Below are 57028 nucleotides of genomic sequence, written 5' to 3' on the forward strand. Positions count from 1 at the left end.
GCGTCGCCGCGACGCCGTCGTCCAGGTCCACCAGCGGGTAGCCCTCGCGCAGGATCGGGTAGCCCCCGACGGCGAAGCGATAGGTGCCGCCGTACGCGGAGGCGACCAGCCGCTGCCGCACGTCGACCGCGTCTCCGGGCTCCAGCGGGCGCAGCGCCTCCGCGCCCGCCTCCCGGCCGACGAGGACCACCGTGCCGGGCGGGATGGCGCCCCGTCCCGGCCGCTCGCCGGTGCTCACCACCCGGCCCTGGCGCACCGTCACCTCGTAGGTGTCCTCGCTGCAGGGCGCCGCCCGCCTGAGGTCGTCGCCGCAGGCCGCGCGGAGCCGGGAGGCGCTGCCCCAGTCCGCGGTGTACGCGCCCACGCCGCCGACCGGGAGCGCGTACTGGTTCAGGCCGCCCAGCGGCACCGTGCCCCCGGCGAAGGCGACCGAGCCGGACAGCCGGAGCCGGTCCAGCCGGGCGACCCGGTCGCCGCCGATGGCCAGGACGTCCTCGGTGGACGTACCGGAGGGCAGACCGGGGCCGAACCGCTGACCCACGGGGACGGCCGACTTCAGCACCCGCCCCGTGGCGATCGCCGGGCCGACCGGGGCATGGGTCGCGGGCACCCCGGGGTGCTGGGTCTCGCTCATGTTGAAGAAGTCGGCGTTCACGCCGCCCACGGCGCCGGCGGCGTCGGCCAGGCCGGAGACCTTGCCGCGCCCGGCGACGACGCCCGGGTGCAGCAGGTCCACGCGAACACCGGGCGTGCTCAGGCCCACCGTCAGCAGGTGCCCGCGGACTGCGCCCTGGGCTCCCTCGTAGGTGAACGTACGGTAGTCCACCCCCGTCGCGAGCGTGCTGCCCGCGCCGTAGCGCAGTCCGTCCCCCGCGACCGCGGCGGCCGCCCCGGTAGAGCCGCCGAGCAGGGCGCTCCACGCGAGCGCCATCGAGATCGCCAGGCGTACCCGGCGGGGTCGTCGAGTCACCATTGCTCCAGCCCGAAAACCGATTACCTGACGAGGGCTCAATGGTTGCCCGGGCCTCCCGGGTTGTCGCAGCACCACGCCGCGTGAGGGCGGAGAACATGCCGCCATGAGCGGAAAAGTCAGTGAAAGTCGCCTAGCCGTGCGACCTGTTGTGCGACCCGCGGGTGAAGGGCGTACGAGCGCCCGCCGCCTCAGCCGGGGAAGGCGTACACCGTGGCCGCCTGGGCCGCGGGCTCGCCGGCGCCTTCGGGGGTGAGCTCGATGTCGATGAACGCGAGCCGCCGTCCGAGCTTGGTGACGCGTGCGGTGACCAGTACGTCGGTGCCCATGATCGCCCGCTGGAAGGTGGTGGACTGCTGCACGGTCGTCATCGGCCCGTAGCCCCCGCGGGCCGCGGACACCGCGATCACGGTGGCCGTGTCGGCGGCCGCCATCAGGGCCTGGCCCGACATCGCGCCGCCCTCGCGGGCCAGCCGGTCCGACCAGGGCAGCCGCAGCACGGCGTGCCGCTCCCCGGTCTCCTCCACGGAGAGCCCCAGATCCCGCACACAGGGCGCGAAATTGTCGGCCAGGACCTTGTCCGCCTCGGCGGTGGTGATCGTCACGGCGGACATTCTGACGCACCGTCGCGGGGGCGCACCAGAGCGCGACGAGTGTGGGGCCGTATATGCCATTGCGGGTATATAGCCTCAGGAGTATATTGGGAGATGTGTCCATACCCTTCGACGTGCTGGCCGAGCCGACGCGGCGGCGGATCCTCGATCTGCTGCTGGAGCGCCCCCGTCTGGTCGGGGAGCTCACCGAGCACCTGGGCCTGAGCCAGCCCGGCACGTCCAAGCACCTGCGGGTGCTGCGCGAGGCGGGTCTGGTCCAGGTGCGCGCCGAGGCGCAGCGCCGCTGGTACGAGCTGTGCCCCGAGCCCCTCCGGGAGGTCGACGCCTGGCTCGCGCCGTACCGCCGGCTCTGGGGCACCGGCCTGGACGCGCTGGAGCGGCATCTGGACGCCATGCCCGACGAGATGGAGGAGCCATGACCACGGACACCGGCGAGACGCTGACCACCGCGGACGGCCGGACCGCGCTGCGGATGGAGCGGCGGCTCGCACACCCGCCGGAGAAGGTGTGGCGGGCCCTGACCGAGCCCGGGCACCTGTCGAAGTGGTTCCCCTCCGATGTGGAGATGGAGCCGAGGGTGGGCGGCAAGGTGCGCTTCCTGTTCCGGCACGGCGAGGGAGCGGACATGGACGGCGAGGTCACCGAGTGGGACCCGCCGCACGTCGTCGCCTACACCTGGGGCGCGGACCTGCTCCGCTGGGAGCTGATGCCGGAGTCCCTCGGATCCGTGCTGACCCTGACGCACACCTTCGCCGACCGCCCCGGCGCCGCCAGCTTCGCCGCCGGATGGGACGCCTGCATCGCCGCCATCGACCCCGAACTGGAGGGCGAGCCCGTGCCCGCGCCGGGCGACATGAACGCGGCGCACGAGCGCTACGTCAAGGAGTTCGGCCTCGACCGCGGCACCGCGGAGGAACTGCCCGTCGGCTGGAAGGTCCGCTTCGAGCGGCAGCTGACCCAGCCGGCGGCGACGGTGTGGAAGACCCTGCTCGTCGGGGTGGCCGCGCCCGAGGTCGGCGGCCCCGTGCCGCACGGTTTCGTGGTGGGCGACTTCGCGGCCGGCCCGGTGAGCGAGCTGCGCCCGAACGAGGCCCTCGCCTATCCCTGGGACCTCCACGGACGGCACGAGGGGACCGTGCGCTGGGAGCTGACCGAGGGCACCGGGCACGGCGCCCGCCTGCTCCTCACCCAGACCGGGATCCCCGAGGTGCCCGCGGCCCGGGCGCTGGACGTCTGGCGGGACCACGTCGAGAGCCTCGCCGCCAAGCTGGCCGCGATGCCCCGCTGACCAACCGGTCGAGGGTCCGGGGGCGTCCGGCGGTACGGCGCGATGCCCCGCCCGGCCGGCACTCCGGGAGGGCCCGCGACGTTCCGCGCCCTTCCGCGCCCTTCCGCGGCCTTCTTCGGGCGGCGCACGGCGGCCGCGCCGCCGGCGTCACAGCAGCGCGCGCGCCTCTTCCAGGAACTCCCGGGTGGGTCCGGCGGGCAGGGCCTGCGCGCTCATCCGGTCCAGGGCCTCGCGGAACCGCGAGACGTCCTCCCGGTCGTCGAGGTAGACGGCGCCGATCAGGCTCTCCGCGTACGCGATGTCCGGCAGCTCCGGCAGCGGGAAGCGGAAGATGTGGAACGGCCCGTACATCGCGGGATGCGGCCCCGAGGCGAAGGGCATGATCTGCAACCGCACCTGCGGCATGTCGCACGCCTCGATCAGGCGGTCGATCTGGCGGCGCATCACCTCGGCGCCGCCGATGGGACGGCGCAGTACCGTCTCGTCCATCACGACCCACAGCAGCGGCGGGTTGGCGCGGGAGAGCAGCGCCTGCCGCTCCATGCGCAGCGCGACGCCGCGCTCGATGTCCTCCTGTGAGGCGTGTGGCCGTCCCGCCCGCAGCACGGCCTCCGCGTACTGCGGGGTCTGGAGCAGCCCCGGTACGTAGTGCGGCTCATAGGCGCGGATCAGCTCGGCCGCGCCCTCGAGGCTGACGAAGGCGCTGAACCACTCGGGGAGCACGTCGCGGAAGCGGTGCCACCAGCCGGGACGGTTGGCCTCGCGGGCCAGTTCGAGGAAGTTGGCGATCTCGGCGGGCTCGGTGACCCCGTAGGTGAGGAGGAGCTTCTCCACGTACGGGATGCGCAGCCCGACCTCGGCCTTCTCGATGCGGCGGACCGTGGCGTGTGTGACGTCCAGTGCCTGTGCGGCCTGCTCGTACGAGAGGCCGGCCCTCTCGCGGAGGTCCTGGAGGCGCCTGCCGAGTACCACCCGCAGCACGGTGGGAGCGCTTGCCGCCCGCGCGTCAGTCACGGTCCATCTCCTCCAACACCGCTGATCTCCGCGTAGTTTGTCATGACGTCAGGGCGTGGGAAAGCATGGAGCGCGCGATTTGCACATTGCAGAACGCGCCTTTCCCGGTGGCCGGAAGGCGCGCATGCCGGCGGAGGGGCGTCGCCCCATGACGTGTTTCCGCCGGTCGGGGCCCTCGGGCAGGGCCGCCCGGGCGTCAGCCGCCGTGCGTCCGGCGGCCACCGCCGTGGCCCCCGCCCCGGTTTCACGCGGAGCAGGGGCCGTGGGTCCCGGCGCGGGGCCCGGGTCACCGACCGGGGTGGCGATCGGCGGCCGCCGGAGTGGTCAGGTCGTCCACGGCGGACCGGAGTTCGGGGTGCGCGTGGAGGTGCCAGCCGCCGGTCAGCGCCCGGCGCAGATCCCGCAGCGCGCTCTCCGCGTCGGTGCCCTTGGCCAGGTGGCTGTAGACGGCGGCGACAGCCGGGGTGCGGCTCTGCCCGGCGAAGCAGTGGAGCAGGACTCGCTTGCCCTCCTGGCGCAACCGCAGCACCTGGCGGGCGGCCTGGTCCACGACGTAGTGGAGGTTGGCGTTCGCTCCATCGCTGTCCACCAGCCAGACGCGGACCTGCTCGACGCGGGTGCCGGGCAGGAGCGGGTCCGTACCGACGCGGCAGAGTGAGACCACGGCGTCGACGTCGACCGGCTCGGTGCCCTGGGCCAGGGACAGATTGCCCAGGACCACCCCGTCATCGTGCGGGTGGGGGACGGCGAAGCCTTCCTGGCCGCCGGTCGGCAGACGCGGCGCCGAGGGCCATCCGGTGTGGTCGTCGTTCCCGCCCCGGGCGGTGAGCAGGGCCAGCCGGACCAGGTCGGCCCCCGTGAGGCCCGGCCAGCCGTTGACGGCCTGCTGCCACTCCAGCGGGATGCCGGAGCAGCCCCAGCGCGCGCCGAGCAGGGCGCCCGCGATCGCCGCGACGGTGTCGGTGTCCGTTCCGGCGCGGACCGCCGCCTCCAGGGCTGATTGCAGGTGCCGGGCGGGGAAACCGCCTTCGGCGGGGTTCGGATCGGGCACGGCGGTGCGGGTGACGGCCGACCAGGCGGCCTGGAGGGCGTGGACGACCCAGCCGTTGTTGCCGAAGTGGTGCGGCGGGTGGGCCTCGGCCTCGTCCAGCCGCTTCGCCCACGTCTCCCGGCGTTCGGGCGGGAGCAGGGCCAGGCCGTCGCGCACGCCGTCGAAGGTGCCGTGCAGCACCGCGGTGCGGATGCCGGAGCACCACAGCACACAGGCGTCGGCGCAGTCGGGGTCGGGGTGGGTCAGCGCGCTGACCGCGACGGCGGCCTCGGCCATCGCCGCGGGGTCACCGAGGTGCGCGAGGGCGACGATCCCGGTCCGCATCAACGAGCCGTTCCCCGCGCTGCGGACATGGCCCGCGGTGTACTCCCGGGCGGCCTCCCGCATCGCCGTGCCCGCCGGCCCGGGTGCGCGGGCGGCGACGCTCAGGATCAGGCTGGTCTGGTTGCCGACGTCGCTGGCGCCTTCGCTCAGCCAGCCCTGGAAGCCGGCGGCGATCGCGTCCAGGGCCTCCGGGTCGCGCAGATCCGCTCCGGTCGCCGCCACCTGGGCGATGCAGACCTGCATCTGGGTGTCGTCGGAGTACTCGCCCGGCTGGTACGGCCCCAGGCCGCCGCCGATCATCCGCGGCTGCTGATCCTCCCTCAGCGGCGCCTTGAACTCGTACGGCACACCCAGCGCGTCGCCCACGGCCGCACCGAGCAGCACCCCGGCGGCCCGGTCGGCGGCCCGCGCGTCCAACTGGGGATGGGGCAGGGGGGCGTGGGCCATGGGCGTCCTCCATGTGATCCGGCGGCACGTGCGGGACGAGCCGGACGGCGGGTGCCGGGGAGAGTGCCGTCCCGGTCGAATACGGCGGTTCCGGGGCGTCCCGGGGCTGCCGGTTCGGGGGCGACCCCGGCGTGATGCCGCGTCAGCCTTGCACGAGGACCCACTTATCGTCAATGGGACACTATGAACGCCGGTGAGGCGGCCGGTGCGGTTCCGGCAGGTGCGGCGACGGGGGGCCGGGGATCGGAGCTGACGGACCGTCAGGGCGCTCGCCGGGCCGAACGAGAGGGGCGACCGCGGGCCGCCGCTGGTCAGAGCCGTGTGCCGGGCCCGGGGCGCGGTCCGCTCCGGGAAGGGCCGGAGACAAGGGGCCCGGGCCGAGTTGGGGGCGGCGGCGGATCTTCCATAGGATCCGCCAATGATCATAAGCAAACGGCTGGCGGCGGGGCTGTGCGGCCTCGTGGCCACGCTCGCCACCGCGATCTTCCCGGCCGCGGCGCCGGCCGCCGCGGACGACGGGCCCGAGACCGCGCGCGAGGCCCCCAAGGTCGAACTCGTCCTGGACGTCAGCGGTTCGATGCGCGCGAACGACATCGACGGCAGGTCCCGCATGTCGGCGGCCAAGCAGGCGTTCAACGAGGTCATCGACGCCGTGCCGGACGAGGTGCAGCTCGGCATACGCACCCTCGGCGCCAACTACCCCGGCAAGGACAAGGCCGTCGGCTGCAAGGACACCGAGGCCCTCTACCCGGTCGGCACGGTCGACCGCACGGAGGCCAAGACCGCGGTCGCCACCCTCGCCCCCACCGGATGGACGCCGATCGGCCCCGCCCTCCAGGCCGCGGGCAAGGACCTCGCGGGCGGTGACGCCACCCGCCGCATCGTCCTCATCACCGACGGCGAGGACACCTGCCAGCCGCTCGACCCGTGCGAGGTCGCCCGCGAACTCGCCGCCGAGGGCACCCATCTGGTCGTCGACACGCTCGGCCTGGTGCCCAACACCAAGATCCGCGAGCAGCTGAGCTGCATCGCCGAGGCCACCGGCGGCACCTACACCGCCGTCGACCACGCCGACCAGCTCTCCGACCGCATCAAGCAACTCGTCGGCCGTTCCGCCGACAACGTGGTCGTCACCCCGACCGCGACCGAGGGCTCCGCGCGTTGCGCCGACGCCCCGCTGCTCGGCCCCGGCGTCTACACCGACCGCGAGGAGTTCGCCGAGCACCGCTGGTACCGGGTGAGCGTCGCCGACGGCCAGGAACTGCGCGCCTCCGTCAGCGTCGGCGCCGACCGCGCCGTCAACCGCGACTACGGCGTCCTCGTACGGGCCGTCACCGGCGGCGGCCGGGAACTCGTCCGCGGCTCCGAGGCGGGCGGCGGACGCACCGACGTCATCTCGTCCGGCCTGCGCTACGCCTGGCCGGAACGCGACGACGCCGAGGCCACGGCCGCCCGCACCGTGTGCATCGAGGTCAGCAACTCCTTCTCCGCCCCCGACGCGGTGAAGCGCACCCCGGGCCTGCCGCTCGAACTCAGCGTCGACCTGGTCTCCTCGCCCGACGACCCGTCCGATGTCGCCTCCTTCGGCCTGGGCCGCGGCTGGTGGCTGCTGGCCGTGCTGGTCGTCTCCGGCCTGGTCGCCGGTCTGCTGTGGGGCTGGATCTCGCGCTGGCGCGTCGCCGTCTGGAGGACCAACTGATGCGTACCACCCGAAGGATGCGCAGGGCGGCCGCCGTACTGCTCGCCGGTGCGGCCCTGTTCGCCGCCGGTGCGGGCACCGCCGCCGCCGACGACGCCACCCCCAGCCCGAGCGGGTCGGGGACGGTCGAGGAGCGGGTCCAGCCCGGCACCGGCTTCCGTACCGCGGGGAACCTGCGGCCGGGGGTGCGGACCGTTCCGGCGAGCGCCTCGACCGGCGACTACCTGTACTGGGTGTTCCCCGCCGCGGCCGGTGAGGTCCCCACCGTCTCCGCGACCGTCACCCTGCCGGAGGCCGCGTCCCGGCACGGCAGCCAGACCTGGCAGGTGGACGTCTACGACGGTCTGCGCCGCCGTCAGGCGTGCACCGCGGGCAAGCCGACCAGGACGGCGTCCGCGCAGGACACCCAGCTGGAGCTGAGCTGCCGGCTGCGCACCGTCCGCGCGTGGTCCGAGGCGTGGGCCGACGACCCGTTGCCGGGCGCGTACTACATCCGCCTGACCGTGCTGCGGCTCCCGGACCAGGACCTCGGCCTGCCTGTTCAGGCGCAGGTCGGCACCACCTCGACGGACGCGGGCGGCTCCAAGGCCGTCGACGGCGAACTCGCCGCCCCGCTGACCCCCGTCGCCAGGGCCGGGGCCACCCTCGACCCCAACGCGGTGCCGTCCGCCTCCCCCACGGAGGAGTCCGACGAGGCGGCGGACGACGAGGCCGACCCCAGCGCCTCCCCGGTGCCGGCCGGGCTGGCCCAGCCCGAGGACGGCTGGGGCGGCGGCTGGTGGTCCGACCGCTGGATCTGGACCGCGGTAGGGGGCGTGCTGGGCGCGCTCGCGGGCGTGGCCGGATACACCCTCACCCGAGGACGGGGACGCCCCCGCCAGGTCGCGTAACCGCGCAGGACCCGGCCACGCGCCGGTACGGGGCCCCGGTGGCTCCGTACCGGCGCGTCCGCGTTCACCGTTCGGCGGTCGCCGCCCTCCGTGCCGCCGCCGCGCGCAGCAGCTCGGCCGTCTCGGGGTGCGGGCCGCGTTCCGCCCATTCCAGCGGGGTGAGCCCGGCGCCGTGGTCCTCGCGCAGTCCGGGGTCGGCGCCGTGGGCCAGGAGCTGACGCACCGTTTCCGTATCACCCCAGCAGGCGGCGGCGCACAACGGTGTGCCCTCGTCGCCGTGGCCGCTCTCGGTGTCCGGCCGCGCCCCCGCGGCCAGGAGCAGCGCGGCCACGGCCGGCGCGCCGTCCACCGCCGCCGCGTAGAGCGGGGTCGTGCCGTCCGGGTCGGCGTGTTCGGGGGACGCCCCCCGGCGCAGCAGCTCCCCGGCGGTCCGGAGGTCGCCGCGCCGCGCCGCGTTCACCAGCTCCCGGCTCAGCTTCTTGCGGCGTCTGCGGTTCACCGGCACAGGCTACGGGACGGCCGCCCCGCCGAAGCCGATCCCCAGGCGGGCGACGCGGCCCTGCTCACCGGCGGCCCAGCAGCCCAGATCCGGCGCGCAGTCGACGGTGTCGTAGGACCCGCCGTCGAACGTGCGCCACGTCCGGCCGCCGTCCAGGGTCAGGTCGCTGCCGGTCGGTCCCACCGCGATCGCCGCGCGCGAGGAGTACGGCAGCCAGGCCACGCCCGAGCGGTAGGCGGCCGGGGGCCGACCGGAACGGGTCCAGGAGGCCCCGCCGTCGCGGGTCACCGCCGAGGCGTCCGGGGACGCCTGGTCGGGGCGGTAGTCCCCGCCCACGGCGATGCCGTGCCGCTCGTCGCGGAAGGCCAGCGCGAACACCCCCTTGGCCGGGTCGCCCGCGGGCAGGGTGGACGCGGTCACGGTCCAGGTCAGCCCCCGGTCGCGGGAGTGCAGGACGCGGGCGGCCGACGCCCCGCCGGTGGCGAGCCACACGTCGCGCGCGCCGCGGCTCACCAGGCACTGCCCACTGGCCGCGAAGGATGCCTCGCCGGCGAGCGCGGGCGGCATGCCGCCGGAGGGCAGCACGCGCCAACTGCGGCCGCCGTCACCGGTGGACAGGATCCGGTACCTGCCGTCGACGGGGTCGCTGACGGCCAGCCCGTTGCGGTCGTCGAAGAAGGTGACGCAGTCGTAGAAGGCCCGGGGGTCGGTGTTGCGGAAGGTCTCGGTCCAGGTCGCCCCGCCGTCCTGGGTGCGGAACACCCGGGACGCCTCGCCCTCGCCGATCGCCAGCACCACCGCGCGCCGCGCGTCGAACGCCTCGATGTCACGGAACTGCAGTTCGGCCGCGCCGGGCGGTGAGACGTCCGCCCAGCGGCGCCCGCCGTCCACCGTGCGCAGCACCGTTCCCGCGGAACCGGCCGCCCAGGCCGTGTTCCGGCTGACCGCCGCCAGCCCGCGGAACCGCGCCGTGCTGCCGGTGTCCTTCAGCTCCCAGCGCGGGCCGTGCCGTTCACCCGCCGCGTGGGCCGGAGCCGCCGTCAGCGCGGCGACCGCCGCCCCGCACAGCACGGCCGTCCACACCCGTCTCATCGTCCCCATCGGTGTCATGGCGCGGCAACCTAGTCCACGCCGGGGCACCGCACCAGACCACCTTCCGCGCGCCGTGGCGGATCGCGCCGCCCCGCCCGGGGGAGCGTCAACGGGCCCGCGACAGCGTCGTCCTGGCCTGCTCGACCGCGATGGCGACCCGCGGCGACCCGCAGTCCCGGGCGAGGTCCACGGCGGCGTCGGTCAGGACGCGGGCGGTGTCGAGGTCGCCGGTACGGGCCCGGGCCAGGGCGGCGCGGGCCGTGTAGAGGGTGCGGTCGCGCCGGTAGCGGGGGTCCTGGATGGCCAGCGCCTTCTCCAGCAGGGGGGCCGCCTCGTCCGCACGGCCGAGGTCCAGCAGCGCGACGCCGCTCTGCGCGCACAGCTCCGCCTCGTCGAACCAGTAGAGCCATGACGGGTCGTCGTCGCCGGGGGCGGTGTCCAGCAGCCGTCCCGCGTCCTCCAGCGCCCGGCGGCACGCCGTGTCCTCGCCGAGCCCGGCATACGCCCGGGCGCGGCGGGTCGCGAGCATCGCCCGGGTGCGCGACGTCGCACCGGGCGCGGCGGACTCCGCGGCGCGGGCCGCCGCGAGGGCGTCGTCGTGGCGGCCCGCGAACACCGCCTGCAGGCTCAGCCCCGCCCAGAGGTTGGCGGCCTGCGGGCGGTCCTCAGCGCCGTGCGCCAGCCGCAGCCCGGTGAGGTAGTGCCGCTGTGCCGCCCCGTGCCGGCCGCAGTCCGTGGCCGCCCAGCCGCCCAACTGGGCCAGCCCGGCGGCCACGCGCAGCAGCCGGGCGTCGAGTCCGCCCGGGTGGGGACCGTGGCGCAGCAGTTCCAGGGTGATCCGCAGATCGGCCTCTACCCGGTGCCGTACGGCCGCGCCGCCGAGCCGGTCGTCCAGCCGGCGCAGGCCGAGCACGCCGTGCTCCAGCCAGGACGCGGTCTCCTCGTCGGCGGCGGAACCGCTCCTCGCGGTGGTGGCGCCGCCCGGCGCCGGGCCGCTCGCCCGACCGTCCATGACGGCCGTCCAGTCGGCGACGGCGTCGCGGAACTCCGCTCCCGCCAGCACCGGATGGCTCCGCGGGTCGCGGCCACCGCCGTCCAGCAGGGCGTCCAGCGCGTCGAGTCCGCCGGCCCGCGTCCACGGCAGCCCGTCGGGGATGCCGCCGAAGGGCGGTAACCAGCCGGGCCACGGGCGGGCGTCGACCTCCCGCAGCGGTATGCCCAGCGCCCGGGCCAGGGCGCGCTGGCTGTCCCTCTCCGGTACCACGCCCCAGTGCTCCCAGCGCCACACCTTCTCCCGGCGGGCCGCCATGGGCACGCCGAGGGCACGGGCGTTGTCGGCGACGACCCGGGCGAGGTCCTGATAGCTCCAGCCGTGGCTGCGCCTGACGGAGGCCAGCGGATGGGACGGGGCCGGCGCGGTGTCGTCCGCCACGGCATCGCTCCTTCGTCTCATACTCGTACGTTCGAATATCAGGCGAGGGTCGTGCCGCGCAGGCGATCGGCGCGATCCGTGCCGATCCGTGTCCCGCCGGGCGTCCGGCGCCCCTTTGGCGGCACCGGCCGGGACTCGGACGTGTGTGCGGGACTACATCGAGACAACAGGCCCGGACTTGAAGTGGACCTGTTCATACCGGTTGGCTTTGTGTGATCAACTGATCACCGGACGCCGAACGGGAAGCCCCGCCCCGGGCCGGACATCACGTGCGCGCCGTGGAGGCACCCCGAGGATGACTCCTCCTCCACCCCCGTTCGGTTTCTCCCGTTCACGGGACGACCTGCGGTTCGACCCTGCCCTGGACGACGAGTCGCTGGCCGACGCCCGCGCGGCCCTCGCCCAGGGGCGCTGGACCGCCGCCCGCACCCTGCTCGCCGAGACCGGCGACGACTGGGACCGCCGCGGCCACCGCCTGGTCGTCCTCGGGGAGGGCGGTGCCAGCTCCACCTGGGCCCGCGAATGGCAGCTCGCCGAACCCGACAGCTCCGACGCCGCCGCGCTGCTGGCCTGCGCCACCGTGTTCCGCGCCGTCGCCGGCAAGGACAAGCCCGAACGGGCCCGTGAGGCCTGCCTCACCGCCGCCGCGCTGACCCCGGCCGATCCCACCCCGTGGCTCTGCCTGCTGATCCTGGCCCGCCACACGGGCAGCGACGACGAGCAGATGCGCGCCTTCGACCAGGTCCGGGGCCGGCACCGCGCCCACCACCACGGTCACCACCTGATGGCAGCCTGCCTCGCCGAACGCCCGCAGGCCGGCTCCGACGGCGGACCCTTCCACGAGGTGTACGAGTTCGCCGACTGGGCCGCCGGCGAAGCGCCCGCCGGATCGTCGCTGGCCGTACTGCCGGTCGTGGCCCACGCCGAGCTGTACCGCGTCCTCGCCGCGGCCGGGGAACTGCCCGGCGACCCGCAGGCCTCCGGACACTGGCAGGGCTGGCGGGCCAAACAGTCGCTCAAGCGGGGCTTCGACTGGTGGCTGGAGTGGGAGGGCGCGGAGCACCCGCGGCTCTACCTCGACCTCAACTTCCTCGTCCACGCGCAGTACCTGCAGGGCCGCGCCGCCGAGGCCGCGGCCCTGTTCAACCGGATCGGCGGCTACGCCACCCGTGTTCCGTGGGCCTATCCGGACCGCGATCCCAAGAAGGCCTTCCGCGCCGCGCGGGAGGCCGTGCTCGGCCCCGGCTCCCCGTAGGGCCCGCCCTCATGACGCACCAGCACACCCACCCCAGAAGGAAGGAAACCCCATGCTGACGGGCAATTCCGGGATCAGCACATTCAAGGGCGAGGAAAGAGCCCTGCGCGCCGACCGCCTCGGCCCGGCGGGCCTGCTGCTGTCCGTGGTCGCCGCGAGCGCGCCACTGATGGTCGTGGCCGGTGTCATGCCTACGACCTACGGGGTCATGGGCATCGTCGGCCAGCCGCTGCTGTTCGTGATCCTGGGCGTGGTGCTCATCCTCTTCAGCGTGGGATACGCCGAGATGAGCCGTCACGTCCACAACGCCGGTGCCTTCTACGCCTACATCGCCCGCGGACTGGGCGGCACCGCCGGCGCCGGGGCGTCGCTCGTCGCCCTGGTGTCCTACAGCGCGATGCAGTTCGCGCTCTTCGGCCTGTTGGGCTTCGAGATCTCCGGTCTGTTCGAGACCTACCTCGACATCACCGTCGCCTGGTGGATCCCGGCCGTTGTCGGTGTCCTCCTGGTCGGCGCGCTCGGCTGGCTCAAGATCGACCTCAACGCGAAGGTCCTCGGCGTCCTGCTGCTGATCGAGGTCGCCCTCGTCGTCATCTTCGACGTCGCCGCCATCGGCAACCCCTCCGAAGAGGGCCTGTCGCTGCACGCCTTCGACCCGAGCACCCTCAGCGGCGCGGGCCTGGGCACCGCCCTGTGCTTCTGCATCGCCAGCTTCGTCGGCTTCGAGCAGTCGCCCGTCTACGCCGAGGAGACCAGCCGCCCGCAGGTCGTCGTGCCCCGGGTGACCTTCCTCGCGGTGATCTTCGTCGCGGTCTTCTTCGCCATCAGCTCCTGGGCGCTGAGCATCGCGGCCGGCCCGTCGCAGATCGTCCCCCAGGCACAGGAGCAGGGCCCCGGACTCCTCTTCGGCCTCAGCGAGTCGATCATCGGAACCACGTTCACCGACGTGCTGCACGTGCTCTACGTGACCGGCATGTTCGCCTGCCTGCTCAGCTTCCACAACGTGGTGGCCCGCTACGCCTTCGCGATGGGCCGTGAGGGCCTGCTGCCCGCCGCCTTCGGCCGCACCAACCCCAACAGCGGTGCACCCGCACTGGGTTCGCTGCTGCAGACGCTGGTCTCCCTTGTGTTCGTGATCGCCTTCGCCGTCACCGACGGCAGCGCGGCGGCCGACCACGACCCGACCGCGCCTGTGCTCAAGCTGTTCACCTGGTTCGGCAACGTCGGCGCCCTCGGCATCATCGTGCTGCTGGCGACCACGTCCTTCGCCGTCATCGCCTTCTTCGCCAAGCGGGGCGCCGCCCGCGCCCAGGCGCCGCGGATCGCGGCCTCCGTCCTCGCCGGCGTCGCGCTCCTGGTCATCATGGTCTACGCCGTCAAGGACTTCGACGTCCTGGTCGCCGGCGACGGCTCCGCCGTGTCCTGGGTCCTGCCGGGTATCATCGCCGCCGCCGTCGTCGGCGGCCTGGTGTACGGCGCGGTCCTGCGGGCCACCCGTCCCGAGGTGCACGCCCGCATCGGCCTCGGCAACGAGGCGTTCCGGATCGAGCAGGCGCGCGAGGCCGTGGCCGACGCCGACGCGGAGACCTCCGCCTCCTGAACCCGACCGGCCCGCCGCACCCCTGGCCGGGGGAGCGGCGGGCCGGTTCCATGTCCGTAGCGCCCCACAGCGCAACGACCAACGCCGACAAGAGGGTTGCCCCGATGTCCTCCTGCTGCCACACCGACGCCGACGCCGCGTCCGCCGCGCCCCACCCCCTCGACCCGCTGAGCGCCGACGAGATATCCGCCGCCCGCCGCATCCTCACCGAGGAGGGCAGGGTCACCGACGCGACCCGCTTCCCCCTCGTCCTCCTCGACGAGCCCGACCGGCACGCCGCCGACGCCCACCGCGACGGGGACCCCGTGGTCCGCCGGCTGCGCGTCACCCTTCTCGACTCGGCCACCGGCGCCGCCGCCGAGGCCCTGGTCGACGTCACCGCGGGCGCCGTCGTCGCGTACCGCGAGCTCGACACCGCGGAGGAGGGCCAGCCCCCGGTCACCTTCGAGGAGTACGAGATCGTGGAGCAGGTCGTGAAGGCCGACCCCGGCTGGCGCAAGGCCATGGCCGAACGCGGCGTCACCGACCTCGACCTCGCCGTCGCCGCCCCCCTCGGAGCGGGACCGCTGCGCTTCGAGGACCGGCCCGGCGCCCGCCTCATGCGCTCCCTCACCTGGCTGCGCTGCAACGCCTCCGACAGCCCCTGGGCGCACCCGGTCGCCGGGCTCGTCGCCGACGTCGACGTGATCGAGCGGAAGGTCGTCCGCCTCATCGACACCGGGGCCGTGCCGATCCCGTCCGAATGCGGCCGCTACGAGGCCGAGTTCAACGGCCCGGCCCGCACCGACCTGCGGCCGCTGGAGATCACCCAGCCCGAGGGGCCGTCCTTCGCCCTCACCGGCCGCCTGATGCGGTGGCAGAAGTGGCGCTTCCGCATCGACTTCAACGGACGCGAGGGCCTGGTCCTGCACCAGATCGGCTACGAGGACGGCGACCGCGTCCGTCCCGTCCTGCACCGCGCCTCGCTCGCCGAGATGGCCGTCGCCTACGCCGAGCCCGGCGACGACCGCAACTGGGTCGCCTTCCTCGACGCGGGCGAGTACTCGCTCGGCCGCAACGCCAACGCCCTGAAGCTCGGCTGCGACTGCCTCGGCGAGATCGCCTACCTCGACGCCGTCCTCTCCGACGACCTCGGCAACCCCGAGACGCTGCCCAACGCCATCTGCATCCACGAGGAGGACTACGGCCTCCTGTGGAAGCACACGGACATCTTCAACGAGATGGCCGCCGACAGCCGCCGCTCGCGCCGGCTGGTCGTCTCCTACATCGCCACCGTCGGCAACTACGACTACGGCTTCTACTGGTACTTCTACCAGGACGGCACGATCGGCTTCGAGGCCAAGTCCACCGGCATCGTGCAGACCTCCGCCGTCGAGCCGGGCACCGCCGACGCCGTCGGTACGGAGGTCGCACCCGGCCTGCTCGCCCCGTTCCACCAGCACCTGTTCTGCGTACGGCTGGACGCCGCCGTCGACGGCCACGCCAACACCGTCGAGGAGGTGGACGTCGTCCCCGTCCCGAGCGGGCCGGACAACCCCAACGGCAACGTCTTCACCACCCGCGTCACCACCGTCGCCGACAGCGCCGAGGGCGGCCGCCTCGCCGACCCGCTCGCCGGCCGCCGCTGGCGGATCACCAACCCCGGTTCCGCCAACCGCATGGGCAAGCCCGTCGCCTACACCCTGGTCCCGCAGCCGGGGCCGGTCGTCCTCGCCCAGCCGGACTCGGCGGTCGCCCGGCGCATGGCCTACGGCACCAAGCACGTGTGGGTGACCCGCTACCGGCCCGAGCGGCGCTTCCCCGCGGGCGACTACCCCAACCAGAACGCCGGCGGCGCCGGGCTGCCCCGCTGGACCGAGGCGGGCGAGTCGCTGGAGGACACCGAGCTGACCGTCTGGCACACCTTCGGACCCACCCACCTGCCGCGGCTGGAGGAGTGGCCGGTCATGCCCGTCGACCACAGCGGATTCACGCTCAAGCCGACCGGCTTCTTCGACCGCAACCCCTCGCTCGACCTCCCCAAGGAGACCCCGCGGGGCGAGGGCCACTGCCACACCGCCTGACGAGCGCCCACGTCCCGGCCCCGCGGTCCGCACGGACCGCGGGGCCGGGACGCGAGGGCTCAGGAGCGGTGCGGAGGGACGTTGTCGTGGACCCGCTTGGGGTCGGTCTCGGCGACCGGCTCCAGGATCTCCTCGATGCGCGCCATCAGCTCCTTCTCCAGGACGACGCCCGCCGCCTTGGCGTTCTCCGCGACCTGCTCGGGGCGCGAGGCGCCGACGATGGCCGCCGAGACGTTGGAGTTCTGCAGCACCCACGCCACCGCCAGCTGGGCCAGGGACAGCCCGGCCTCGGCGGCGAGCGGCTGGAGCTGCTGGACGGCGTCGAGCACGTCGTCGCGCAGCCACCGGCCGATCATGCCGGCGCCGCCCTTCTCGTCGGTGGCCCGCGAGCCCGCCGGCGGCTCCTGGCCCCGGCGGTACTTGCCGGTCAGCACACCCTGCGCGATCGGCGAGAAGACGACCTGGCCCATGCCCAGTTCCTCGCAGGTCGGGACGACCTCGCCCTCGATGATCCGCCACAGGGCGTTGTACTGCGGCTGGTTCGACACCAGCTGGATGCGCAGCTCCCGCGCCATCGCGTGGGCGCGCCGGATCTGCTCGGCGGGCCACTCCGAGACGCCGATGTAGAGGGCCTTGCCCGAGTGGACGACGTCGGCGAACGCCTCCATCGTCTCCTCGAGCGGGGTGTCCACGTCGTAGCGGTGCGCCTGGTAGAGGTCCACGTAGTCGGTCTGCAGGCGGCGCAGGGAGCCGGCGATCGACTCCATGATGTGCTTGCGCGACAGCCCGCGGTCGTTGCGGCCCGGACCGGTCGGCCAGAAGACCTTGGTGAAGATCTCGACGCCCTCGCGGCGCTCGCCCTTCAGCGCGTCGCCGAGGACCGACTCGGCCCGGGTCCCGGCGTAGACGTCGGCGGTGTCGAAGGTGGTGATGCCGGCGTCCAGCGCGGCGCGCACGCACGCCGTGGCGGCGTCCGCCTCCACCTGCGAGCCGTGGGTGAGCCAGTTGCCGTACGCGATCTCGCTGATGACCAGACCGCTGCGGCCGAGATGGCGGTATTCCATGGGAGTGAAGCCTCCGTTGGCGTGTACGTGGCGAAAATAGGTGCCATGGGCACCTTCCTTCGATCATTCCATGCCCGTGAGCCGTTCCGAGGAGCCGGTCCCCGGGCCGCCACCGGCCCCGGTGGCGGCCCGCCTCAGCGGAAGTCCGGGGTCCACAGGCGCACCGTGGCGAACTCCGCGCCGGGGCGGGTCCGCGAGTACGCGGGCGTCCCGTCGGCCCCGAGGAAGTCGATCGTCGGCCCGCCCCAGCCGCGCGGCCCGGCCGCCTCCGACCGGGCCCGGATACGGGTCCCCGCCGGCTGGTTGGTGTACGCGCTCACGCCGTTCGAGCCGTCCACCTGCCGGTATCTGCGGGCGGCGACGTCCAGCCGGTAGACCCCGTAGGTGTCCGTGAACCACAGCGACCCCGGGTCGCCGTACACCGGCTGGAGATCGCGGCCCTCGCCCTCGAAGCGCACCACGCTGTGCTCGGTCAGCGTCGTGGCCGCACCCCGGCCGGACAGCGCGAAGCGCACCAGGCGCCCGGCGCCGATCGCCCACAGTGCCTCGTGCTCCGGGTCGTACAGCACCCCGCGCGCCCTCGGCAGCGGGACGGTGCGGAACGGCGCGGTCCGCCCCGCGCCCGCGTACAGCCGCAGCCGGCCCGGCGCACCGGAGGCCACCACGATCACGCCGCCCGGGATCCGCTCGATCGCGTACGGGCTGTCGGCCGGAGTGATCGTCTGCCACACGATCGCCCCCGTGTCCTCGCGCACCATCGCCGCCCGGCCACCGGACGCGGCCACGAGCACGACCCGGCCGTACTCCCGCGTCCTGCGCAGCCGCACGTCCGACAGGTGCTGCCAGCTCGTGCCCGCTCCGCCGGGCGCGCTCCAGCGCCACGTGACGGCGGCGCCCCGGGACCAGTCCGCGGCGTCGGGATCGAAGACCAGGACGCCGTTCGTGGCCTGGTCGGCGGTGGCGATGGGATGGCTCGTGCGCGCGGCGTACCGCGTCATGTCCTGCCCCCGTATGTCGTTGATGTGCCAACGAATAATCGGAGGATAGCGACGGACCACCCTGCCAGGATGGGCCGCGTGACCGTACCGCGACCGAACGTCCACGCTTCGCCCGTATGGGAGATCGCCCCGCTCGCCGTTGACGACGCCGTCTCGAAGGACCTGCTGTGGAGGTACTACGACGACATCGTCAGCCGCTACTACGACAGGCCGATGACCCCGGGGGAGATCGACGACCTGCTCACCGAGGACACCAGTGACGACCTCGCCGGCGCCTCCGGGTGCTTCCTCGTCGGCCGCCACGGGGGCCGCCCGGCCGGCTGCGCGGGCGTCCGCCTCCTCGCCCCCGGCGTCGCCGAACTCCGCCGTGTCTGGGTCGCCCCGGCGGCCCGCCGCACCGGCGGGGCCGCACTGCTGGTCGGGGCCGCGGAGCGCGCGGCACGCGATCACCTGGACGCGGACGTGATCCGCCTGGACACCCGGGCCGACCTGGTCGAGGCACGGGCGCTGTACGTGAAGCTCGGCTACCACGAGATCGCCGACTACAACGGCGAACGCCACGCCGACCACTGGTTCGAGAAGCGTCTCGGCCCGGACTCCGGCGCGGCATAGACCCAGCCTCGCGGCCGGGCGGCCGGGCTCCGCAATAATGCACCGGTAGTCCAGCCAGAAAGCAGGTCGCACATCGTGACGACAACGGTCTCGGTCGAGCGCAGGATCGCCGAGGAACTCGGCGTACGGGAAGGACAGGTCCACGCGGCCGTCGGGCTGCTCGACGGCGGCGCGACCGTGCCGTTCGTGGCCCGGTACCGCAAGGAGGCGACGGACGGTCTCGACGACGCCCAGCTGCGCACCCTGGAGGAGCGCCTGCGCTACCTGCGCGAACTGGACGAGCGGCGGGCCGCGATCCTGGAGTCCGTCGAATCCCAGGGCAAGCTCGACGACGCACTGAAGGCGCAGATCCTCGCCGCCGACTCCAAGGCCCGCCTGGAGGACATCTACCTGCCCTTCAAGCCCAAGCGCCGCACCAAGGCGCAGATCGCCCGCGAGGCCGGCCTGGAGCCGCTCGCCGACCGCCTCGCCGGTGATCCGTCCCTGGACCCGCAGGCCGAGGCCGCCGGCTTCGTCGACGCCGACAAGGGCGTCGCCGACGCCGCGGCGGCGCTGGAGGGCGCCCGGGCGATCCTCACCGAGCGGTGGTCCGAGGACGCCGACCTCGTCGGCGAACTCCGCACCCGGATGTGGGAGCGGGGCCGGCTCGTCGCCAAGGTGCGCGAGGGCAAGGAGGAGGAGGGCGCGAAGTTCGCGGACTACTTCGACTTCGCCGAGCCGTTCACCAAGCTCCCCTCGCACCGTGTGCTCGCCATGCTGCGCGGCGAGAAGGAGGAGGTCCTCGACCTCTCCATGGAGCCCGAGGAGCCGGCCGAGGAGGGCCCCTCCACCTTCGAGCGCAAGATCGCCCACCACTTCGGCATCGCCGACCGCGGCCGCCCCGCCGACAAGTGGCTCGGCGACAGCGTGCGCTGGGCCTGGCGCACCCGCTTCCTCGTGCGGCTCGGCCTCGACCTGCGCGTCCAGCTGCGCCAGGACGCCGAGGACGAGGCGGTCCGGGTCTTCGCCGCCAACCTGCGCGACCTGCTGCTCGCCGCCCCCGCCGGCACGCGCGCCACCATGGGCCTGGACCCGGGCTTCCGCACCGGCGTCAAGGTGGCCGTGGTCGACGCGACGGGCAAGGTGGTCGCCACCGACACCATCTACCCGCACGTGCCGCGCAACCAGTGGGACGCCTCCATCGCGACGCTGGCGCGGATCGCCGCCGCGCACAAGGTGGATCTCGTCGCCATCGGCAACGGCACCGCCTCCCGTGAGACGGACAAGCTCGCCGCGGACCTGATCAAGCGGCACCCGGAACTGGGCCTCACCAAGGCCGTGGTGTCCGAGGCGGGCGCCTCGGTCTACTCCGCCTCCGCCTACGCCTCCGCCGAACTCCCCGAGCTCGACGTGTCGCTGCGCGGCGCCGTCTCCATCGCCCGCCGCCTCCAGGACCCGCTCGCCGAACTCGTCAAGATCGACCCCAAGTCGATCGGCGTCGGCCAGTACCAGCACGACCTGTCCGAGGTGAAGCTGTCGCGCTCCCTGGACGCGGTGGTCGAGGACTGCGTGAACGGCGTCGGCGTCGACGTCAACACCGCCTCCGTGCCGCTGTTGCGCCGTGTCTCCGGCATCACCGAGGGCCTGGCCGCCAACATCGTCGCCCACCGCGATGCCAACGGCCCGTTCCGCAGGCGCACCGCGCTCAAGGACGTGGCCCGGCTCGGCCCGAAGGCGTACGAGCAGTGCGCCGGCTTCCTCCGCATCCCCGACGGCGACGATCCCCTGGACGCCTCCAGCGTGCACCCCGAGTCCTACCCCGTGGTCCGGCGGATGAGCACGGCGGCGGGCACCGACATCAAGGCGCTCGTCGGCAACACCTCGGTGCTGCGCGGGCTGCGGCCGCAGGAGTTCGTGGACGACACCTTCGGTCTGCCGACGGTCACCGACATCCTCGCCGAACTGGAGAAGCCGGGCCGCGACCCGCGGCCCGCCTTCAAGACCGCGGTCTTCAAGGAGGGCGTCGAGGAACTCAAGCACCTCAAGCCCGGCATGATCCTCGAGGGCGTGGTCACCAATGTCGCGGCCTTCGGCGCCTTCGTGGACGTCGGCGTCCACCAGGACGGGCTCGTGCACGTCTCGGCGATGTCCAGGAACTTCGTCAGCGACCCCCGCGAGGTGGTGAAGCCCGGCGACATCGTCCGCGTCAAGGTCCTCGACGTCGACATCCCGCGCAAGCGCGTCTCCCTCACCCTCCGCCTGGAGGACGAGGCGGGCGCGCCCAAGGGCAACGCCGCCGGCGGCGGCCGCCAGGAGCGCGGCCCCCGCCCCGACCGCCGCGGCGGCAACGCGCCCCGCCAGTCCCGCGGCGGCGACCGCGACCGCGAGCGCGACCGTCCGGCCGCCGGCGGCGCCATGGCCGACGCCCTCCGCCGGGCCGGTCTGGACAAGGGCCTCGGCGGCGGTAACGGCGGCGGCAACGGCGGCGGAAACCGCCGCCGCGGCTGACGGCTTGTACGACGAGGCGCGCTTCCCCGCGGGAGTCGGGGAGGCGCGCCTCGCTTTCGTTCAGGCGCAGACGGTCCCGGCGGCCGGGAGCCGGCCGTCGATCAGATAGCGGTCGACCGCGGCGTCGACGCAGGTGTTGCCGGCGATGATGTAGGCGCCGTGCCCTTCGCCGTCGTGGGTCAGCAGCCTCCCCGAGGCCAACTGGCCGGCCAGGGCGCGGGCCTGGTCGTAGGGGGTCGCCGGGTCGCCGGTGGTGCCGACGACCAGGATCGGCGCGGCGCCGCTCGCGGTGACGCGGTGCGGGAACTGGTTCGGCGGCACCGGCCAGGAGGCGCACCGCGTCAATTGCGTCGCATAGGCGCGGCCGAACTGGGGTGAGGCCCGCAGATACTCGGGGAGCGCCGCTTCCGCCTGCGCGGCGGACAACCGGGGTCCTCGGGTGGCAGAGAGGCAGTCGACCGCCAGGAACGACTGGAGCGCCACGCCGGGATCCTCCTCGACGCCGGGATCCTCCTCCACGGCGCCGTCCTCCGGCTGCAACGCGGTGCCGTCACGGGTCATCACGAGCCGCAGTGTCTCGCGCAGGTCGTCCCATGCGGCGCCGAGCAGCGCCGTGATGACCACGTCGATGAAGGCGTCGCCGGTGACGGTGGTGTCCTTGCCCAGCTTCAGGGGTGAGGTGTTCAGGTCCGCCACCAGGGTGTCGAGAGTGCGGGCGGCCTCCGCGACGGAGTGCCCGACGGGACAGTCGGGGAGGGTGGCGCAGTCCGCGGCGAAGGCCTCCCACGCGACCTGGTAGCCGTGCGCCTGCGCGAGGTAGGTCCCATATGCGTCGAGGGAGGGATCGACCGCGCCGTCGAGGACCATGCGTCCGACCCGGGAGGGGAAGAGCTCGGCGTAGGTGGCGCCCAGGTAGGTGCCGTAGGAGTGGCCGAGGTAGTTCAGCCGGTCGTCGCCGAGCAGCGCGCGCACCACGTCCATGTCGCGGGCCGTGTCCATGGTGCCGACGTGCGGTAGCAGCCGTCCGGCGTGCCGCTCGCATGCCGCGGCGAGATCCCGGTACTCCGCGAACGCGTCGCCGAATTCGGCGGGCACCGTGCTGGTGATCATGCCGGAGCCGGAGACGGTCATGGGCGAGTCGGTCGCGCAGTCGACCGGGGTGCTGTCGCCGACCCCGCGCGGGTCGACCGCCACCAGGTCGTAGGCGGCGCGAACGTCGGGGGGAAAGGCGTCGGCGAGGTCCGCCAGGCCGGTGACGGCGGACATCCCGGGGCCGCCGGGGTTGTACAGCAGCGAGCCGATCCGCGTCGCGTCCGTCCCCGTCGCCTTCCTGCGTGCGACGGTCAGCAGGACGTCGCCCGCTGCGGGGCGGTCGTAGTCCAGGGGGGCCTTGACCGTGGCGCACTGGAACCCGGCCGCGTCCTCGCACGGCTCCCAGCGGAGCGGCTGCTCGTAGTAGCGCCGCAGTTCCGGGGGCACGGCGGCGGCGCCGGGCGGGACGACCCCCGTCGCGGCGGGGGGTTCGTACGGACCCACGGCGGCACAGGAGGCCAGCAGCAGACCGCAGGCACTCAGCGCGGCTGCCGTGCTGCGCGGTGGTCGTCGGGGACGAGTGGTCATCGTGGTGCCTTTCTGTGGTGTCGGCAGCGGTCCGGGTTCACCCGGAGGTCCTGCCGCCGGGCGCGGAGCGGCAGACCTCTCCCGCGGGCGGGAGCAGGCCGAGGAGGAAGTAGCGGTCGACGGCGCCGTCGACGCAGGTGTCGGCGGCGAGCAGGTAGGCGCCGTGGCCGTCCCCGTCCAGCGTGAGGAGCCGGCCCGAGTCGAGTTGCCCGGCGAGTGCCCGGGCCCAGACGTACGGGGTCGCCGGGTCGCGGGTGGTGCCGACGACGAGGATCGGGGCGCTTCCGTGGGCGGCGATGGGATGCGACGGCTGGTTCGGCATGGCCGGCCAGTGGGCGCATCGGGGGAGTTGTACGGCGTAGAGGGCGCCGAACTGGGGCGAGGCCCGCAGGAATTCGGGCAGCGAGGCCTTCGCCTGGGCGGCGGTGAGCCGCGGTCCGAGCGGGGAGCTCAGGCACGAGATCGCCGCGTACGACTGGTCACCCGGGACCGTGGTGTCCTCGTCGAGGAACCGCTGCAGGAGCGCGCCGTCCCCGGCCCGCACGTCGCCCAGCAGTTGCCGTAGCACATCCCATGCCGCGGGGTTCAGCGTGTTCATCACCGCGGCGAGGAGATCGCCCCCCGTGATGGTGATGTCCTTTCCCTGGCGCAGCGGGGCGCGATCAAGGATGTCGGCCATCGTGTCCAGCGTGCGGTTCGTCTCGGTCACGGAGCGGCCGACGGGACAGTCGGGGAGGGTGGCGCAGTGGGCGGCGAAGGCCTCCCACGCCACCTGGTAGCCGTGTATCTGGCCCAGATAGAAGTGGTATCCGTCCAGGGTGGGGTCGAGGGCGCCGTCGAGCACCAGCCGTCCGACGCGGGCCGGGAAGAGTTCGGCGTAGGTGGCGCCCAGGTAGGTGCCGTAGGAGTAGCCGAGGAAGTGCAGTCGCTCGTCGCCCAGCAGCGCGCGCACGACGTCCAGGTCGCGAGCCGTGTCCAGGGTGCCGACATGGGGCAGCAGCCGTCCGGCGTGTTTGCCGCAGGCGGCGGCCGTCCGCGCCGACTCGGCGTCGAAGTCCTCGAACTCCCTTTCCTCCGACTCGGGGAGGGTGGCGGCGGTGTCCTCGGGGCAGATCACCGGGGTGCTGCGTCCCACGCCGCGTGGGTCGACCGCGACCAGGTCGTAGGCGGCGCGCATGGCGGGGGAGAAGAGCCCGGTGTAGGACACCAGGTCGTCGATCGCGGACCCGCCGGGCCCGCCGGGGTTGAACAGCAGCGACCCGATCCGCTCGGCCCCGTCTCCGGTGGCCCGTTCGCGGATGGCGCCGAGCCGGATGTCACCCGCCTCGGGACGGGCGTAGTCCAGGGGCGCCTTGAGGGTGGCGCACTGGAACGCGGGCCGGTCCGGGCAGGTCTCCCAGTGGAGCGTCTGCCGGTAGTAGGGCAGCAGCTCCGCCGGCACGTCGCCGGCCGCGGGGTCGTTCCGTCCCCCGGTGGCGCAGGCGGTCAGCAGCAGGCCGCACGCACCCCACAGGGCCACGGTGCGGCGAAGGCCGGTCCCGCCGGATCCCGCGGTCGTCCGGGTGGTGGTCATCGGTCCCCCGCTCAGTGGCAGACCGTGCCGGCGGGCGGGAGTTGGCCACTCAGCAGATAGCGGTCGACAGCGTTGTCGACGCATGCGCTTCCCTCGGGCTGTATGTAGGCGGTGTGCCCGTCGCCGTCCCAGGTGAGGAGCCGGGCGGAGGACAACTCGCGGGCGAGCGCTTGGGACCAGGCGTAGGGGGTCGCCGGGTCGCGGGTGGTGCCGACGACCAGGATCGGCGGGGCTCCGGGTGCGGTGATGGCGTGCGAGGGCTGGCTCGGGCCGGCCGGCCAGTGCCTGCACAGGGTGAGGAAATCGATGTAGTACGTCCAGAACTGCGGTGAGGCGCGACGGAACGCCGGGAGGGCAGCCTCGGTCTGCGCCGGGGTGTACCGCGGGCCGAGCATGCCGCTCAGGCAACTCACCGCCGTGTACCACTCGTAGCCGGAGCCGGACTCCTCCTGGGCCGCACCGGAGAGCTTCTGCAGGGAGACGGTGTCACCGGCGGAGGCCGCCTCACGCAACCCCGCACGCAGTTGCTCCCAGTCCGGCGCCCGCAACGCGTCCGAGACGACGCGGAGGAGGTCGTCGCCGGTGAAGGTGATGTCCTTGCCCTCCCGCAGCGGGTTCCGGTCGAGATCGGCCACCAGGGCGTCGAGGGCGCGGTCGGCCTCCGCCACGGAACGACCGACGGGGCAGTCGGCTCGGGTGGCGCAGTCCGCGGCGAAGGACTCCCATGCCACCTGGTATCCCCGCGCGGAGTTCAGCATGCGGTGGTAGCCGTCGAGCGCGGGGTCCATCCCCCCGTCGAGGACCATGCGGCCCACGTGCGAGGGGAAGAGTTCGGCGTAAGTGGCCCCGAGATAGGTGCCGTAGGAGAAGCCGAGGAAGTGCAGCCGGCCGTCCCCGACGAGGGCGCGCATCAGGTCCATGTCCCGTGCCGCGTCCGGGGTGCCGACGTGGGGCAGCAGCCTTCCCGCGCCCAGCCGGCACGTCTCGGCGATCTCCTCGCGCTCCTCGTCCAGGACCGTGAAGTCCGACAGCCCGGCGACGGCTGCCGGACCGGACTCGGGGAGGCCGGCGGACGCGTCGGCGTCGCACTCCACCGGGGTGCTGTCGCCGACCCCGCGCGGGTCGACGGCGACCAGGTCGTAGGCGGCGCGCACCCCGGAGGAGAAGGCGGGGCCGAGGCCCCACAGCCCGCTGACGGCGGACTCGCCGGGTCCGCCGGGGTTGTACAGCAGGGAGCCGATGCGCTCCGCGCCGGTTCCGGTGGACTTCATGCGCGTGGCGGCCAGCGAGATGTCGCCCGCCTCGGGGTGGGCGTAGTCCAGCGGTGCCTTCAGGGTCGTGCACTGGAAGGACGGCTGGTCGGCGCAGGGCTTCCAGTGGAGCTTCTGCCCGTAGTAGCGGGCGAGTCCGGGTGGTACGGCTTCCGCGGGCGCGGCGCCGTCCGGCGCCAACCGGGTCGCGGCGGGTGCGTGCCCGGCGTCGAGGGACGCACAGGCGGTCGCCAGCAGCGCGCAGGTGCTCAGCAGGGCGACCGCGCCGCGTCGTCCCGTTCCGCGTCGTCCATGGCCGGTGTGTCGGACAGCGTCCATCGCCGTGCCTTTCTGGGAGTGGTGCCGTCAGTCGCAGACGGTGTCTTCCGGTGGGAGCCGCCCGTCGAGGAGGTAGTCGTCGACGGATGTGTCGACGCAGCGGCTGCCCTGCTGGTAGGCGGTGTGTCCGTCGCCGTCCCGGGTGAGGAGCCGGCCGGCGGAGAGTTGCCGGGCGAGTGCCCGGGCCTGGTCGTACGGTGTGGCGGGATCGCGGGTGGTGCCGACGACGAGGATCGGCGGGGTGCCGCGTGCGGTGATGCGGTGCGGGACCTGGGTCGGCCGGGCCGGCCAGTGGGCGCACATCGGAAGGAATCCGGCGTAGTACGCGCCGAACTGGGGCGCCAGGCGGCGGAATTCGGGCAGCGCCGCCCGTGTCTGGGCGGCGGTCGACCGCGGTCCGAGCGCGGAGCTCAGGCAGTTGATCGCCGTCAGGGACTGATCACCCGAGTCCGCGTCCTCGTCGGTGCCGAGCAGCCGCCGCAGGGTGCCCGCGCCACCCGTTCGAACCTCGTGGAGCAGGACGCGCAGGGCGTCCCACGCCGGTGCCGAGAGCCCCGAGGTGACCGCCGTGAGGAGTTCGTCGCCGGAGCGGGCGGCATCCCGGTCGAGCTCCCGGACCAGGGTGTCCAGGGTGCGGCCCGCCTCCTGGACGGAGTGGCCGACGGGGCAGTCGGGGCGGGTGGCGCAGTCCGCCGCGAAAGACTCCCAGGCGATCTGGTAGCCGCGCGCCATGCCGAGGGTGGCCCGGTAGGCGTCCATGTCGGGGTCGATGGCGCCGTCGAGGACCATGCGGCCGACGCGGGTGGGGAAGAGCTCGGCGTAGGTCGCGCCGAGATACGTCCCGTAGGAGTAGCCGAGGAAGTGCAGGCGGTCGTCCCCGAGGAGCCCGCGTACGAGGTCCATGTCCCGGGCGGCGTCGGGGGTGCCGACGTGCGGCAGCAGACGGCCCACGTGGCGTGCGCAGGCCGTGGCGATCAGCGCGAACGCCGGCTCCGGGCCGTCGGCGACGGGACCGGCTCGGGTCCCGTCGCCGGGCGGCGGGGCACCGGTCGGGCAGTCCACCGGGGTGCTGCGTCCCACGCCCCGGGGGTCGATGCCGACCAGGTCGTACGCGGCGCGCAGGGCGGGGGAGAAGCCGTCGGCGAAGGACATCAGGTCGTCGATCGCCGACACGCCGGGCCCGCCGGGATTCAGCAGCAGGGAGCCGATGCGCGCGCTGCGGGGCCCGCCGGCCCGGAGGCGGACGGCGGCCAGCCGGATGTCGCCCGCCGCCGGGCGGTCGTAGTCCAGGGGCACCGTCACGGTGGTGCACTGGAACGACGCCCTCTCCTCGCAGGGCCGCCAGTCGAGCCTCTGCCGCTGGTAGCGCGCCAGGTCCGGCGGCCCGGCGGAGGTCGCGGAGGGGGACGGTGCCGCGGACGGGGACGGTACCGAGGGCACGGACGGCACGGTCGGCACCGAGAGCAGGGACGGCACCGCCGGGGCGGACCGCACCGCGTTCGCGGACTGCGGCGGGCGCTGGGGCGAACAGGCCGTCAGGACCAGGCAGCCGCCGAGCAGCCCGGCCGCGCAACGCCGCCGCCACCTGGAGGTCCGGCCCGGGGCCCGCACCGAGGTCATCGCCCGTCAGACGCAGACCGTGCCGGCGGACGGGAGCCGTCCGTCCGTCAGATAGCCGTCGATGGCGCTCTCGACGCAGGTGCTGCCCCGGTGGTAGGCGGTGTGTCCGTCGCCGTCCCAGGTGAGGAGGCGTCCGGAGGAGAGCTGTCGGGCGAGTGCCTGGGCCCAGGTGTACGGGGTGGCCGGATCGCGCAGCGTGCCCACGACCACGATCGGCGGGGCACCGGCCGCGGTGATGCGGTGCGGGGACTGGTTCGGTCGGGCGGGCCAGTCGGTGCACATGGGAAGGGTCGCGGCGTAGCTTTCGCCGAACTGGGGGGTGACGCGGAGGAATTCCGGCAGGGCCGCCCGCGCCTGCGCGACGGTGGACCACGTACCGAGCGTGGAACTCAGGCAGGACACCGCGTAGTACGACTGGTCGCCCGGATTCTCGTTCCCGTCGGTTCCCACCAGCGCCTGTACCGCCGCGGTGTCACCCGCCCGCACCTCCCCGAGCGCGGCGCGCAGCGTCTCCCAGTCCGGAGTCCTGAGTCCGACGATCACCGCGTTGAGGAAGGCGTCGCCGTTGACGACGACGTCCTTGCCCTGCTTCAGGGGGGTGCGGTTCAGCTCTGCCACCAGGGCGTTCAGGGTGCGGCCGGCCTCCTGGACGGAGTGGCCGACGGGGCAGTCCGGGCGGGTGGCGCACTCGCGGGCGAAGGACTCCCAGGCGATCTGGTAGCCGCGCGCCTGGCCGAGTGTGTAGCCGTATCCGTCGAGGGCGGGGTCGATGGCGCCGTCGAGGACCATGCGCCCGATGTAGGTGGGGAAGAGTTCGGCGTAGGTGGCGCCGAGGTAGGTGCCGTAGGAGAAGCCCAGGTAGTGGAGGCGGTCGTCGCCCAGGAGGGCGCGTACGACGTCCATGTCCCGGGCCGCGTCCACGGTGCCCACATGGGGCAGCAACCGCCCCGCGTGGCGCCCGCATTCGGCCGCGACCTCCGCGAAGACCGCGGCCGATTCGTCGATGTCCGCCCTGCGCGCCACCTGACCGGACGCCGTCGCGGGCGCTGCGGCGTCGCAGTCCACGAGGGTGCTGGCGCCGACGCCGCGCGGGTCGACCGCGACGAGGTCGTATGCGGCGCGCACGGCGGGCGAGAAGGAGTCGGCACTGCTCAGGAGGTAGTCGATCGCGGAGACTCCCGGTCCACCGGGGTTCATCTGGAGCGACCCGATGCGCGTGGCGCCGTTCCCGGTGGCCTTCTGGCGTATCGCGGCCAGAGTGATGTCACCCGCCTGCGGACGGGCGTAGTCCAGCGGCACCTTGATGGTTCCGCACTGGAACGACGGCACCCCGGCACAGGTCTCCCAGTCGAGCTTCTGCTCGTAGTAGCGCCCCAGTTCGGCCGGGACGGCGGGGGCCGCGCCTCCGGCCGGCACCAGGTGGACCGTCTGCCGGAGGTCGCCCGCCGCGCATGCCGTGAGCAGCAGCCCGCAGGTGGCGAGTACGGCGAGGGCGCCGTGGAGCCTGTGCCGAGAGGGGGTCATGACCACGCCTTTCTGTGCCGCGCGGGGCGCGGCTGGTCGGGATCGGGTCGCGGGTTCGTCGAGGTGGGCGTCTGCGTGTCAGTCGCAGGCGGTGCCGTCGGCCGGGGGTCGGCCGTGGAGGAGGTAGTCGTCGACAGCGGTGTCCACACAGGCGCTGCCGCGCTGGTAGGCGGTGTGTCCGTCGCCGTCCCAGGTGAGGAGGCGTCCGGAGGACAGCTGTCGGGCGAGTGCCTGGGCCTGGTCGTAGGGGGTGGCGGGGTCGCGGGTGGTGCCGAGGACGAGGATCGGCGGGGCACCGGCCGCGGTGATGCGGTGCGGGACCTGGGTCGGCGGGGCCGGCCAGTGGGCGCACGTCGAGAGGTCCTCGTTGTAGAACGCCCCGAACTGGGGCGAGACCCGCTCGAATTCGGGCAGTGCGGCCAGCGTCCGCGCGGGAGAGGACCGCGGTTCGAGCGCGGTGCTCAGGCAGTTGACCGCCGTCATGGACTCGTTGCCGGGCTCGGCCTCCTCGTCACCGCCGGCCAGTCGCTGCAGGGCCGTGGTGTCACCGGTCCGCAGCCCGCCGAGCGCGGTGCGCAGCTCACTCCAGTCGGCGGTGCGGAGCACGTCGACGATCGCGCCGAGGAGGGCCTCGCCGTCGAGGAGGACGTCCTTGCCCCGCCGCACCGGGGCGCGGTCGAGGGCGTCGACCAGGGTGTCCAGCGTGCGGCCGGCCTCCTGAACGGAGCGGCCGACGGGGCAGTCGGGACGGGTGGCGCAGTCGGCGGCGAAGGACTCCCAGGCGACCTGGTATCCGCGTGCCTGGTTCAGGTAGGCGTGATGGCCGTCCATGGCCGGGTCGACCGCGCCGTCGAGGACCATGCGGCCCACCCGGGTGGGGAAGAGCTCGGCGTAGGTGGCGCCGAGATAGGTGCCGTAGGAGAAGCCGAGGAAGTACAGGCGGTCGTCGCCCAGGAGGGCGCGCGTGACGTCCATGTCCCGGGCGGCGTCGAGGGTGCCGACGTGGGGCAGCAGCGGCCCGGCGTGCTTCGCGCAGCCGGCGGCGACCTCCGCGTGGTGGGCGGCCCAGGCGTCGATGACCGCCGCGTCCGAAGCGGCCGCTCCGCGTGTCGCGGCGGTCGCGGAGGTGCCGCTGTCGCAGTCCACCGGGGTGCTGAGTCCGACGCCGCGCGGGTCGACCGCCACCAGGTCGTACGCGGCGCGCAGGGCCGGGGGGTAGACGTCCGCGAAGTCCCGCAGGTCCTCGATGGCGGAGGAGCCCGGGCCGCCGGGATTGATCTGGAGCGACCCGATGCGCGCGGCGCCGTTCCCGGTCGCCTTCCTGCGCATCGCCGCCAGGGTGATGTCCCCCGCCTTCGGGTGCGCGTAGTCCCGCGGCACCCTCAGGCGCGCGCACTGGAACGACGGGTCGTGGCACGGCTTCCAGCGCAAAACCTGTTCGTAGTAAGGCCGCAACGCGGCAGGCGGGGCGGCCGCGGGGGAGGCCGCTCCGGCGGGAGCCGGCGCGGTGGTCCGCCGCAGGTGGGTGGTGGCGGTGCACGCGGTGAGCAGCAGCCCGAAGGTGACCAGCACCGCGAGCGCGCCGCGTGGCACGCGCCGGGGTATTCGGCCCGTGGCCGGGACAGCGTCCATCGCCACGCCTCCGTTTCCGCCCGTTGCGAGACGCGGGGCTGGTCGGCATCGGTGAGCGGCCGCACGGCGGGCCCGGGCGCCGCGTCCCGCCGGGGAGCGGCGATGCCTCCGGCCCGCCTCCTGCTTGCGTAACCAGGTCATCACAGATCGTGCGCGGGTGACCGTCCGGCTGGGCCGAACGCGTGAACCCGCCGGGTCGCCCCCGCCGCGAAGCCCATCACAAGTGCGCGAAAGCGCACGCAAGTTGACCGGTATCGCTCTGGTCCCCCACGCCACGCCGCGGCTACCGTCCGCGCGTGCCTTCACCCATGCGCGCCACCCGCCCCCGCACCGACCGCATCCGCATACGGACCACCTCCCTCGTGGCGGCCGTGATCGCCGCCCTCGCCGCCGTCCTCCTCCCGGCGACCGCCGTGCAGGCCGCGCACGCCGCGGGGACGGTGAGAGACGGACTGAGCCGGCCCGACTACTCGTACGCCGACGCCATCCGCGAGGCGGTCTGGGTCGACACGGGCCGCGACGACGACGGCGACGGCCGCGGCGACCGCGTCGCCGCCGACATCGTGCGTCCCCGCGAACCCGCCGCCGTCGGCCGCAAGGTGCCGGTGATCATGGACGCGAGTCCCTACTACTCGTGCTGCGGGCGCGGCAACGAGGGCCAGTTGAAGACCTACGACGACCAAGGCCGCATGATCCAGGCCCCGTTGTACTACGACAACTACTTCGTCCCGCGCGGCTACGCCGTCGTCCTGGTGGACCTGGCCGGCACCAACCGCTCCGACGGCTGCGTGGACGTGGGCGGCCGCTCCGACATCGGCTCCGCCAAGGCCGTGATCGACTGGCTGAACGGCCGGGCCAGGGCCTACACCTCCCGCACCGGCACGCAGCCCGCGAGCGCCCGCTGGTCCACCGGCGACGTCGGCATGATCGGCAAGAGCTGGGACGGCACCATCGCCAACGGCGTCGCCGCGACCGGCGTGCGCGGCCTGCGCACGATCGTGCCGATCAGCGCCATCAGCTCCTGGTACGACTACTACTTCCAGCAGGGCGCCGCCCTCTACGACTCCGGCCCCGACTGGCTGTCCGACTACGTCGAGAGCCCGGCCGCCCGCGCCCGCTGCGCCGCCGTGCAGCAGCGCATCGTGGACGGGGCGCCGCGCAGCGGCGACTGGACCGCGTTCTGGAACGAACGCGACTACACCAAGGACGCGGGCAATGTCCGCGCGAGCGTCTTCGCCGTCCACGGCATGCAGGACCTCAACGTCCGCACCAAGCACTTCGGCCAGTGGTGGAACGCGCTGGCCGCGCACGGCGTGGAGCGGAAGGTGTGGCTGTCGCAGACCGGGCACGTCGACCCGTTCGACTTCCGGCGCGGCCCGTGGGTCTCCACCCTGCACCGCTGGTTCGACCACTACCTGCTCGGCGTCCGCAACGGCGTGGAGCGCGAGCCCGCGGCCGACATCGAGCGCGGCCCCGACCACTGGACCACCGACCGCGCGTGGCCCCCGGCCGGCACCGAGCGGACGCCGCTGAGCCTGCGGCCCGGCGCCACGCCGGGCCAGGGCAGCCTGAGCACCGCCCCCGCCCTGCCCGGGAGCACCGCGGCCTTCACCGACGCGCCGCAGGAGTGGGAGGAGGACTGGGCCGCCGGCGCGGACACCCCGAGCGCCTCCAAGACCGTCTTCACCACCGGCACCCTCGCCCGCGACCTGCGGCTGGCGGGCACCGGAAAGGTCACCGTCACCGCGTCCTCCTCCACCACCGGCGCCCACCTGTCGGCGGTCCTGGTCGACCTCGGGCCGGACACCGTCCGGGACTTCCTCGCGGCGAAGGAGGGCATCGTCAACCTGGCCACGCGCTCCTGCTGGGGAGAGGGCACCGCGGGCGACAGCCCCTGCTTCCTCGACACCGCGGCCGACACCGTGGACGTCGCCCACACCGTGGTGAGCCGGGGCTGGGCCGATCTCGGGCACGCCGCCTCCGCGCGGCACGGGCGGCCGCTCGTCCCGGGCCGGCCCTACACCGTCACCGTCACCCTGGGCGCGACCGACCACGTCGTCCCGGCCGGGCACCGGCTCGCGCTCATCGTCGCGGGCACCGACGGCGGACTGATCGAGCCCCCCGGCACCACCCCCACCGTCACCATCGACCTCGCCCGCTCGCACGCCCTGCTCCCGCTCGTGGGCGGAGCCCGCGGACTCCGCGGCACGACCCCGCACACGGCCGCCGCGCACCGCGCCGCCGACGCCCCGCTCGCGCCTCCCGGGGACGCCCGGACCGTACCCGCGGGGCGCTGACCTGGGCCTGCCCGTCCGCCTTCACGCGAGGTGAAGGCGGGCGGGTAGTGTCAGCGGGTCAGCGATAGTTGTACTAGGAAGCAACAGCACCCGTGGACAGCACCAAGAAGACCGCCGAGGACGCCCCCGCCGACGAACCCGGCGCCGACCGCCTCCCGGCGGCCGGCCCGGAAGACCACGGCGCCCGGCGGCGCTGGCTCATGGACACCCGTCCGCTGCGCCACCCCGCCTACCGCCGCCTGTGGAGCTCCACCACCGTGACCGCCGTGGGCAGCCAGCTCACCGCCGTCGCCGTGCCCAAGCAGATCTACGACATCACCGGCTCGTCCGCGTGGGTGGGCTACTCCAGCCTCGCCGGGCTGGTCCCGCTGGTGATCTTCGCACTGTGGGGCGGGGCCGTCGCCGACAGCGTGGACCGCCGCAAGCTGATGCTGTTCACCAACATCGCCATCGCCGTCACCTCGCTGCTCTTCTGGGTGCAGGCCTTCGCGGGCGCGCAGTCCGTCTGGCTGCTCATGGTGCTGCTCGCCGCCCAGCAGGCGGCGGCCGGCATGAACGCCCCCGCGCGCAGCGCCGCCATCGCCCGCCTGGTCCCCGCCGAGGAACTGCCCGCCGCCATCGCGCTGGGCTCGACCGTCATGCAGACCGGCCTGATCGTCGGCCCGCTCCTGGCCGGTGTACTGATACCCGTCATCGGCCTGGCCGACCTCTACCTCATCGACGCGATCGCCCTCACCGCGACGGTGTGGGCGGTATGGCGGCTGCCCGCGCTGCCGCCCCTGGAGTCGAACGGGACGCCCGTCGCCCGGCGCGGCGGCTGGCGCGAGGTGGGCGCCGGCTTCCGCTACATCACCGCGCAGCGCATCCTGCTGCTGTCCTTCCTCGCCGACATCGTCGCCATGGTCTTCGGCATGCCGCGCGCCCTGTTCCCGCAGCTCGCCGACACCACGTACGCCTCCTGGGACGAGGGCTTCGCGCTCGGCCTGCTGTACGCGGCCATCCCCATCGGCGCCGTCGCCGGCGGACTGTTCTCGGGCACCTTCTCCCGCGCGAAACGGCACGGCCTGATGGTCGTCATAGCGGTCTGCGGCTGGGGCGCGGCGATCGCCGGACTCGGGCTCAGCGGCAGCCTGTGGTGGGCCGCGGGCTTCCTGGCGCTGGCCGGATTCGCGGACATGGTCTCGATGGTGTTCCGCAGCGCCATCCTGCAGTCGGCCGCGACCGACGACATGCGCGGGCGAATGCAGGGTGTCTTCACCGTGGTCGTCGCGGGCGGCCCCCGGCTGGCCGACCTCCTGCACGGCACGGCCGGTTCGGCGTTCGGCACGCGGAGCGCGGTCACCGTCGGGGGCGTGCTCGTGGTGGTCGTGATGCTCGGCCTCGCGGCGGCGTTCCCCGCGTTCACCCGCTACCGGGGGGCCTGAGCGGAGGAGGTGCCGAGTGCCCCGGCCCCGCTGTGGCGGTTTCCGGCGGCGACCCGGCCGCCGCCCCGTCCCGGTCGGGCACACGGGGGGCGGGGGCACGTCCGCGAGGTTCCGGCGGAGTGCCGGGTTTGATCGTACCTGGCGCTGCGCGCGGCTTTCCCGAGGGGGCTCGGCGTGCCTCCGTTGTCGTGTGCGGGTGCGGTGTGGTTGATGTGGGGTTTTTCCCCGCCCGCCCTCCCGATTGCCCGGCGCGATCGGTGCGGGCCTCGCGCGTGTGTGGTGGGCCGGGGTCGGGGCCTCCGGGGCTGGGCATTCTGGACCGCACATTTATGTGCATGGCGGGCGGTACTTGTTGTGCCGTCTGTGCCGCACAACAAATACACGTAAGTGTCCAGAACGCCCACCCCTACGACCCCGCCCCCTCCCTCTCGTAGCGCGCCTGATCCCCGGAGGGGGGTCAAAGGGGGAACATGCCTCCGCCACGACAACGCGCCGGAACACCGGACCCCGGCCCGCCGCCCGCACCGGGGCCCTGGTTTTCAAGGCGCCAAGGGTGCCTTCCCACGTCGCCATGGCCGGTACGCGTCTCCACGGGATCCATCTCGGGAGATGCCCCAGACCTGAGACCGGGAAGATTTGAACCCGTGCCCGGCTACATGCTGATTCCGCCGGAGCAAGCCCCTGCGCGGCCCGCATTATCCGCCACAGCGGCGGCATGCTCAGCGCCGTCATCAGCAGGATCACGGTGGCGCCGATACCGGCGTAGGGGAGGAAGAACCACCAGTCCTTGACCGGTTTGACGACGATGTCGAGCATGATCGTGCCGACCTTCCCCTGGGCGCTGCACTGCCCCCGATGTGGCGGCGCGTGCTGGTCGGCGGAGGGGCTCTTTCCGTTTCACCCCCTCCGGGGATCAGGCGCGCTACGAGAGGGAGGGGGCGGGGGAGTTGGGGGCACCCCCGGCCGAAGGCTGGGGGAGGGAGGGCGGGCGGGGAAAAACCCAACCGCAACCACAAACGCGCCGCACACGACAACCGGGCCGCACCCCCCGCGGCCCCCCACATTGCACCCCCAGAGTGAACGCATGCGTCGATCAGCGTAGTGCGCCGCAGGCTCCCCGCACCCGCCCGGATAAGAGTGAGGGGTACGCATCCGGAGGAGCAGCGCATGCCGCATGCCGCAGCGGGACGTTCCCGCCGGGTCCCGGCGGGGGCCGCGGTCGGGTTGTTCGCGGCACTGCTGTGTCTGCTCCACGCGTTGTGGGCGACGGGGGCCGCCGCCCTGCAACCGCTCGAGCCGGCGGCGGCCGTCTCCGTCGTCACGGACGACCCCGGCGCACCGGCGCACCATCACCCCGCGAGCGTGGGGCGGCGCACCGTCCCCCAGGCGGGTCCCCAGCAGCGCGCGACCGCGCTCCAGGGGCATGCCGCCGACGTCGTCCACGACACCTGTCCCCCGGATCCCGTCGGGGCCGCGGTCCGCGGTCCCGTCCGGCACACCTTTCCCGCGGGCAGACCCGACCACCTGCACATCGTCCTGCGCTGCTGACGGCGCCCGGCCGTCGCCGCCGCGCGGCGGCCCGCAGCCATGCCGGCCGACAGGACGACACCCGCAGGAGGAACACCATGCCCCTGGACATCTACGCAGCCCTGGGCGCGCTCGTGCGCGCCGAGGCAGCCCGCGACCGCGAGCGGCGGGCGGCCGCACGCCCCGATACGCGGCGCGACACCGCCCCCGACCGCACGGCGGCGCCCGACGCGCCGCCGGAGGAACCGAGGGGGTTCACCGAACGCCGCCATGAGTGACACCCCGGCGGCGTGACCTCACCGGGCACCGGACCGGCGGCCACCATGCCGCCGGGCCGGTGCCCGGTGAGGCGTCGACCCAGGGAGCACCACACGGGGGGAACCGCCGCGCCCGATGCCGCGTTTACCGGAGTGAGCGCGGCATGCGCCGCGGACGGAGGCGGGAAGATGTCCAATCGCGCGAAGGTCGCCGTTGGCGGCGTGGCTGTCGGCCTGATCCTGCTGTGGGTCCTCCCGGCATGGCTGGCCCTGCTGATCATCGTGGGCGTGCCCGTGGCCGCCTACCTCACCCTCGACCCTTCCCAGCGCCGCAGGCTCCGCAAGGTCAACCGGCGCCAGATCGGCAGGTGACGGCCCGCGGGGCGGGGACCGCCGTCAGGTGACGGAGCCCGCGGCGGCGCCCGTCCGGAGGTCCGGGCCCCAGCGGTCGAGCGCGGCCTGCAGGTCGAGGGGGAGCGGGCCGGCGAGTTCCTGGGTCGCGGGCCAGTCCTCGCGGGGGACGCGCCACATGACCTCGAACTCGTTGCCGTCCGGGTCCTTGGCGTACAGCGACTTCGACACGACGTGGTCGCTGGCGCCGACGAGCGCGCCCCGCTCGGTGAGCGTTCGGGCGGTGTCGGCCAGTTCGCCGAGCGTGCCGACCTCCCAGGCGAGGTGGTAGAGCCCGACGCGGCCCTGCTCGGGTCCCGGCGCGTCCGGGCCGATGGCGAAGAGTCCCAGGTCGTGGTCGTTGAGGGTGTCCTCGGCGCTGAGGAAGGCGGCGCGGCCGGGGATCTCCACGTCGACCTTGAAGCCGAAGACGGCTGTGTAGAACTCGACGGACTGCGCGACGTCACGGATGTAGAGCACGGCGTGGTTCAGACGGCGGACTGGCATGGCGTCAGAGTATCCGCTGATCATTGAATGTTCAATAAATCCTCTCGTTAGAATGATCGTCCGATGTCCGACGAGGGGAGCAGGGCGACCATGACCGCGACCGTCACCGCCGTCAGCCGCGACAAGGGCCACAACTTCAGCAAGCCCCCGCGCGACAGCATCCGGCTGCTCACCGGGCTGGGTGTGGAGGGCGACGCCCACCTCGGGGTGACGGTGCAGCACCGTTCGCGTGTGGCCCAGGACCCGACCCAGCCCAACCTGCGCCAGGTCCACCTCATCCACGGCGAGCTCCACGACGAGCTGCGCACGGCCGGCTTCGAGGTCGCCCCGGGCGAGCTCGGCGAGAACGTCACCACACGCGGCCTCGACCTGCTGGGTCTGCCGGTGGGGACGCTGCTGCGGCTCGGCGCCGAGGCGGTCGTCGAGGTGACCGGGCTGCGCAACCCCTGCCTGCAGATCGACGGCTTCCGGGAGGGCCTGCTCAAGCAGGTCGTCGGCCGCGACGAACACGGTGCGATCGTCCGCAAGGGCGGGATCATGGGCGTTGTCCTGACCGGCGGTGAGGTGCGGCCCGGCGACCCGATCGCCGTCGAGCTCCCCCCGGAGCCGCACCGTCCGCTCGAGCGGGTCTGACCTCAGGACAGCGCGCAGGAATCGACCACGTCCCCGCTCGCCGGCCGCGGCACCGTGTGGTCCGCGGGCGGAGTGCGGCCCCGCTCCACCCAGGACGTCAGCGCGTCGAACGCGGCCCGGTAGCAGGGCAGGATCGGGCGCAGCCGGTCCGGATACGTGTCGTACAGGCCGTCGACGTGGTTGCCGCCCTCGATGGCGTAGTAGCGGTGCAGCGCGCCCCGGCCGGCGGAGTCGATCATGCGGGCGTAGACGTCCGAGTCGGTCGCCTTCGGCAGCAGCGTGTCCAGGGTGCCGTGCAGGGTGATCATCGGCTTGCCGATGCGCCCGGTCAGCGACACCCGGCCGACGGCCCGGTGCACGGCGGCCGGTCGCGCCGCGTAGTCGTAGTCCGCGTCCGACGCGCAGGGGGCCAGGATCTCGGGCACGGTCGCGCCCGCGCTCGCACCCGGGCAGGCCGGGTCATAGGCGGGGTCGAACGCGGCGCGGTACACCTTCTGGGTGAGTCCCCAGTACGCCTGCTGGTGGTAGGCCCACAGGAACTCCGAGCCCGGCGCGAAACCGGCCGCGAGCAGATCGGCGTCCGTGGCCCGGCCCTGGGCGCGGGCCACCGTGACGGGCAGTGAGGTCAGCAGATTGGGGCCGTCCGCCGTCCACAGCGTGCCCTCCCAGTCCACGCCGCCGTCGTAGAGGGCCGGGTGGTGTTCCAGTTGCCAGCGGGTGAGGTAGCCCCCGTTGGAGATGCCGGTCATGTACGTACGGTGCGGCGCGCGGCCGTACCGCGAGGCCACCGCCGCCTTCGCGGCCACCGTGAGCTGGGTCGTACGCCGGTTCCACTCGGCCAGCGCGTCGCCCGGACGGCGGCCGTCGGTGTAGAAGTCCGGCCCGCTGTTGCCCTTGTCGGTGGAGGCGAAGGCGTAGCCGCGGGCGATCGCCCAGTCGGAGATCAGGACGTCGAGCGAGTACTGCTTGCGGGTGCCCGGCGCGCCCGTGACGATCAGGCCGCCGTTCCAGCGGTCCGGCAGCCGCAGCACGAACTGGGCGTCGTGCCGCCAGCCGTGCGTGGTGTTGAAGCCCGAGGTGTCCGGGAAGTAGCCGTCGACCTGTACGCCCGGCACGCCGGACGGCCGGGTGGTGCCGGCCGCCGCCAGGCCCGCCTGGTCGGCGGTGTCGGTGTACGCGCTGCCGGCCAGCGCCGTGGTCGTCATGTCGGGCAGGCAGGCCTTCTGCTGGTGCTCGGCGCCGGGCACGGTGACCCGGTCCAGCCGGGCGCAGTGACCTGCCGTGCCCGCGGCCGCCTCCGCCCCGGCCGGGACCGCGGCGGTGCCGAGCGCGAGCAGGGCGGCGGCGAGCAGGGGGACGCCTCTCCAGGGGCGCATGGGGAGCCTCCATTTGCACGTCGGGGATGGCTGCCGCCACATCGTGGCCGCCCGCACCCGGCGCGGCCATGGCGTCGCCCCACGCCCGTACCGCCCGGTTCATGGGGCCGCGTGACATGCGTCACCGACGTGAATGACGCTGCGCAGTACCCTTGGCCCATGCTCTTGCTCGTGCGCCGCCGTCATGTGGACTTCGTCCGCGTCACGAGCATGTCCTGTCGCCGCAGCGGCTGACCCCACCCCACCTTTTCCTCCCACTCGGCCCCGCGACGCCGCTCCACCAGGGTTCCGTCGCGCAGCGCCCGGTCACCGCCGGCGTGCCGGGTCCTCACCCTGCGGACAACCCACCATGACGCTCCAGCTTCCCGTGATCGACCTCTCCGCCGCGGACCGCGGTCCCGAGGCCCGTGCCCGTCTCCACCGCGAACTGCACGCGGCCGCCCACGAGGTCGGCTTCTTCCAGCTCACCGGCCACGGCGTGACCCCCGAGGAGACCGCTGCCCTGATGCGGGCGATTCGCGCGTTCTTCTCCCTGCCCGAGGCGGACCGGTTCGCCGTCGGCAATCTGAACTCCCCGCACTTCCGCGGCTACACCCGCATCGGCGACGAGCGCACCGGCGGCAGCCAGGACTGGCGCGACCAGCTCGACATCGGCGCCGAGCGCCCGCAGCACGTTCCCACCGCGGACGAGCCCGCGTACTGGTGGCTGGAGGGCCCCAACCAGTGGCCGGCCGCGCTGCCCGAGCTCCGTGAACTCTCCCTGGGCTGGATCGACCGGCTCAGCGGCGTCGCCCACCGGCTGCTCCACGAGCTGCTCGCCTCCATCGGCGCGCCCGAGGACTTCTACGACGCCGCCTTCGCCGACGAGCCGCACCTGCACCTCAAGCTCGTGCGCTACCCCGGAACCGCCCCCGGCGGCGGGGACCAGGGTGTCGGCGCCCACAAGGACTACGGTTTCCTCACCCTCCTGCTCCAGGACGAGGTCGGCGGCCTGCAGGTGGAGCGCTCCGACGGCCGCTTCCACGACGTGCCGCCGCTGCCCGGCGCCTTCGTCGTCAACCTGGGCGAGCTGCTCGAGGTCGCCACCGACGGTTACCTCAAGGCCACCAACCACCGCGTGATCAGCCCGGCCGGCGCCCGTGAGCGCTACTCCGTGCCCTTCTTCTACAACCCCCGCCTCGACGCGCGCGTGGCCCCGCTCCCCTTCGAGCACGTCCACCGCGCGCCCGGCGCCACCCAGGACCCGGCCAATCCGCTCTTCGCGGAGTACGGCCGCAACGAGCTCAAGGGCTGGCTGCGCGCCCATCCCGAGGTCGCCCGCAGGCACCACCCGGAGCTCGTCGCGGCCGGGGCCGCACCCACCGGCTGAGACGCGCGGCCCGTGCCGCCCGCGGTTACGGTGCCTCCATGGGCACGGCTCCGGCCGAGGACGGCACGCTGCGGATCGGCGCACCGCCGCGGTGGCTGCGCCTGCTCCCCGTCGTCCTGCTCGCGGCGCTGATCCTGGCCCAGGGCGTCACCCCCGGCGACGTGGAACTCGGCGCCTACTACGCGGCGGTGGCCCCGCTGGCCGCACTCACCTACGGCGTGGTCGGCACCGCGCTCGTCGCCGTCGCCGTCGTGGTCGTCATGGAGCTCCCGGTGGTCGGCTCGGGCACCCTCGTCGGCGCCGAACTCGGCGCCGTGGTCCTCATCGGTGCCCTGAGCGTGCTCCTCGCGGCGCTCCAGCAGCGCTTCCGCGGCCGTCTGGTCCTGGCCCGCTCGGTGGCCGAGGCGGCCCAGCTCGCCGTCCTCGCCCCGGTGCCCGGCGAGGTCGGCAAGGTGCGCTGCGCCGCCCTCTACCGGGCCGCCCAGCGCGGCACCCTGGTCGGCGGTGACCTCTACGACGTACGGTCCGGCCCCTTCGGCGTACGGGCCCTGGTCGGCGACGTCCAGGGGCACGGCCTCGCCGCGGTCGGCACGGTCGCGGGGCTGCTCGGCGCCTTCCGCGAGGCCGTGCTCGACCAGCGGGAGCTGTGCGGGGTGGCGGATCGGCTCGAACGGCGGCTCTCCCTGGACGCCGCCGCGGCAGGGGACTGCGAGCTGTTCGCCACGGCGCTGCTGCTGGAGTTCCCCGACGGCGGGTCGCGGGTGCGGGTGGTCTGCCAGGGGCATCCGCCCGCGCTGCTGCTGCGCGGCCGCGAGGTGCTGGAGCTGGAGTGCGATCCCGGCCCCCCGCTCGGCGCGGGCCCACCCGGTCAGGCGCCCGCCGTCCCGTCGGTGGTCACCCTCCTTCCGGGGGACGTGATCCTCGCGTACACCGACGGCGTCACCGAGGCCCGCGACGCATCGGGCGCCTTCTATCCGCTCGTCCCACGGCTGGCCGCCCTGCTGGCCGAGGGCGCCGACACGTCCCCGGACGCGGTCGTGGACGCCGTCTGGGAGGACGTGCGCCGTTACGCGGGGGCGATCGGCGACGACGTCGCCCTGCTGGCGCTCGCACCCCGCTGACGCGGCCCGGGCGACCGGTCAGCCCTTGCCCTTCGCGGCGCGCAGCGGGGGCCGGCCCTGCAGCCGGGCGGCCTCGGTGCGGATCTCCGGGAGCTCGGCGTACAGCTGCTTGCCCGGGCAGTCGGTCATGAAAGCGTCACGGTGGCCGGCGATGACGTGGAAGACCGCCCGCTTGCCCTTCTTGAAGCGGCTCTTGCTGCTGGTGGACACCAGGGTGACCTCGCCCCGGGGATCGATGTCGGACAGCCCCAGCTTCCATGCGGCGACTTTGGCGATCGCCTCGATCATCACCGGCGGCACGCTGCCCTTGGCGTCGTAGGTGCCGATCGCGGCGATGCCCATGGTGTCCTTGTTGAAGCCGATCGAGTGCGCCCCGGTGACGGGGCGGTCGGAGCCGCCGGCGCGGCCCTCGTAGATCGTGCCGCACTTGTCGACGAAGAAGTTGTAGGCGACGTCGTCCCAGTGCCGGCCCTGGATGTGGCCGGAGTAGATGTCGCGGATGATGCGCGGCACGTCCTTGCACCGGTAGTCGTTGACGCTGTCGGTGTGGTGCAGGAACACGGCCTTGACCGTGTGCCCGTAGTGCGGCGGTTCGGTGCGCAGGGACTCGTCGGCCCCCCAGCTCTTGCGGGAGACGATGGCGGGTTCGTGGGCCGGGTAGAGCGGGACGCGGTGCAGCCTGGCCCGGGCGGCGAGGTCCGGGAAGGGCATGAGCTGGGGGCTCGGCGCGGGGACGGCGTGGACGGAGGGCGGGTCGATGTGGATGATCGCGTTGTGCACACCGAGGACGGCCACGGCTGCGACGCCGGCCGTCGCGGAGGCGGTCGCCCAGACGCCCACCGCGCGTCGCGGGCGCCTGACCGCGCGGCGCGCGTGCTTGGCCGCACGGTGTGAACCCATGAATGAACATCAGCTCATATGACTGGATCGCGCGGAGAGGACACGCCGGGCGGCCCGACGGCCTCACCCGGATGCCCTCCCCGCGTCCGTGGGCCACTACTTCAGATACGGCCCGTCCGAGCCGATCTTGCCCGGCGCGGCGTTGCCCCCGCCGAGGTCGAGCACGTACACGCGCAGATTCCCCTTGCCCGGCGCGTCGACCGACAGGCTGCCGTCGGTCACCGTCCTCACCGCCCCGGTCACCGCGTCCCGGTAGGTGCCGTTGGGGATCCCGGTGAAGGCGGCGGCGCCGCTCACCGTGACCAGCACGAAACTGTCCACGCCGGTGGCGGCGTCGGTGTAGCGGCGCTTGAAGGCCATGTCACCGGTGACCCCGGCGGTGGAGTACTGGCCCATCTGCAGCGCCGGGACCGCCCGCCGGATCTGGTTGAGCCGCTGCACGTGCTTGACCAGCGGCTGCGCCAGCGTCGTGGCCACCTGTCCGGACGCGGAGCCCACGCTGCCGAAACCGGAGGCGGTGACGCTGCCCTCCAGATGCGCCCCGTAATAGGCGCGGCCGGTGGTCGCCAGCGGGCAGGTGGGGCCGCAGTCGATCTGCTTGCCCTTCTGGAACTCGATCTCCGATCCGTAGTAAAGCGTCGGGATGCCGCGGAAGGTCCACATCAGCGACATGTTCTCGGCCCAGGCGTCGGTGCCCTCGGCGTAGCGGAAGGACGACTTGTTGGGGCCGTAGTCGTGGCTGTCGACGTAGACGACGTTGTAGGTGGCGTCATTGGTGCTGTCGTCGGAGTCCTTGCCGTTGTTGAAGGCGTTGGACGCGTAGCCGAAGTTCATGTGCATCCGCATGTCGATGACGTTCATCCCGGAGAAGCGGCTGTGGTCCGGGGTGTGGTAGCTGTTGCCGTCCAGGAAGGCGTTGGCGGACGTCGGCTGGTTCCCCGTGCCGAGCTGCTCCTCGTAGGTGTACTGCTCCAGCGCCGCGGTGGCGTCGTCGTCGCTGTAGGTCCTGCGCTCCTTCCAGGTGTAGAACTGCGCCGAGTGGTTGACCGAACCGCGGTTCCACTTGTCGTTCACGAAGGCAGCGGCCTCGCCGAAGACGAAGAAGTCCTTCGCCTTGTCCGCGCCGAACCTCGCCGTCACCTCGTCGTATATGGCGGGGAGGAAACGGCGGTTCCAGGTGACGCGCGGGATGTGCACGGCGGTGTCGACGCGGAAGCCGTCCACGCCCATGTCGATGTACTTGTTGTAGGCCCCGATCAGGTAGTTCTGCACCTGGGGGTTCTCGGTGTTGAAGTCCGCCAGGTCCTCGTGGAGCCAGCAGGAGCGGGAGTCCTCGCCCTCCCAGTTGCCGATCCAGCAGCGGTGGTAGTACGCCGAGGGGAACATGCCGGAGGTCGGGCTCGGCCACTGGCAGTTGTAGAGCGTGTAGCCCTCCGCGCTCTTCCCGCCCGTGGGGACGCCCCAGTTGACGCAGGTGTTGCCGGCGGGCTCGGTCGTCGACCACAGGTCCCCGTTGTAGTACGACTTGCCGGAGACCGGCTCGACGGTGAGGCCGTCGTATTCGAAGCCGTCCTGCCTCTGGTCGTAGTACCAGCTCCACTGGGAGTCGCGCACGCCGTACACGGTGGGGGTGAACAGGCCCTTGGCACCCCAGCGCGAGCTGTGGTTGTAGACGACGTCCTGGTAGATCTTGATGCCCTTGGCGTGGGCGGCGTTGATCAGGTCCTGGTAGGAGGCGCCCGCCGACTCCAGGCGGGGGTCGACCCGGTAGAAGTCGTAGCCGTGGTAGCCGTGGTAGTCGTAGTCCGAGCGGTTGAGGACGACCGGCGTGATCCAGATCGCGGAGAAGCCGAGGGCCTTGACGTAGTCGAGCCTGTCGACGAGCCCCTTGAAGTCGCCCCGGAACATCGGGTCGTTGTTGGCGGCGTTGCCGGACTTCACGTGCTGGCTGCCGCCGCGGTTGTTCGAGCTGTCGCCGTCGCGGAAGCGGGCGGTGAGGACGAAGTAGACCGGGTCCTTGCGCGGATCGCCGCCCAGCGGCGCGCCCGGCGTGGTCACCGGTGCCTCGCCCGTGGTGACCGTGGCGGGGGCGGAGGCGGCCGAGGCGTTGCCCGCCGCGTCGAGCGCCTTGACGGTGTAGGTGTAGGCGGTGCGCTCCTCGAGCCCGGTCTGGGTCGTCACGGTGGAGGTCGGGTACGAGACCGAGGTGCCCTTGGTGCCGCCGGTGCGGGTGACCTCGTAGCCGGTGACGGCGGTGTCGTCCGTGGCGGCGGTCCAGCTCAGCACGACCGACGTGCCGGTCGCCCGGGCGGTCACCCCGGTGGGGGCGGTGGGCGCGGTGGTGTCGGGCTCGGCCTCGGCGCAGGGGTCGTCGGCGTCCTGGGTGACGACCCTGTTCCTGACCGTGCTGACCCCTTCGGTGAGCCGGTAGTTGCCGCCGTTGTTGTTGTCCCAGGTGCCGTTGCCGTTGTTGAAGGCGGCCTGCCAGGTGGTCGCCGCGCCGAGGTCAACGGTCCTGCGCACCCAGCCGGTGCAGGCGGCCTCCATGGCGACGCCGGGGACGGCCGTCCAGGCGCCGCCGGCAGGCGCCCAGTGCAGGTTGTACGTCGTCCAGCCGACCGTGTCCGTGGCGTAGTACACCGTGGCGCTGTGCCCGGCCGGCTCCTCGGTGCCGGTGCACGGGTCGCTGTGGGCCACCACGCCGTCCTTCACCGTGATCGGGCCGGTGCCGAGCCGGTAGTCGGCTCCGCCGTTGTTGTCCCAGGTGCCGTTGCCGTTGTTGAAGGCGGCCTGCCAGGCGGTCGCGGTGCCCAGGTCCACGGTCAGCTTCACCCAGCCGGCGCAGGCCGCGGCCATCCGTGTGCCGGGCGGGGTGGTCCAGGAGCCGCCGGAGGGAGTCCAGTGGACGTAGTACGCGGACCAGTTCCGGTTGGCGGTGGAGTAGTACACGGTGGCGCTGTTCGGTGCGGCGTCAGCGCAGGGGTTCGCCGTGGTCACGGCAGCGGAGGAGACGGCGCTGGTGCCGGAGGCCAGGGAGTAGTTCCGGCCGCTGTTGTTGTCCCATGTGCCGGCGCCGTTGTTGAAGGTGGCGGCGAGGCCGGTGGCGCCGCCGAGGTCGACGGTCCTGGTGTACCAGCCGGGGCAGGCCGCCTCCATGGCGACGCCCGGCACGGTGGTCCAGGCGCCGCCGGTGGGTGCGTAGTGCAGGTTGACGGTGGTCCAGGCGGCGGCGGGACGGTAGTAGACCGTCGCCGAGGTGGCGGCGAAGGACAGGCCCGTCGGCAGCAGGCCGAGCAGCAGGCCACCGACGAGCAACAGCACGGTGTGCAGCGCGCGATGGCTTCCAGGGCGCGCGGGTCGGTTCATACGGGGGCTCCTCGGGCGGGGCCGCCGGAGGGTGGCGGCCGGTGCGGGTGAGGCAGACCCTCCCGCGCGCCACGAAAGGAACAGCCGTGAGGTTCCTGCAAGTTGCTGCAAGAATCTTCATGAGATTACTGGGACATGACAGGGCGGTAAAGAGGTCGGGCAGGTGGCCGCTCAGTAGTAGTCGCGCATCAACTCGGTCGCCCATGCGGGCTGGAAGGTGGCGTCACGCGGTCCGAACTCGGCCATCCACGGCTTGATGTCGAGCACGGGCGTGCCGTCGACCGCGTCGAGCCCGGCGACGTGGACGTCCAGCCCCTCGACTCGCAAGATCTTGCAACGGGACACCCCCAGACGATTGGGCCGGTTCTTGCCCCGCTGGGCGAAGATGCCGATCATCGGCCACTGCTCGTTGCCGCGCGGACGGCGCGCGCCGGTCTCGATCCGGTCCTCGGGCACCCGGTCGAAGTGGAAGACCACCTCCAGGTGGGAGAAGGTGTCCAGGCCGTACAGCGCCTCCGGGCCGAAACGCTCCGCGTCCAGGCGGATCACCGCCTCGACCCCTCCCCAGTCGTCGTCCTCCACCGGCACCCGGCCACCGGTCACCCATCCGACGGGCCGCACCTCTATCGCCGGCATCTCTGTTCCTCCCTGCTGCGGACGTGTCGCGTGGTCGCCATATGAGACACGGGTATCACCAATTGGACAAGGCGGCTAGCGTGCGGGACATGACGAGGGAATGGGACGCCGCCGCCTACGACACCCTGCCACTGCCCCACACGCGCTGGGGCCGCCGCACCCTGGACCGCCTCGCCCCGCGCGGTGACGAGCGCGTGCTCGACCTGGGCTGCGGCACCGGGCGGGACATGGAGGCGCTGCTCGACCTCCTCCCGCACGGCCGTGTGGTCGCCGTCGACGGGTCGCTGCGCATGCTGGAGCGGCTCCGCGAACGCCTCGCCGGGCGCCTGGACCGGGTCCAGGTCCTGCACGCCGACATCACCGAGCCGCTCCCCGTGACGGGCACGGTCGACGCCGTCACCAGCGTCGCCACCTTCCACTGGATCCCCGATCACGCCGCGCTCTTCCGCGGGATCGCGCGCGTCCTGCGCCCCGGCGGCCGCCTCGTCGCCGAATGCGGCGGTCTCGGCAACATCGCGGGCGTCGCCGCGGCCGTCGAGGAGGTACTCGGCCCGCAGCCCGCCGTCTGGAACTTCGCCGGCGCCGAGGAGACCGAACGGCGCCTGCGCCATGCCGGGTTCACCGACGTCGAGGTCCGCCTCGTCCCGGACCCGGCCCGCCTCCAGCCGGGCGGGCAACTGCTCTCGTACCTGGCCGTCGTCGTCCTCGGCGGACAGCTGGAGCGCTTTCCCGCCGAAGAGCACGAGGCCTTCGTCCGGGCGGTCGCCGAGCGCCTGCCGGAGCCCGTCGTGGACTACGTACGGCTGACGATCTCGGCGACCCGCGGACCCGGCCGGGCGGAGGCGTAATTCGCTTGCGGACGCCGCCCCGTACGGGAACCATCACCCTGCGCCGTCCGGCACGGCGGCCCCGTGACCGTGCGCCACCGCCACGGCCGGACCAGGAGACCTCCCGAGGAGACGTCCGCACCCTGTACACCACCGGTTTCGACCACCTGCCCTTCCCTGCCCGCATGCGGGCCATCGCCGAGCACACCCGCTCCATCGACGACGCCGGCTACCGCGCCGCGCAGGCGGCCCTCGCCTCCGGCGACCCCGACGACCGGCAACTCGCGCTCTTCCTCGCCGTCGTCCGCCGCGACCTCGCCTGGGTGACCGCCGCTCTCGACGACCCCCTGCTGCGCCGCCGCGCCCTCGCGGCCGCGATCCGGCTCCCCGTCCCCGAGGAGGCCCTGGCGCGGCTCGCACTGAGCGGGACACGGGGCGTACGGCACGACACCTTCCGCGTGCTGCGGCTCTCCCGGCGCCACGACCTCGCCGCACGACTGATCCCGCAGGTGCGCGAGCGCCATGGTGACGCCGAGGCGGCACGGCTGCTGCCGGCCTGCGCACCGGACACGGTGGCGCAGTGGCTGCCCCGGCTCGACACCCCGCACGGCGTCCTCGCGTCGCTCGCCCGCACCGCGCCCCGGGCGGTCGCGGCCCACCTGGTCGAGGCCGCCCGGCAGCCCTGGGACCACTACTCCTGGTACCTCGTCATCCGCCGCAACCAGCAGCTCGCCGAGACCGTCGCGCGCCGGGACCCCGGAGCCGCGGTACTGCTCGCCGAGAAGGCGACCCGCCTCATGACGGAGGAGGCCACCGCCGCCGCGTTGCGCCGCCCCCGGGACCTGCTCGCCGCCGTCCGCCGCGCAGCCCTGGAGACACTGCCGCTCCAGGCCACGCCGCTGTCCCGCGGTGTCCGTCGCGCCCTGCGCGACCTGGCGCCGGAGGAACTCGCCGCCCTCGCCTCCGTGTGCCGTGCCCCGGAAGGCGAGAGCGGGTGGCAGGACGACCTCGGCGCCGTCGACCCCCTCCTCGCCCTTGTGCCGTCCGGTCTGCGGGCCGCTCTCGTACGGGATCGGATGCCGGGCCCGGAGAGCCGGGAGGTGCCCGTCCGCGCCCTCGCCGCGCTGGAGCCCGGGGAGCGCGCCGCGCTCCTGCGGCCCCTGGTGACGGCGGGCACCGGCCGGAGGGACCCCTCGCGGCTGCGGTTCGGCACGCTGCTGCCGCTGCCCGAGGCCGAGGGCCTGTACCGTGCGGCGGCCGACAGCTTCGCGACGCACGTGCGGCAGGGCGCCTGGCCCGCGCTGCTCGCCGCCGCCGCGTACCACGGCGATCCCGTCGAGTACGGGCGGGTCTTCGCCTCCTGCGAGCGCGCCTGGCACGATCAGTTCACCGTGCGCCAGGCGGCGCTGGCACAGGCGGCCACCGCGCCCGCGCGGCTGCTCGCCGCCATTCCCTACGAGGCGCTGCGGGACGCCGCCCTCACCACCGTCCAGTCCCGGGACTCCACCACCTACACCCTGGAGTCCGCGGAACGCCTGCTGCGGCGCGTCACCTTGGGCGCCGCAGCCCGCGGCGACCACGCACGCGCCGCGGCCGTCGCACTGCTGCTCGCCCAGGTCGTCGTCGATCCGCGCCGCCAGGGGGAGAAGGCGCCGCTCGCCGTCGACCGTCCCACCGCCCGGGCCATCTGGAGCGCGGCGACGCCGGACGACGCCGGGGGGAGCCTGCTGGGGCTCGCCGTCCTGCTGGAACGGCACACGTCCGCGCTCCCTGGATGCGACGCCTTCCTCGCCCGCACCGCGCTCGAGGACGAGAACCCCGTCATGGCGGCGCGTGCCGCCGGCGTCTGGCTGGCCGACCCCGCGGAGCGTGAGGAACGCGCGGCCCGGCTCCTCGCATCCGGACGGCCGTTCGCCGAGGTCCCACGCCTCCTGTGGACGGTGGTCCGCCGCCGCACGGATCTGCTGGAGGCCCTGCTCGCGGCCGCGGGCAGCGGTGCCTGGGTGCCCCGGCTTCCGGAGACCGCCGCCGGCCGGTGGCTGCCCGCGCAGCGCGCCGCGTTCGCCCGCCGCATTGCGGCCGTCGCCGGCGACCCCGACGTGCCGATGCGGCAACGGGCGGACGCCGCGGCCCTGTTGCGCGACGCCCCCGCCCTGCGGCGGCTGGTCGCGGGGGAGGCGCCGCAGCCCGTCGTGGCCGCCGCCCTGTCCTCACTCGGGCGGGTGGCGGACCGTTCCGCGCTCGGGCCGCTGCTGGAGCACGCCGCCCTGGGCGGGGTCCGCGGCCGTGCCGCGATGTCGGCGCTGCGCCGGCTGCTCGACGGTGTTCCGGACGCGGAGGCCCTCGAATGGCTCGGCGGGATCGTCCGCGATCCGAGGGCGCCGGTCGGATCGCGGAAGGAGGCGGCGCGCGCCTTGGGTGAACGCCCCGGAGAAGCGGCCTTCGGTCTGCTGCTCGCCGCCTGGGACGTGCCGGGTCAGCACCGTGACGTCCTCGCCGTGCTGGCCGCCCCGTTCACCCGCCGTCTCGAACACCCCGGTGTCACCGCCCGGTTGCGCGGCCACCTGGGGTACGAGGCCGTGCGGGAGGTGGTCATGGGCCGGCGCCGGGATCCCCTGCCGGCCGCCCGGGTGGCGTACCGGCACTTCCTGGCCGACGTGGTGCGTGAGGGCGGCGTGGAGGAGGTCGTGACCGCGGCCTGCGCGGCCCTGCGCGACACCGGTGGCGCACGGGGCGCCGACGAGGTGGTCGCCGCCGCGCTGGCGGCCGCGCTCGCCGACGCGACCCGCCCGCAGGGGGAGCGCTCCGCGGCCGGAGCCGCCCTCGTAGGGCTCGCCCGGTCCGAGTCCGCGGTCGCCGAACTGCGGAGCGCGCTGCGCGCCCTGGTGGACCAGGCGGAGCTGCGTCTGCTCCACGGCCTCGCCACGGACCGCCGCGGCGGTCCGTCGGTGGTCCACGACGCCTTCGCGGAAGCCCTCGAACAGGCGGGGCTGCCACGGGCCGCCACCCGCGCGGCCTACGAGGCGGCCATCACGGCGGTACGAGAGGGAGACGGCGGCCTGACCCGCTGGGACCGCTGCCTGCGGCTCGCCGGGCGTCATCCGAACGCCCTCGGCCCCGGCGGTTCCTTCTACCTCCCGGACGGCGAACGGGAGCCCCTGACCGCCCTGCTGGACGTGGCCCGCGCCCTGGGCGGGCGCACCGGTACCCTCGCCGGGCTGCTCGCGGTGCGCCTCGTCCGCCACGGCGGCTCCGCCACCGGCTGGGCGGATCCGTGGCCGGCCGAGCTGGACGCCCTGCGCGGTCACGCCGACCCGGACGTGGCGGAAGAGGCGCTGGTCGTCGGGGTGCGGCGGGGGGACCCGGCGGGCGGGTGAGCGGTGAGCGGTGGGCGGGTGAGCGGTGGGGCCGGGCACCGGGCAGGGCGGGTCCCGGGTCAGGTGCGGCGGACGGCCGGCGCGGTCCCCCCGCGCCACCGCTCGTCGGTGTCCGCGTCGTCCGCGTCGCCGTCGCCATCGGTTCGCGTGTTCCGTCACAGCCGCCGTGCGGTGTGCAGCTGTGTCATGTACCGCTTGGTGATGCGGCCCCCGTAACGGCCGTCGATCAGTGCGCCGATGCAGGCCAGCAGGCCCTCCCGGCGCTCGGCGGACAGGGTCCGGTGATTGGAGTAGCTGAGCAGCAGATCGAGGTACTCGGCCGTGGTGTAGGGCAGTTCGCGTTCGTAGCGGTGGAAGCGCGCGGGCCCGAAGCGCCCGGAGCGGTCGGTCTCCTCGCTGCCGGTCGGGATCGCCGCCGCCGGTCGCAGCCGCAGCCCGGGCGGCGTCGCGGGGTCGAAGCGCTCGTAGCACTCCTGGACGTCCGCGAAGAAGGCCCTGCTGCCGCCGTAGACGTGGTGGGTGCTGACGACGGCCAGGACTCCGCCCGGGCGCAGGGCGTCGGCGCACTTGGCGACGCGCACCGCGGGGTCGATCCAGTGGAAGGCCGTGGCCGAGACGACGGCGTCGTAGGGCTCGCCCGGGAGCGGCCAGTCTTCGAAGGCCGCGGTCACCACCTCGACGGAGGGGAACGCGGACAGCCGGCGCCGGGCGACCTCCGCCATCGAGGGACCCAGCTCGACGGCCGTCACGCGCAGACCCCGTTCGGCGAGCGGGACCGTGGCCTGCCCGGTGCCGCAGCCGATCTCCAGCACGCGGGCGCCGGCCCCGAGGTCCCCCAGCGCGGCCAGGTCGTCGAAGAGTGCGCCGGGATAGCCCGGCCGGACGCGGTCGTACAGCTCGGCGTCCTCGTCGAAGACGGCCCGCAGGGACGTGCGTTCGTCGGCCACCCGCCGAGTCTGGATCCCGGGACCGGAGCTGGGCCCTAGTCCGGCGGGAGCGGGATCGCGGGCGCCTGCGGCGACTGGAGCAGCACGTTCTGGATGTAGTCCTCGACCGCCGCGTCCAGGCCCACGTCGCGCTGTGCCCGCTCGGACAGGAACCAGCGGTGCTCCAGCAGCTCGTGGTAGATCTGCGCGGTGTCCAGGGAGCCGCGCAGCTCTTTCGGCACGGCGCGGACGGTGGGACGGAAGACGTCCCGGACCCAGCGGTGGGCCAGCACCTCCGGGCGGGCGCCCAGCGGATCGCCCGGAGCGTAGTCCTCCTGGCCGGCCATCCACGTCTCGAGGTCGTTCAGGAGGCTGCGGGCCTGGTTCTCCTCGGCGTCCAGGCCGGTGAGCCGGAGCAGCTGGCGCTGGTGGTGACCCGCGTCGACGACCTTCGGCAGGAAGGTGACGTTGTCGCCGTCGGGCGACTTGTGGATCTGCATCTCGGCGACGTCGAAGCCGAGGTCGTTCAGCCGCCGGATGCGCCGGTCGATGTAGTGCCGCTTGGTCACCGGGTAGACCGACTCGCGGGTCAGCTCGTGCCACAGCTCCTCGTAGCGGTCGGCGATCGCCTGCCCGAAGGTGACCGGGTCCACGGACGGGTGCAGCGAGCCGCCCGCCTCCAGGTCCATCAGCTCGCCCGCGATGTTCACCCGGGCCACCTCGATGTCGTACTCGCGCTGGCCGCGCGAGAGCTTGGGCTGGATCTGCCCGGTCTCCGCGTCGACCAGGTAGGCGGCGTACGCGCCCGCGTCACGCCGGAAGAGGGTGTTCGACAGTGAGCAGTCGCCCCAGGCGAAGCCGGCCAGGTGCAGCCGCACGAGCAGCACGGCCAGCGCGTCGAGGAGCCGGTTGACCGTGCCGGGTCGCATCGTCGTCTCGAACATCGAGCGGTAGGGCTGGGAGCCGCCCAGGTGGCGGGTGATCAGCACCGGCTCCAGTGGTTCGCCCCGGTCGTCGGTGCGGCCGGTGACCACGGCGAGGGCGTCGACCGCGGGTATGCCCATGCGGTCCAGGTCGCGCAGCAGCTCGTACTCGCGGGCGGCCGCCCACTCGCCCACCTCCTTGACCGCCACGACCTCGTCGCCGGCGAGGGCGAAGCGGACGACGTGCCGGGAGATGCCGCGCGGCAGGGCCACCAGATACTCCTCGGGCCACTCCTCCAGCGGCACGTTCCACGGCAGGTCGAGGAGGGTCGCCGGGTGGTCCGGGGAGGTCGCGGTGATCTGCAGGTCCATGGCGTCCAGTCTGCGGCAACGGGGTGATCGCGCATGACACCGGGGCGGGCGCATACGCTGCGGGGCATGAGGGAACGGCTGGTGGTCATCGGCGGGGACGCGGCGGGCATGTCGGCGGCGTCGCAGGCGCGCAGGCTGAGGGGGCCCGAGGAGCTGGAGATCATCGCCTTCGAACGGGGGCGCCGCACCTCCTACTCCGCGTGCGGCATCCCGTACTGGATCGCCGGGGACGCGACCGGCCCCGACAAGCTGATCGCCCGCACGCCGGAGAAGCACCGCGCCCACGACATCGACGTGCGGCTCGGCACCGAGGTCGTCGAGATCGACCGGGACCGCGGCCGGGTGCGCACCCGGGACGCCTTCGGGGCGGAGGACTGGACGGGGTTCGACCGGCTCGTCGTCACCACCGGCGCCGTGCCCAGGCGCCCGCCGATCCCCGGGATCGACGCCGAGGGCGTGTACGGCGTGCAGATCCTCGACGACGGCGAGGACATCATCGACGCGCTCGACAGCAGGCCGCTGCGGGACGCCGTCGTGGTCGGCGGCGGCTACATCGGGGTGGAGATGGCCGAGGCCATGCTGCGGCACGGGCTCCGCGTCACCCTCGTCGAGCGTTCCGAGCAGCCCATGGCCACCCTCGACCCGGACATGGGACGGCTCGTCCGGAAGGCCATGGAGGGACTCGGCATCACCGTCGTCACCGGTTCCGCGGTCCGCGAGGTGCTCACCGGGGCCGACGGCCGGGCCCGTGCCGTGGCCACCGAACACGGCGAGTACCCCGCCGACGTCGTCGTCCTCGGTCTCGGCGTCGAGCCCAACACCGGCCTGGCCCGCGAGGCGGGGCTGCCGCTCGGCGCCCACGGAGGGCTGCTGACCGACCGCGCGATGCGGGTGCGCGGGGAGGAGGCGATCTGGGCGGGCGGCGACTGCGTGGAGGTCCTCAACCTGGTCTCCGGCGCGATGCAGCACATCCCGCTGGGCACCCACGCCAACAAGCACGGCCGCGTCATCGGCACCAACATCGGCGGCGGGTACGCCACGTTCCCCGGGGTGGTGGGCACGGCCGTGAGCAAGGTCTGCGACCTCGAGATCGCCCGCACCGGACTCAAGGAGTCCCAGGCCCGGGCCGCGGGGCTGCAGTACGTCACGGAGGTCATCGAGTCGACCAGCAGGGCCCGCTACTACCCCGGCGCCGACCCGATGACCGTCAAGGCCATCGCCGAACGGCAGACCGGACGGCTGCTCGGTCTGCAGATCGTCGGCCGCGAGGGCGCGGCCAAGCGCGTGGACATCGGCGCGGTGGCGCTGACCGCGGGCATGACCGCCGAGCAGATGACCGGGCTCGACCTCGGCTACGCCCCGCCGTTCTCCCCGGTGTGGGACCCGGTCCTGATCGCGGCACGCAAGGTCGCCGGGAAGGTGCGCGCGGACGGTACGGGCGGCTCGGGCGGTACGGACTCCTGAGCCGGCCGCGGCGGTCCCTCAGGCGGGCCGTACGGCCAGCTTGTCCAGTGCCTCCAGCAGGCCGGGGAGTTCCGGCCCGCGGCCGACCGGCAGCACTTCGCCCGGCTCCTCGTCGAGCAGTACGAAAGCGATGTCGTCCGTGCGCGCCACCAGGCTCCAGTCCTCGCCGTCCACCCGAAGGGTGCGCACCCCCTCGCCCGCGGCGGTCGAGCGTATGCGCCCAGGCGGCGGGGGAGTGCGCAGATACTCCTGGGCGGCCTCCAGCGCGCGCCTCACACCGGGGTGCACACCGCCGGAGGCCGCTTCCGGGTCGCCGCCGGGCTCTTCCTCGGCCTCGCCCGAAGGCTCGGGTTCGGTGGGCGCGTCCTGGTTGTCCTGGTTGTCGGTCTTTTCGGAGTCCTGGAGGTCGTCGGGGTTCTCGGAGTCCTGGAGGTCCTGGAGGTCCTCGGGGGTGTCGAGCTGTTCCCGCCAGACCCGCCACCGCAACGCTATCTCGTCGGCGCCCAGGCGCCGCTGGGCCGGCCCCCAGGTCTCGGTGTCCGGCGGGGAGAGCGGCCGGCCGGCGTCCGCCTCCGGAGGGTCGTGCGGAGCGGGCACGCCCGGAGCGGCCACCGCGACCGGCAGCGGCCAGCCGGGCAGGGCGGCGACCACGGACCGCTCATCGGGGGAGAGGTCGTACTCCAGCCCGCAGTCCCATGCCGCGAGGGCGCACGCCACCAGCGCCGCGTCGCTGATCGCCACCGTCCACCGGGCGCCCGTGCCGTCCTGGCCGAAGACGAGACCGTAGCCGTCCTCCACCGGTTCCAGCCCGAGTTCGGCGCACGCCGCCGGATAGTCGTCGGCCAGGACGCCCGGGAACTGCGCGGGCGTCAGCATCGCCGCCGTGAGCACGAACAGCGCGTCGTCGTCCGTCGCGGACACGGGCATCCCCTCTCCAGTGAGTGCTCAGTGGTGGGCGCACCCTAACCACCGGGTAACACCCGCGTCGAGAGTGGGGCTCGCCCTGTGGAAAACCTTTCGATGTCCCGGCGGCCGCGTTCCACCCGGGCTCCGTGGCCAACTCCCGTGCTCACCAGGGCTGCCGCCGGTGAGGAAACGGCGCCTCCGCCTCCGCTTCGAAGGGCGTGAATTCCTGCGGAGCGTCCTCATCGGGCCCGCCGGCCCGACCGACGGCACGTGCCGTCGTGCGCTCCTCGTCCGGGCGGCCGATGCCGTGGAACCCGGCGGCCGCGCCATGCGCGCCCTCGCCGCCGGCTGGGAACCCCGCGCGTGAGGTGCGCCCCTGGTGCTCACCGCGAAGCGCGGCGGCCCCGGCCTCCCGGGGTTCCGGCTGCCCGCGGGCGGGAACGCCCTTGGGGGAGAGGGGTGAAGCGTATGGCCGCGTGGCTTAGGAGGATCACCGCGGGACGCACGCCCGGGAAGCCGCCGGAGCCCCGGCTGCCCGTGGCGGAGGCATCACGCCGGGCCTCCCGGGAGCGCAATCTGTTCGAGGCGGCCGCCGCCCACGTCGCCGCGTCCGTCGAAGGGGACGAGGCGGGGATCGAGTCCGCGGCGGCGCGCGTCACGCCGGAGGCGCTGATGTTCGGGATCGGTGAACTCGCCCGGCGTGCCGTCGTGGTGCTCGCCCAGGAGCGCGGCGTACCGCCGCGGACGGTCGCCAGGGCGCTGCTCGGGCTCCCCGAGGGGTGAGGTGACGGCCGCCGTCCGACGCCGTCACATCAGCGCGTCCCCGGTGGGACCGTCCCCGCTCCGCCCGTTCCCGGCAGGCGCGACCGCGGGTGCCTGCGCGCCGTACCCGGGGAGGAAGAGCCTGAGGGCGCACTGGTCCTCCGCCTCGACGTGCACCTCGCACCCCCAGTGGGCGCTCAGACGCCGGGCGACCTCGACCAGCCGGCGCCGTTCAGCGGGAGAGTAGGCGGGGAAGCGCACCCAGCCGCGCTCGGAGATCGTGCGGCCGAGCTCGTTGAAGAGCGTGGTCCGCGCGCGCTGCTCCTCCTCGTCCGTCAGCGGAGTCGGGTCGCCCTCACGGGGCACCAGCCGGACGTTGTACAGCTCTCGGGTCACAGCGCGGCTCGCAGTTCTGCTCGGTCGGACGCCCCGCAGGCTACCGCCGTGCGTCACCGGCACGGGCCTCGGGCGGTTCAGGGCCGCCCGCGGTGGACGACCGACGTCGCGGCGGAAGCCGGTGGCGCGGTCCGTCGAAGCGGTCCCCGGTGCCGGTCACACCATCATGTTCGGCAACGCCTACGCATCCGTATCCGCACCCGCCTCCGCCTTCGCCGACGCCATCGCGAGGAACCCCTCGTCGGTGTCGGTGTAGGAGGTCAGGGTCCATCCCGAGGACTCCAGCAGCGGGCCCAGGTTGGGCTCCGCCCGCAG

At 73.8% G+C, this 57028-nt stretch carries 46 protein-coding genes (2 of these 46 cut by a window edge); 21 read left to right on the top strand and 25 right to left on the bottom strand.

Features of this window, described 5'->3' with window-relative positions; genetic code table 11:
- Together AB0F62_RS07380 and AB0F62_RS07385 are read right to left on the bottom strand one after the other, a co-directional pair.
- On the bottom strand, positions 1-931 hold the 5' portion of the coding sequence (locus tag AB0F62_RS07380) for a phosphodiester glycosidase family protein (RefSeq protein ID WP_361793449.1). It extends 275 nt beyond the left edge of the window; 931 of the gene's 1206 nt are visible here — the first part of the coding sequence; its start codon is at positions 929-931; its stop codon lies beyond the left edge, outside the window.
- 230 nt (positions 932-1161) lie between these two features.
- On the bottom strand, positions 1162-1575 hold the full coding sequence (locus AB0F62_RS07385) for a PaaI family thioesterase (RefSeq protein WP_361793164.1): 414 nt from the start codon (positions 1573-1575) through the stop codon (positions 1162-1164).
- Between the two features lie 104 nt (positions 1576-1679).
- Here AB0F62_RS07385 and AB0F62_RS07390 point away from each other — a divergent pair, with 104 nt between their 5' ends.
- Entirely contained in the window at positions 1680-2003 is a 324-nt protein-coding gene (locus AB0F62_RS07390) for a metalloregulator ArsR/SmtB family transcription factor (protein ID WP_361793167.1), read from the top strand.
- A complete protein-coding gene (locus AB0F62_RS07395; RefSeq protein ID WP_361793170.1) occupies positions 2000-2872 on the top strand; it encodes an SRPBCC family protein in 873 nt (290 codons plus the stop codon). The genes AB0F62_RS07390 and AB0F62_RS07395 overlap by 4 nt, the downstream gene beginning before the upstream one ends.
- 147 nt (positions 2873-3019) lie before the next feature.
- Here the strand turns inward: AB0F62_RS07395 and AB0F62_RS07400 are convergent, their stop codons facing one another.
- On the bottom strand, positions 3020-3886 hold the full coding sequence (locus AB0F62_RS07400; protein WP_361793173.1) for a helix-turn-helix transcriptional regulator: 867 nt from the start codon (positions 3884-3886) through the stop codon (positions 3020-3022).
- Positions 3887-4172: 286 nt separating this feature from the next.
- A complete protein-coding gene (locus AB0F62_RS07405; RefSeq protein ID WP_361793176.1) occupies positions 4173-5708 on the bottom strand; it encodes an ADP-ribosylglycohydrolase family protein in 1536 nt (511 codons plus the stop codon).
- A 418-nt stretch (positions 5709-6126) separates the two neighbouring features.
- On the opposite strand from AB0F62_RS07405, the gene AB0F62_RS07410 reads away from it, so the two are divergent.
- Both AB0F62_RS07410 and AB0F62_RS07415 read left to right on the top strand, forming a co-directional pair.
- Positions 6127-7407, top strand: coding sequence for a VWA domain-containing protein (locus AB0F62_RS07410; protein WP_361793179.1), 1281 nt, complete (start codon positions 6127-6129; stop codon positions 7405-7407).
- Positions 7407-8297, top strand: coding sequence for a hypothetical protein (locus AB0F62_RS07415; protein WP_361793182.1), 891 nt, complete (start codon positions 7407-7409; stop codon positions 8295-8297). Before AB0F62_RS07410 ends, AB0F62_RS07415 begins: the two co-directional genes overlap by 1 nt.
- A gap of 64 nt (positions 8298-8361) precedes the next feature.
- Here the strand turns inward: AB0F62_RS07415 and AB0F62_RS07420 are convergent, their stop codons facing one another.
- The 3 genes from AB0F62_RS07420 to AB0F62_RS07430 form a co-directional block, all read right to left on the bottom strand.
- The gene (locus tag AB0F62_RS07420; RefSeq protein ID WP_361793185.1) at positions 8362-8796 is read right to left on the bottom strand and encodes an ankyrin repeat domain-containing protein; all 435 of its coding nucleotides are present in this window, start codon (positions 8794-8796) and stop codon (positions 8362-8364) included.
- 9 nt (positions 8797-8805) lie between these two features.
- A complete protein-coding gene (locus AB0F62_RS07425) occupies positions 8806-9897 on the bottom strand; it encodes an oxidoreductase (protein ID WP_361793188.1) in 1092 nt (363 codons plus the stop codon).
- Positions 9898-9994: 97 nt separating this feature from the next.
- Positions 9995-11320 carry a hypothetical protein gene (locus AB0F62_RS07430; protein ID WP_361793191.1) on the bottom strand — a complete coding sequence of 442 codons (1326 nt, stop codon included), beginning with the start codon at positions 11318-11320 and terminating at the stop codon, positions 9995-9997.
- 295 nt (positions 11321-11615) lie between these two features.
- Here AB0F62_RS07430 and AB0F62_RS07435 point away from each other — a divergent pair, with 295 nt between their 5' ends.
- The 3 genes from AB0F62_RS07435 to AB0F62_RS07445 all read left to right on the top strand — a co-directional run bounded on the left by AB0F62_RS07435 (position 11616) and on the right by AB0F62_RS07445 (position 16238).
- Entirely contained in the window at positions 11616-12575 is a 960-nt protein-coding gene (locus AB0F62_RS07435) for a hypothetical protein (protein ID WP_361793194.1), read from the top strand.
- 52 nt (positions 12576-12627) lie between these two features.
- A complete protein-coding gene (locus AB0F62_RS07440; protein ID WP_361793197.1) occupies positions 12628-14175 on the top strand; it encodes an APC family permease in 1548 nt (515 codons plus the stop codon).
- Between the two features lie 104 nt (positions 14176-14279).
- Positions 14280-16238 (top strand): primary-amine oxidase, encoded by a 1959-nt coding sequence (locus tag AB0F62_RS07445; protein ID WP_361793200.1) that lies wholly within the window; start codon positions 14280-14282, stop codon positions 16236-16238.
- Between the two features lie 59 nt (positions 16239-16297).
- Here the strand turns inward: AB0F62_RS07445 and AB0F62_RS07450 are convergent, their stop codons facing one another.
- Together AB0F62_RS07450 and AB0F62_RS07455 are read right to left on the bottom strand one after the other, a co-directional pair.
- Complete coding sequence (locus AB0F62_RS07450) at positions 16298-17302, bottom strand: aldo/keto reductase family protein (protein ID WP_361793203.1); 1005 nt, start codon at positions 17300-17302, stop codon at positions 16298-16300.
- Between the two features lie 134 nt (positions 17303-17436).
- Positions 17437-18300 (bottom strand): DUF6528 family protein, encoded by an 864-nt coding sequence (locus AB0F62_RS07455; RefSeq protein ID WP_361793206.1) that lies wholly within the window; start codon positions 18298-18300, stop codon positions 17437-17439.
- A gap of 69 nt (positions 18301-18369) precedes the next feature.
- On the opposite strand from AB0F62_RS07455, the gene AB0F62_RS07460 reads away from it, so the two are divergent.
- Both AB0F62_RS07460 and AB0F62_RS07465 read left to right on the top strand, forming a co-directional pair.
- A complete protein-coding gene (locus tag AB0F62_RS07460) occupies positions 18370-18912 on the top strand; it encodes a GNAT family N-acetyltransferase (protein ID WP_361793209.1) in 543 nt (180 codons plus the stop codon).
- A 75-nt stretch (positions 18913-18987) separates the two neighbouring features.
- The gene (locus tag AB0F62_RS07465) at positions 18988-21399 is read left to right on the top strand and encodes a Tex family protein (RefSeq protein WP_361793212.1); all 2412 of its coding nucleotides are present in this window, start codon (positions 18988-18990) and stop codon (positions 21397-21399) included.
- Between the two features lie 60 nt (positions 21400-21459).
- On the opposite strand, the gene AB0F62_RS07470 is transcribed toward AB0F62_RS07465, so the two are convergent.
- The 6 genes from AB0F62_RS07470 to AB0F62_RS07495 all read right to left on the bottom strand — a co-directional run bounded on the left by AB0F62_RS07470 (position 21460) and on the right by AB0F62_RS07495 (position 30957).
- Positions 21460-23019 carry an alpha/beta hydrolase gene (locus AB0F62_RS07470; protein WP_361793215.1) on the bottom strand — a complete coding sequence of 520 codons (1560 nt, stop codon included), beginning with the start codon at positions 23017-23019 and terminating at the stop codon, positions 21460-21462.
- Between the two features lie 37 nt (positions 23020-23056).
- The gene (locus tag AB0F62_RS07475) at positions 23057-24592 is read right to left on the bottom strand and encodes an alpha/beta hydrolase (RefSeq protein ID WP_361793218.1); all 1536 of its coding nucleotides are present in this window, start codon (positions 24590-24592) and stop codon (positions 23057-23059) included.
- An 11-nt stretch (positions 24593-24603) separates the two neighbouring features.
- A complete protein-coding gene (locus AB0F62_RS07480) occupies positions 24604-26181 on the bottom strand; it encodes an alpha/beta hydrolase (RefSeq protein ID WP_361793221.1) in 1578 nt (525 codons plus the stop codon).
- Positions 26182-26208: 27 nt separating this feature from the next.
- Positions 26209-27801 (bottom strand): alpha/beta hydrolase, encoded by a 1593-nt coding sequence (locus AB0F62_RS07485; RefSeq protein WP_361793224.1) that lies wholly within the window; start codon positions 27799-27801, stop codon positions 26209-26211.
- Positions 27802-27807: 6 nt separating this feature from the next.
- Positions 27808-29325 (bottom strand): alpha/beta hydrolase, encoded by a 1518-nt coding sequence (locus tag AB0F62_RS07490; protein ID WP_361793227.1) that lies wholly within the window; start codon positions 29323-29325, stop codon positions 27808-27810.
- Between the two features lie 78 nt (positions 29326-29403).
- On the bottom strand, positions 29404-30957 hold the full coding sequence (locus tag AB0F62_RS07495) for an alpha/beta hydrolase (protein WP_361793230.1): 1554 nt from the start codon (positions 30955-30957) through the stop codon (positions 29404-29406).
- A 308-nt stretch (positions 30958-31265) separates the two neighbouring features.
- Between AB0F62_RS07495 and AB0F62_RS07500 the strand changes: the two genes are divergently transcribed.
- From AB0F62_RS07500 to AB0F62_RS07520, 5 genes are all read left to right on the top strand, one after another.
- On the top strand, positions 31266-33254 hold the full coding sequence (locus AB0F62_RS07500) for a Xaa-Pro dipeptidyl-peptidase (RefSeq protein ID WP_361793452.1): 1989 nt from the start codon (positions 31266-31268) through the stop codon (positions 33252-33254).
- A 92-nt stretch (positions 33255-33346) separates the two neighbouring features.
- Positions 33347-34678: an MFS transporter gene (locus tag AB0F62_RS07505; RefSeq protein ID WP_361793233.1), complete on the top strand. Its 1332-nt coding sequence runs from the start codon at positions 33347-33349 to the stop codon at positions 34676-34678.
- 1167 nt (positions 34679-35845) lie between these two features.
- Entirely contained in the window at positions 35846-36226 is a 381-nt protein-coding gene (locus AB0F62_RS07510) for a hypothetical protein (protein ID WP_361793236.1), read from the top strand.
- A 77-nt stretch (positions 36227-36303) separates the two neighbouring features.
- On the top strand, positions 36304-36483 hold the full coding sequence (locus AB0F62_RS07515; protein ID WP_361793239.1) for a hypothetical protein: 180 nt from the start codon (positions 36304-36306) through the stop codon (positions 36481-36483).
- A gap of 168 nt (positions 36484-36651) precedes the next feature.
- Positions 36652-36834 carry a hypothetical protein gene (locus AB0F62_RS07520; RefSeq protein ID WP_361793242.1) on the top strand — a complete coding sequence of 61 codons (183 nt, stop codon included), beginning with the start codon at positions 36652-36654 and terminating at the stop codon, positions 36832-36834.
- 24 nt (positions 36835-36858) lie between these two features.
- Here the strand turns inward: AB0F62_RS07520 and AB0F62_RS07525 are convergent, their stop codons facing one another.
- Entirely contained in the window at positions 36859-37359 is a 501-nt protein-coding gene (locus tag AB0F62_RS07525; RefSeq protein WP_361793245.1) for a VOC family protein, read from the bottom strand.
- 90 nt (positions 37360-37449) lie between these two features.
- Here AB0F62_RS07525 and AB0F62_RS07530 point away from each other — a divergent pair, with 90 nt between their 5' ends.
- The gene (locus AB0F62_RS07530) at positions 37450-37992 is read left to right on the top strand and encodes an MOSC domain-containing protein (protein WP_361793455.1); all 543 of its coding nucleotides are present in this window, start codon (positions 37450-37452) and stop codon (positions 37990-37992) included.
- 2 nt (positions 37993-37994) lie between these two features.
- Here the strand turns inward: AB0F62_RS07530 and AB0F62_RS07535 are convergent, their stop codons facing one another.
- Positions 37995-39368 (bottom strand): tannase/feruloyl esterase family alpha/beta hydrolase, encoded by a 1374-nt coding sequence (locus tag AB0F62_RS07535; RefSeq protein ID WP_361793248.1) that lies wholly within the window; start codon positions 39366-39368, stop codon positions 37995-37997.
- Positions 39369-39717: 349 nt separating this feature from the next.
- On the opposite strand from AB0F62_RS07535, the gene AB0F62_RS07540 reads away from it, so the two are divergent.
- Together AB0F62_RS07540 and AB0F62_RS07545 are read left to right on the top strand one after the other, a co-directional pair.
- Positions 39718-40737, top strand: a complete 1020-nt coding sequence (locus tag AB0F62_RS07540) for a 2-oxoglutarate and iron-dependent oxygenase domain-containing protein (protein WP_361793251.1) — start codon at positions 39718-39720, stop codon at positions 40735-40737.
- Positions 40738-40775: 38 nt separating this feature from the next.
- Positions 40776-41858: a PP2C family protein-serine/threonine phosphatase gene (locus tag AB0F62_RS07545; protein WP_361793254.1), complete on the top strand. Its 1083-nt coding sequence runs from the start codon at positions 40776-40778 to the stop codon at positions 41856-41858.
- An 18-nt stretch (positions 41859-41876) separates the two neighbouring features.
- Here AB0F62_RS07545 and AB0F62_RS07550 read toward each other — a convergent pair whose 3' ends face one another.
- The 3 genes from AB0F62_RS07550 to AB0F62_RS07560 form a co-directional block, all read right to left on the bottom strand.
- Positions 41877-42758 (bottom strand): peptidoglycan recognition protein, encoded by an 882-nt coding sequence (locus AB0F62_RS07550; RefSeq protein ID WP_361793257.1) that lies wholly within the window; start codon positions 42756-42758, stop codon positions 41877-41879.
- Between the two features lie 96 nt (positions 42759-42854).
- Positions 42855-46124, bottom strand: a complete 3270-nt coding sequence (locus AB0F62_RS07555; RefSeq protein WP_361793260.1) for a carbohydrate binding domain-containing protein — start codon at positions 46122-46124, stop codon at positions 42855-42857.
- A gap of 171 nt (positions 46125-46295) precedes the next feature.
- Positions 46296-46760, bottom strand: coding sequence for an SAM-dependent methyltransferase (locus AB0F62_RS07560; RefSeq protein WP_361793263.1), 465 nt, complete (start codon positions 46758-46760; stop codon positions 46296-46298).
- 89 nt (positions 46761-46849) lie between these two features.
- Here AB0F62_RS07560 and AB0F62_RS07565 point away from each other — a divergent pair, with 89 nt between their 5' ends.
- Entirely contained in the window at positions 46850-47608 is a 759-nt protein-coding gene (locus tag AB0F62_RS07565) for a class I SAM-dependent methyltransferase (RefSeq protein WP_361793266.1), read from the top strand.
- A 164-nt stretch (positions 47609-47772) separates the two neighbouring features.
- Complete coding sequence (locus tag AB0F62_RS07570) at positions 47773-50964, top strand: hypothetical protein (protein WP_361793269.1); 3192 nt, start codon at positions 47773-47775, stop codon at positions 50962-50964.
- 155 nt (positions 50965-51119) lie between these two features.
- Here the strand turns inward: AB0F62_RS07570 and AB0F62_RS07575 are convergent, their stop codons facing one another.
- Together AB0F62_RS07575 and AB0F62_RS07580 are read right to left on the bottom strand one after the other, a co-directional pair.
- Positions 51120-51911 (bottom strand): class I SAM-dependent methyltransferase, encoded by a 792-nt coding sequence (locus tag AB0F62_RS07575; RefSeq protein WP_361793272.1) that lies wholly within the window; start codon positions 51909-51911, stop codon positions 51120-51122.
- Positions 51912-51946: 35 nt separating this feature from the next.
- The gene (locus AB0F62_RS07580) at positions 51947-53185 is read right to left on the bottom strand and encodes a DUF4032 domain-containing protein (RefSeq protein ID WP_361793275.1); all 1239 of its coding nucleotides are present in this window, start codon (positions 53183-53185) and stop codon (positions 51947-51949) included.
- A gap of 66 nt (positions 53186-53251) precedes the next feature.
- Between AB0F62_RS07580 and AB0F62_RS07585 the strand changes: the two genes are divergently transcribed.
- Positions 53252-54649, top strand: coding sequence for an FAD-dependent oxidoreductase (locus AB0F62_RS07585; protein WP_361793278.1), 1398 nt, complete (start codon positions 53252-53254; stop codon positions 54647-54649).
- Positions 54650-54667: 18 nt separating this feature from the next.
- Here the strand turns inward: AB0F62_RS07585 and AB0F62_RS07590 are convergent, their stop codons facing one another.
- Positions 54668-55576 carry a hypothetical protein gene (locus AB0F62_RS07590; protein WP_361793281.1) on the bottom strand — a complete coding sequence of 303 codons (909 nt, stop codon included), beginning with the start codon at positions 55574-55576 and terminating at the stop codon, positions 54668-54670.
- 447 nt (positions 55577-56023) lie between these two features.
- Between AB0F62_RS07590 and AB0F62_RS07595 the strand changes: the two genes are divergently transcribed.
- Positions 56024-56338: a hypothetical protein gene (locus AB0F62_RS07595; protein WP_361793284.1), complete on the top strand. Its 315-nt coding sequence runs from the start codon at positions 56024-56026 to the stop codon at positions 56336-56338.
- A gap of 24 nt (positions 56339-56362) precedes the next feature.
- On the opposite strand, the gene AB0F62_RS07600 is transcribed toward AB0F62_RS07595, so the two are convergent.
- Together AB0F62_RS07600 and AB0F62_RS07605 are read right to left on the bottom strand one after the other, a co-directional pair.
- On the bottom strand, positions 56363-56713 hold the full coding sequence (locus AB0F62_RS07600) for a hypothetical protein (RefSeq protein ID WP_361793287.1): 351 nt from the start codon (positions 56711-56713) through the stop codon (positions 56363-56365).
- A gap of 180 nt (positions 56714-56893) precedes the next feature.
- On the bottom strand, positions 56894-57028 hold the end of the coding sequence (locus AB0F62_RS07605; RefSeq protein WP_361793290.1) for a class I SAM-dependent methyltransferase. 489 nt of this gene lie beyond the right edge of the window; the window shows 135 of its 624 coding nt (coding positions 490-624); its start codon lies off the right edge, out of view; it ends in the stop codon at positions 56894-56896.

The organism is Streptomyces sp. NPDC026673 (genome assembly GCF_040638135.1).
Taxonomy (GTDB): domain Bacteria; phylum Actinomycetota; class Actinomycetes; order Streptomycetales; family Streptomycetaceae; genus Actinacidiphila.

What these genes read in the sequence shown, in the direction of transcription:
- AB0F62_RS07535 (WP_361793248.1), bottom strand. Translation starts at nt 39,368, where the DNA reads ATGCGCCCCTGGAGAGGCGTCCCCCTGCTCGCCGCCGCCCTGCTCGCG.
- AB0F62_RS07445 (WP_361793200.1), top strand. Translation starts at nt 14,280, where the DNA reads ATGTCCTCCTGCTGCCACACCGACGCCGACGCCGCGTCCGCCGCGCCC.
- AB0F62_RS07590 (WP_361793281.1), bottom strand. Translation starts at nt 55,576, where the DNA reads ATGCCCGTGTCCGCGACGGACGACGACGCGCTGTTCGTGCTCACGGCG.
- AB0F62_RS07475 (WP_361793218.1), bottom strand. Translation starts at nt 24,592, where the DNA reads ATGACCACCACCCGGACGACCGCGGGATCCGGCGGGACCGGCCTTCGC.
- AB0F62_RS07530 (WP_361793455.1), top strand. Translation starts at nt 37,450, where the DNA reads ATGACCGCGACCGTCACCGCCGTCAGCCGCGACAAGGGCCACAACTTC.
- AB0F62_RS07450 (WP_361793203.1), bottom strand. Translation starts at nt 17,302, where the DNA reads ATGGAATACCGCCATCTCGGCCGCAGCGGTCTGGTCATCAGCGAGATC.
- AB0F62_RS07440 (WP_361793197.1), top strand. Translation starts at nt 12,628, where the DNA reads ATGCTGACGGGCAATTCCGGGATCAGCACATTCAAGGGCGAGGAAAGA.
- AB0F62_RS07490 (WP_361793227.1), bottom strand. Translation starts at nt 29,325, where the DNA reads ATGACCCCCTCTCGGCACAGGCTCCACGGCGCCCTCGCCGTACTCGCC.
- AB0F62_RS07395 (WP_361793170.1), top strand. Translation starts at nt 2,000, where the DNA reads ATGACCACGGACACCGGCGAGACGCTGACCACCGCGGACGGCCGGACC.
- AB0F62_RS07560 (WP_361793263.1), bottom strand. Translation starts at nt 46,760, where the DNA reads ATGCCGGCGATAGAGGTGCGGCCCGTCGGATGGGTGACCGGTGGCCGG.
- AB0F62_RS07425 (WP_361793188.1), bottom strand. Translation starts at nt 9,897, where the DNA reads ATGGGGACGATGAGACGGGTGTGGACGGCCGTGCTGTGCGGGGCGGCG.
- AB0F62_RS07510 (WP_361793236.1), top strand. Translation starts at nt 35,846, where the DNA reads ATGCCGCATGCCGCAGCGGGACGTTCCCGCCGGGTCCCGGCGGGGGCC.
- AB0F62_RS07480 (WP_361793221.1), bottom strand. Translation starts at nt 26,181, where the DNA reads ATGGACGCTGTCCGACACACCGGCCATGGACGACGCGGAACGGGACGA.
- AB0F62_RS07460 (WP_361793209.1), top strand. Translation starts at nt 18,370, where the DNA reads ATGGGCCGCGTGACCGTACCGCGACCGAACGTCCACGCTTCGCCCGTA.
- AB0F62_RS07550 (WP_361793257.1), bottom strand. Translation starts at nt 42,758, where the DNA reads ATGGGTTCACACCGTGCGGCCAAGCACGCGCGCCGCGCGGTCAGGCGC.
- AB0F62_RS07410 (WP_361793179.1), top strand. Translation starts at nt 6,127, where the DNA reads ATGATCATAAGCAAACGGCTGGCGGCGGGGCTGTGCGGCCTCGTGGCC.
- AB0F62_RS07455 (WP_361793206.1), bottom strand. Translation starts at nt 18,300, where the DNA reads ATGACGCGGTACGCCGCGCGCACGAGCCATCCCATCGCCACCGCCGAC.
- AB0F62_RS07540 (WP_361793251.1), top strand. Translation starts at nt 39,718, where the DNA reads ATGACGCTCCAGCTTCCCGTGATCGACCTCTCCGCCGCGGACCGCGGT.
- AB0F62_RS07470 (WP_361793215.1), bottom strand. Translation starts at nt 23,019, where the DNA reads ATGACCACTCGTCCCCGACGACCACCGCGCAGCACGGCAGCCGCGCTG.
- AB0F62_RS07585 (WP_361793278.1), top strand. Translation starts at nt 53,252, where the DNA reads ATGAGGGAACGGCTGGTGGTCATCGGCGGGGACGCGGCGGGCATGTCG.
- AB0F62_RS07580 (WP_361793275.1), bottom strand. Translation starts at nt 53,185, where the DNA reads ATGGACCTGCAGATCACCGCGACCTCCCCGGACCACCCGGCGACCCTC.
- AB0F62_RS07515 (WP_361793239.1), top strand. Translation starts at nt 36,304, where the DNA reads ATGCCCCTGGACATCTACGCAGCCCTGGGCGCGCTCGTGCGCGCCGAG.
- AB0F62_RS07500 (WP_361793452.1), top strand. Translation starts at nt 31,266, where the DNA reads ATGCGCGCCACCCGCCCCCGCACCGACCGCATCCGCATACGGACCACC.
- AB0F62_RS07570 (WP_361793269.1), top strand. Translation starts at nt 47,773, where the DNA reads ATGCGGGCCATCGCCGAGCACACCCGCTCCATCGACGACGCCGGCTAC.
- AB0F62_RS07495 (WP_361793230.1), bottom strand. Translation starts at nt 30,957, where the DNA reads ATGGACGCTGTCCCGGCCACGGGCCGAATACCCCGGCGCGTGCCACGC.
- AB0F62_RS07555 (WP_361793260.1), bottom strand. Translation starts at nt 46,124, where the DNA reads ATGAACCGACCCGCGCGCCCTGGAAGCCATCGCGCGCTGCACACCGTG.
- AB0F62_RS07485 (WP_361793224.1), bottom strand. Translation starts at nt 27,801, where the DNA reads ATGACCTCGGTGCGGGCCCCGGGCCGGACCTCCAGGTGGCGGCGGCGT.
- AB0F62_RS07595 (WP_361793284.1), top strand. Translation starts at nt 56,024, where the DNA reads ATGGCCGCGTGGCTTAGGAGGATCACCGCGGGACGCACGCCCGGGAAG.
- AB0F62_RS07525 (WP_361793245.1), bottom strand. Translation starts at nt 37,359, where the DNA reads ATGCCAGTCCGCCGTCTGAACCACGCCGTGCTCTACATCCGTGACGTC.
- AB0F62_RS07435 (WP_361793194.1), top strand. Translation starts at nt 11,616, where the DNA reads ATGACTCCTCCTCCACCCCCGTTCGGTTTCTCCCGTTCACGGGACGAC.
- AB0F62_RS07405 (WP_361793176.1), bottom strand. Translation starts at nt 5,708, where the DNA reads ATGGCCCACGCCCCCCTGCCCCATCCCCAGTTGGACGCGCGGGCCGCC.
- AB0F62_RS07545 (WP_361793254.1), top strand. Translation starts at nt 40,776, where the DNA reads ATGGGCACGGCTCCGGCCGAGGACGGCACGCTGCGGATCGGCGCACCG.
- AB0F62_RS07415 (WP_361793182.1), top strand. Translation starts at nt 7,407, where the DNA reads ATGCGTACCACCCGAAGGATGCGCAGGGCGGCCGCCGTACTGCTCGCC.
- AB0F62_RS07520 (WP_361793242.1), top strand. Translation starts at nt 36,652, where the DNA reads ATGTCCAATCGCGCGAAGGTCGCCGTTGGCGGCGTGGCTGTCGGCCTG.
- AB0F62_RS07565 (WP_361793266.1), top strand. Translation starts at nt 46,850, where the DNA reads ATGACGAGGGAATGGGACGCCGCCGCCTACGACACCCTGCCACTGCCC.